The sequence below is a fragment of the Streptomyces sp. NPDC044571 genome (assembly GCF_040647115.1).
Taxonomy (GTDB): domain Bacteria; phylum Actinomycetota; class Actinomycetes; order Streptomycetales; family Streptomycetaceae; genus Streptomyces.
In genome coordinates this window covers 57,016-103,722 of the sequence record NZ_JBEZBN010000023.1, presented here as the reverse complement: position 1 = coordinate 103,722, position 46,707 = coordinate 57,016, and the positions used below count along the sequence as shown (strand labels likewise).

The 46,707-nt window shown below is 71.3% G+C and carries 46 protein-coding genes, 2 pseudogenes and 1 riboswitch (1 of these 49 only partly in view); of the genes and pseudogenes, 21 read left to right on the top strand and 27 right to left on the bottom strand.

Going from position 1 to position 46,707, the window contains the following annotated elements; genetic code table 11:
- Nucleotides 1–117: 117 nt before the first annotated feature.
- Nucleotides 118–513 (bottom strand): superoxide dismutase, Ni, encoded by a 396-nt coding sequence (gene sodN, locus AB0B01_RS15125; protein ID WP_048475438.1) that lies wholly within the window; start codon nucleotides 511–513, stop codon nucleotides 118–120.
- A gap of 180 nt (nucleotides 514–693) precedes the next feature.
- Between sodN and sodX the strand changes: the two genes are divergently transcribed.
- A complete protein-coding gene (gene sodX / locus AB0B01_RS15120) occupies nucleotides 694–1,113 on the top strand; it encodes a nickel-type superoxide dismutase maturation protease (protein WP_361717885.1) in 420 nt (139 codons plus the stop codon).
- On the opposite strand, the gene AB0B01_RS15115 is transcribed toward sodX, so the two are convergent.
- Nucleotides 1,017–1,646: a CGNR zinc finger domain-containing protein gene (locus AB0B01_RS15115; RefSeq protein ID WP_361717883.1), complete on the bottom strand. Its 630-nt coding sequence runs from the start codon at nucleotides 1,644–1,646 to the stop codon at nucleotides 1,017–1,019. The genes sodX and AB0B01_RS15115 overlap by 97 nt on opposite strands.
- An 81-nt stretch (nucleotides 1,647–1,727) precedes the next feature.
- Here AB0B01_RS15115 and AB0B01_RS15110 point away from each other — a divergent pair, with 81 nt between their 5' ends.
- Complete coding sequence (locus AB0B01_RS15110; protein WP_361717880.1) at nucleotides 1,728–2,483, top strand: class I SAM-dependent methyltransferase; 756 nt, start codon at nucleotides 1,728–1,730, stop codon at nucleotides 2,481–2,483.
- A gap of 87 nt (nucleotides 2,484–2,570) precedes the next feature.
- Here AB0B01_RS15110 and AB0B01_RS15105 read toward each other — a convergent pair whose 3' ends face one another.
- Genes AB0B01_RS15105 through AB0B01_RS15095 form a run of 3 tightly spaced genes read right to left on the bottom strand, consistent with a single transcriptional unit; the run spans nucleotide 2,571 to nucleotide 5,287 of the window.
- Nucleotides 2,571–3,338, bottom strand: a complete 768-nt coding sequence (locus tag AB0B01_RS15105) for an amino acid ABC transporter ATP-binding protein (RefSeq protein WP_361717877.1) — start codon at nucleotides 3,336–3,338, stop codon at nucleotides 2,571–2,573.
- Nucleotides 3,335–4,285, bottom strand: a complete 951-nt coding sequence (locus AB0B01_RS15100) for an amino acid ABC transporter permease (RefSeq protein WP_361717874.1) — start codon at nucleotides 4,283–4,285, stop codon at nucleotides 3,335–3,337. The genes AB0B01_RS15105 and AB0B01_RS15100 overlap by 4 nt, the downstream gene beginning before the upstream one ends.
- A 39-nt stretch (nucleotides 4,286–4,324) precedes the next feature.
- A complete protein-coding gene (locus AB0B01_RS15095; RefSeq protein WP_361717869.1) occupies nucleotides 4,325–5,287 on the bottom strand; it encodes an ABC transporter substrate-binding protein in 963 nt (320 codons plus the stop codon).
- A 536-nt stretch (nucleotides 5,288–5,823) separates the two neighbouring features.
- On the opposite strand from AB0B01_RS15095, the gene AB0B01_RS15090 reads away from it, so the two are divergent.
- The gene (locus AB0B01_RS15090) at nucleotides 5,824–7,014 is read left to right on the top strand and encodes an NADP-dependent malic enzyme (protein ID WP_361717906.1); all 1,191 of its coding nucleotides are present in this window, start codon (nucleotides 5,824–5,826) and stop codon (nucleotides 7,012–7,014) included.
- Between the two features lie 576 nt (nucleotides 7,015–7,590).
- Nucleotides 7,591–8,553, top strand: coding sequence for a zinc-binding dehydrogenase (locus AB0B01_RS15085; RefSeq protein WP_361717866.1), 963 nt, complete (start codon nucleotides 7,591–7,593; stop codon nucleotides 8,551–8,553).
- Between the two features lie 66 nt (nucleotides 8,554–8,619).
- On the opposite strand, the gene AB0B01_RS15080 is transcribed toward AB0B01_RS15085, so the two are convergent.
- Nucleotides 8,620–9,531, bottom strand: coding sequence for a helix-turn-helix transcriptional regulator (locus AB0B01_RS15080; protein WP_361717863.1), 912 nt, complete (start codon nucleotides 9,529–9,531; stop codon nucleotides 8,620–8,622).
- A gap of 1 nt (nucleotide 9,532) precedes the next feature.
- Complete coding sequence (locus tag AB0B01_RS15075) at nucleotides 9,533–10,447, bottom strand: DUF4097 family beta strand repeat-containing protein (RefSeq protein WP_361717860.1); 915 nt, start codon at nucleotides 10,445–10,447, stop codon at nucleotides 9,533–9,535.
- Between the two features lie 315 nt (nucleotides 10,448–10,762).
- Here AB0B01_RS15075 and AB0B01_RS15070 point away from each other — a divergent pair, with 315 nt between their 5' ends.
- Nucleotides 10,763–11,173: a VOC family protein gene (locus AB0B01_RS15070; RefSeq protein ID WP_361717857.1), complete on the top strand. Its 411-nt coding sequence runs from the start codon at nucleotides 10,763–10,765 to the stop codon at nucleotides 11,171–11,173.
- Nucleotides 11,174–11,192: 19 nt separating this feature from the next.
- Here AB0B01_RS15070 and AB0B01_RS15065 read toward each other — a convergent pair whose 3' ends face one another.
- Nucleotides 11,193–12,125 carry a LysR family transcriptional regulator gene (locus AB0B01_RS15065; RefSeq protein WP_361717854.1) on the bottom strand — a complete coding sequence of 311 codons (933 nt, stop codon included), beginning with the start codon at nucleotides 12,123–12,125 and terminating at the stop codon, nucleotides 11,193–11,195.
- A gap of 246 nt (nucleotides 12,126–12,371) precedes the next feature.
- Here AB0B01_RS15065 and snpA point away from each other — a divergent pair, with 246 nt between their 5' ends.
- On the top strand, nucleotides 12,372–13,007 hold the full coding sequence (gene snpA / locus AB0B01_RS15060) for a snapalysin (RefSeq protein WP_361717903.1): 636 nt from the start codon (nucleotides 12,372–12,374) through the stop codon (nucleotides 13,005–13,007).
- Here the strand turns inward: snpA and AB0B01_RS15055 are convergent.
- The 5 genes from AB0B01_RS15055 to AB0B01_RS15035 all read right to left on the bottom strand — a co-directional run bounded on the left by AB0B01_RS15055 (nucleotide 13,004) and on the right by AB0B01_RS15035 (nucleotide 17,147).
- Entirely contained in the window at nucleotides 13,004–13,210 is a 207-nt protein-coding gene (locus tag AB0B01_RS15055; RefSeq protein WP_361717851.1) for a hypothetical protein, read from the bottom strand. The two genes, snpA and AB0B01_RS15055, sit on opposite strands and share 4 nt — an antisense overlap.
- 36 nt (nucleotides 13,211–13,246) lie before the next feature.
- Nucleotides 13,247–13,831, bottom strand: coding sequence for a dihydrofolate reductase family protein (locus tag AB0B01_RS15050; protein ID WP_361717848.1), 585 nt, complete (start codon nucleotides 13,829–13,831; stop codon nucleotides 13,247–13,249).
- Between the two features lie 122 nt (nucleotides 13,832–13,953).
- Entirely contained in the window at nucleotides 13,954–14,547 is a 594-nt protein-coding gene (locus AB0B01_RS15045; RefSeq protein ID WP_361717845.1) for a GNAT family N-acetyltransferase, read from the bottom strand.
- A 154-nt stretch (nucleotides 14,548–14,701) separates the two neighbouring features.
- A complete protein-coding gene (locus AB0B01_RS15040) occupies nucleotides 14,702–15,739 on the bottom strand; it encodes a family 2 encapsulin nanocompartment cargo protein polyprenyl transferase (RefSeq protein WP_361717842.1) in 1,038 nt (345 codons plus the stop codon).
- A 1-nt stretch (nucleotide 15,740) separates the two neighbouring features.
- Nucleotides 15,741–17,147, bottom strand: a complete 1,407-nt coding sequence (locus AB0B01_RS15035; protein ID WP_361717839.1) for a family 2B encapsulin nanocompartment shell protein — start codon at nucleotides 17,145–17,147, stop codon at nucleotides 15,741–15,743.
- A 281-nt stretch (nucleotides 17,148–17,428) separates the two neighbouring features.
- Between AB0B01_RS15035 and AB0B01_RS15030 the strand changes: the two genes are divergently transcribed.
- Nucleotides 17,429–18,019, top strand: a complete 591-nt coding sequence (locus AB0B01_RS15030; protein WP_361717837.1) for an N-acetylmuramoyl-L-alanine amidase — start codon at nucleotides 17,429–17,431, stop codon at nucleotides 18,017–18,019.
- Nucleotides 18,020–18,067: 48 nt separating this feature from the next.
- Nucleotides 18,068–19,006 (top strand): pyridoxal-phosphate dependent enzyme, encoded by a 939-nt coding sequence (locus AB0B01_RS15025; protein WP_361717834.1) that lies wholly within the window; start codon nucleotides 18,068–18,070, stop codon nucleotides 19,004–19,006.
- Here AB0B01_RS15025 and AB0B01_RS15020 read toward each other — a convergent pair.
- A complete protein-coding gene (locus tag AB0B01_RS15020; RefSeq protein WP_361717831.1) occupies nucleotides 18,985–20,565 on the bottom strand; it encodes a Na+/H+ antiporter in 1,581 nt (526 codons plus the stop codon). The two genes, AB0B01_RS15025 and AB0B01_RS15020, sit on opposite strands and share 22 nt — an antisense overlap.
- Before the next feature lie 64 nt (nucleotides 20,566–20,629).
- Here AB0B01_RS15020 and AB0B01_RS15015 point away from each other — a divergent pair, with 64 nt between their 5' ends.
- The 3 genes from AB0B01_RS15015 to AB0B01_RS15005 all read left to right on the top strand — a co-directional run bounded on the left by AB0B01_RS15015 (nucleotide 20,630) and on the right by AB0B01_RS15005 (nucleotide 22,584).
- Complete coding sequence (locus tag AB0B01_RS15015; RefSeq protein WP_361717828.1) at nucleotides 20,630–20,890, top strand: UBP-type zinc finger domain-containing protein; 261 nt, start codon at nucleotides 20,630–20,632, stop codon at nucleotides 20,888–20,890.
- Nucleotides 20,891–21,094: 204 nt separating this feature from the next.
- Nucleotides 21,095–21,508 carry an anti-sigma regulatory factor gene (locus AB0B01_RS15010; RefSeq protein WP_030153599.1) on the top strand — a complete coding sequence of 138 codons (414 nt, stop codon included), beginning with the start codon at nucleotides 21,095–21,097 and terminating at the stop codon, nucleotides 21,506–21,508.
- On the top strand, nucleotides 21,505–22,584 hold the full coding sequence (locus AB0B01_RS15005) for an RNA polymerase sigma factor SigF (RefSeq protein ID WP_361717825.1): 1,080 nt from the start codon (nucleotides 21,505–21,507) through the stop codon (nucleotides 22,582–22,584). Before AB0B01_RS15010 ends, AB0B01_RS15005 begins: the two co-directional genes overlap by 4 nt.
- Before the next feature lie 40 nt (nucleotides 22,585–22,624).
- On the opposite strand, the gene AB0B01_RS15000 is transcribed toward AB0B01_RS15005, so the two are convergent.
- A complete protein-coding gene (locus tag AB0B01_RS15000) occupies nucleotides 22,625–23,062 on the bottom strand; it encodes a hypothetical protein (protein ID WP_361717822.1) in 438 nt (145 codons plus the stop codon).
- Between the two features lie 84 nt (nucleotides 23,063–23,146).
- Between AB0B01_RS15000 and AB0B01_RS14995 the strand changes: the two genes are divergently transcribed.
- Together AB0B01_RS14995 and AB0B01_RS14990 are read left to right on the top strand one after the other, a co-directional pair.
- Nucleotides 23,147–24,112 (top strand): diacylglycerol kinase family protein, encoded by a 966-nt coding sequence (locus AB0B01_RS14995; protein WP_361717819.1) that lies wholly within the window; start codon nucleotides 23,147–23,149, stop codon nucleotides 24,110–24,112.
- Nucleotides 24,113–24,434: 322 nt separating this feature from the next.
- Nucleotides 24,435–24,692, top strand: a complete 258-nt coding sequence (locus tag AB0B01_RS14990; RefSeq protein WP_003953983.1) for a WhiB family transcriptional regulator — start codon at nucleotides 24,435–24,437, stop codon at nucleotides 24,690–24,692.
- 185 nt (nucleotides 24,693–24,877) lie between these two features.
- Here AB0B01_RS14990 and AB0B01_RS14985 read toward each other — a convergent pair whose 3' ends face one another.
- Both AB0B01_RS14985 and AB0B01_RS14980 read right to left on the bottom strand, forming a co-directional pair.
- The gene (locus tag AB0B01_RS14985; protein ID WP_361717900.1) at nucleotides 24,878–26,347 is read right to left on the bottom strand and encodes a PAS domain-containing sensor histidine kinase; all 1,470 of its coding nucleotides are present in this window, start codon (nucleotides 26,345–26,347) and stop codon (nucleotides 24,878–24,880) included.
- A gap of 410 nt (nucleotides 26,348–26,757) precedes the next feature.
- Nucleotides 26,758–26,934 (bottom strand): annotated as a pseudogene (locus tag AB0B01_RS14980) (TetR/AcrR family transcriptional regulator); the annotation flags it as partial.
- On the opposite strand from AB0B01_RS14980, the pseudogene AB0B01_RS14975 reads away from it, so the two are divergent.
- A pseudogene (locus tag AB0B01_RS14975) lies at nucleotides 26,888–27,112 on the top strand (SDR family oxidoreductase); the annotation flags it as partial. The pseudogenes AB0B01_RS14980 and AB0B01_RS14975 overlap by 47 nt on opposite strands.
- Before the next feature lie 251 nt (nucleotides 27,113–27,363).
- Entirely contained in the window at nucleotides 27,364–28,149 is a 786-nt protein-coding gene (nagB, locus tag AB0B01_RS14970) for a glucosamine-6-phosphate deaminase (RefSeq protein WP_361717816.1), read from the top strand.
- An 85-nt stretch (nucleotides 28,150–28,234) separates the two neighbouring features.
- Here nagB and AB0B01_RS14965 read toward each other — a convergent pair whose 3' ends face one another.
- From AB0B01_RS14965 to AB0B01_RS14950, 4 genes are all read right to left on the bottom strand, one after another.
- A complete protein-coding gene (locus AB0B01_RS14965; protein ID WP_361717813.1) occupies nucleotides 28,235–29,743 on the bottom strand; it encodes a glycoside hydrolase family 3 protein in 1,509 nt (502 codons plus the stop codon).
- Between the two features lie 6 nt (nucleotides 29,744–29,749).
- Nucleotides 29,750–30,586, bottom strand: coding sequence for a carbohydrate ABC transporter permease (locus tag AB0B01_RS14960; protein ID WP_361717897.1), 837 nt, complete (start codon nucleotides 30,584–30,586; stop codon nucleotides 29,750–29,752).
- Between the two features lie 56 nt (nucleotides 30,587–30,642).
- Nucleotides 30,643–31,656, bottom strand: coding sequence for a sugar ABC transporter permease (locus AB0B01_RS14955; protein WP_361717810.1), 1,014 nt, complete (start codon nucleotides 31,654–31,656; stop codon nucleotides 30,643–30,645).
- Nucleotides 31,657–31,778: 122 nt separating this feature from the next.
- The gene (locus tag AB0B01_RS14950) at nucleotides 31,779–33,065 is read right to left on the bottom strand and encodes an extracellular solute-binding protein (RefSeq protein WP_361717807.1); all 1,287 of its coding nucleotides are present in this window, start codon (nucleotides 33,063–33,065) and stop codon (nucleotides 31,779–31,781) included.
- Nucleotides 33,066–33,355: 290 nt separating this feature from the next.
- Here AB0B01_RS14950 and AB0B01_RS14945 point away from each other — a divergent pair, with 290 nt between their 5' ends.
- The 6 genes from AB0B01_RS14945 (at nucleotide 33,356) to AB0B01_RS14920 (ending at nucleotide 41,165) form a co-directional block, all read left to right on the top strand.
- Nucleotides 33,356–34,120: a GntR family transcriptional regulator gene (locus AB0B01_RS14945; protein ID WP_123080305.1), complete on the top strand. Its 765-nt coding sequence runs from the start codon at nucleotides 33,356–33,358 to the stop codon at nucleotides 34,118–34,120.
- Between the two features lie 187 nt (nucleotides 34,121–34,307).
- Nucleotides 34,308–36,461 (top strand): carbon starvation CstA family protein, encoded by a 2,154-nt coding sequence (locus AB0B01_RS14940; protein WP_361717804.1) that lies wholly within the window; start codon nucleotides 34,308–34,310, stop codon nucleotides 36,459–36,461.
- Nucleotides 36,458–36,655 carry a YbdD/YjiX family protein gene (locus AB0B01_RS14935; protein WP_361717801.1) on the top strand — a complete coding sequence of 66 codons (198 nt, stop codon included), beginning with the start codon at nucleotides 36,458–36,460 and terminating at the stop codon, nucleotides 36,653–36,655. Before AB0B01_RS14940 ends, AB0B01_RS14935 begins: the two co-directional genes overlap by 4 nt.
- A gap of 261 nt (nucleotides 36,656–36,916) precedes the next feature.
- Nucleotides 36,917–37,414, top strand: coding sequence for a GNAT family N-acetyltransferase (locus AB0B01_RS14930; protein ID WP_361717798.1), 498 nt, complete (start codon nucleotides 36,917–36,919; stop codon nucleotides 37,412–37,414).
- 62 nt (nucleotides 37,415–37,476) lie between these two features.
- Nucleotides 37,477–37,617: riboswitch (cobalamin riboswitch) on the top strand.
- A gap of 141 nt (nucleotides 37,618–37,758) precedes the next feature.
- On the top strand, nucleotides 37,759–40,152 hold the full coding sequence (locus AB0B01_RS14925) for a ribonucleoside-diphosphate reductase subunit alpha (protein WP_361717795.1): 2,394 nt from the start codon (nucleotides 37,759–37,761) through the stop codon (nucleotides 40,150–40,152).
- Complete coding sequence (locus tag AB0B01_RS14920; RefSeq protein ID WP_361717792.1) at nucleotides 40,152–41,165, top strand: ribonucleotide-diphosphate reductase subunit beta; 1,014 nt, start codon at nucleotides 40,152–40,154, stop codon at nucleotides 41,163–41,165. Before AB0B01_RS14925 ends, AB0B01_RS14920 begins: the two co-directional genes overlap by 1 nt.
- 102 nt (nucleotides 41,166–41,267) lie before the next feature.
- Here the strand turns inward: AB0B01_RS14920 and def are convergent, their stop codons facing one another.
- From def to AB0B01_RS14890, 6 genes are all read right to left on the bottom strand, one after another.
- Complete coding sequence (def, locus tag AB0B01_RS14915; RefSeq protein ID WP_361717789.1) at nucleotides 41,268–41,912, bottom strand: peptide deformylase; 645 nt, start codon at nucleotides 41,910–41,912, stop codon at nucleotides 41,268–41,270.
- A 66-nt stretch (nucleotides 41,913–41,978) separates the two neighbouring features.
- On the bottom strand, nucleotides 41,979–42,974 hold the full coding sequence (locus tag AB0B01_RS14910) for a hypothetical protein (RefSeq protein WP_356849880.1): 996 nt from the start codon (nucleotides 42,972–42,974) through the stop codon (nucleotides 41,979–41,981).
- A gap of 116 nt (nucleotides 42,975–43,090) precedes the next feature.
- The gene (locus AB0B01_RS14905; protein ID WP_361717785.1) at nucleotides 43,091–44,353 is read right to left on the bottom strand and encodes an HD domain-containing protein; all 1,263 of its coding nucleotides are present in this window, start codon (nucleotides 44,351–44,353) and stop codon (nucleotides 43,091–43,093) included.
- Entirely contained in the window at nucleotides 44,350–45,870 is a 1,521-nt protein-coding gene (locus AB0B01_RS14900) for an HD-GYP domain-containing protein (RefSeq protein WP_361717782.1), read from the bottom strand. The genes AB0B01_RS14905 and AB0B01_RS14900 overlap by 4 nt, the downstream gene beginning before the upstream one ends.
- A 194-nt stretch (nucleotides 45,871–46,064) precedes the next feature.
- Entirely contained in the window at nucleotides 46,065–46,367 is a 303-nt protein-coding gene (gene rsrA / locus AB0B01_RS14895; RefSeq protein WP_361717779.1) for a mycothiol system anti-sigma-R factor, read from the bottom strand.
- Nucleotides 46,364–46,707: the 3' portion of a sigma-70 family RNA polymerase sigma factor gene (locus tag AB0B01_RS14890; protein ID WP_008741505.1), read on the bottom strand. 301 nt of this gene lie beyond the right edge of the window; the window shows 344 of its 645 coding nt (coding positions 302–645); its start codon lies off the right edge, out of view; the stop codon is at nucleotides 46,364–46,366. The genes rsrA and AB0B01_RS14890 overlap by 4 nt, the downstream gene beginning before the upstream one ends.

Sequence of the window (46,707 nt, the reverse complement as noted above, 5' to 3'; positions counted from 1 at the left end):
CGCGGGGGCCGCGGGGCGGCGGCGCCCGCCCCGCGGTTCCCGGGGCGGCCGGCCCCGCCGCCGGCGCCCCGCCCGCCGCGGCGGTCGGGCCCCTTCGTCGTGGGGAGTCGGCCCGGATCAGGCGGCCTTGGTCTCCCAGAAGATGCGGTCGATCTCGGCGATGAGGTCGAGGGCCTTCTGGCCGGTCGCCGGGTCGTTGGACGCCTTGGCGGCCGAGAGGGCCTTCAGGGTGTCGTTGACCAGGGTGTGCAGCTGCGGGTACTTCTCGAAGTGCGGCGGCTTGAAGTAGTCGCTCCAGAGCACCGAGACGTGGTGCTTGGCCAGCTCGGCGCGCTGCTCCTTGATGGTGATGGCGCGCGCGCGGAAGTCGGCGTCCTCGTTGGCCTGGTACTTCTCCTGGACGGCCTTGACGGACTCGGCCTCGATGCGGGCCTGGGCAGGGTCGTACACGCCGCACGGAAGATCGCAGTGGGCGGAGACCTTCGCCTTGGGGGCGAAGAGGCGGGAAAGCATGGAGTGTCCTCCTCGTGATCGTCTTCTCAAGGGGGAGATTACTCGCTGGAGAACCGGATTTCGCGGGCGCCCCCAGGGGCTTAGGACAAAAGTCCAGGGGCCCGGCGGAACCGGTGAGCGAATGTACGGGAGCGTGCGGCAGCATGCGCACGGAGACGGGTGCGGGTGAGGAGGTCACGCATGGCGGAGAACGGGCGGGCGCGGGTGCGGTTCGAGGTGCTGGAGGTGGCGGGGCCGTCGATGGTGCCGACGCTGCTGCACGGGGACCGGCTGGTGGTCCGGTACGGGGCGCCGGTCCGCCCGGGTGACGTGGTGGTGCTGCGGCACCCCTTCCAACAGGACCTGCTGGTGGTCAAGCGGGCGGTGGAGCGGCGGCCGGGCGGCTGGTGGGTGCTCGGGGACAACCCGTACAACGAGACCGGCGACAGCACCGACTACGGGACGGTGCCCGACGAGCTGGTGCTCGCGACGGCCGTGCTGCGCTTCAGGCCGCGCCCGGCCGGTCAGAGCTCGCTGAGGGCGCGGCTGTCCTGGGCCGCCTCGGCGCTGCGCCCGCTGTGGGCGGACGCCTCGGCCTCCAGCCGCTTGCGGGCGCGGTAGGCGGCGACGTTGGCGCGGGTGGCGCAGCGGTCGGAGCAGTAGCGCCGGGAGCGGTTGGTGGAGGTGTCCAGGTAGGCGTTGCGGCAGGGGGCCGCCTGGCACAGGCCGAGCCGGTCGGGGCCGTGCTCGGTGAGGTGGAAGGCCAGCCCGAAGGACGCGATGGCCGCGTATCCGGCGGAGGCGTTCGAGGGGTGGTCGGCGAGGTGGATGTGCCAGTTGGGGCGGCCGTCCTCGCCGACGTGGTCGTGGCCGGAGACCTGGGGGCTGACCGGGAACTCCATGAGGAGCGAGTTCAGCAGGTCGACCGCGAGGACGTGGTCGCCGCCGTCGGCGGCCTCGAAGACGGCGCGCAGGCGGCCGCGGACGTTGCGGAAGCGGGTGACGTCGGCGTCGGTGACCCGGCGGGCGGCCTGGACCCCGGGGCCGAAGAGCGAGCGGACGGCGTCCACGGAGGTGAGGGCGTCCTTGTTGCGGGCCGGCTCCTCGGTGTTGACCAGGCGCACGGCATAGTCCGAGTAATGGGCCAGTTCCACTTGTAGTCCTTACGGCTGCGGATTAGGGTCTCGGTAACGGCTGAGACACTTTCGAGGGTATTACGGGCGGAGGGGTTCGCGATGGCAGAGACCACGACCGGCTGGCAGGCCTGGCAGGACAGCTGGGACCGGCAGCAGGAGTGGTACATGCCCGACCGCGAGGAGCGGTTCCGGGTGATGCTGGACATGGTCGAGGCGCTGGTCGGGCCCACCCCCCGGGTTCTGGATCTGGCGTGCGGTACGGGAAGTATCACGGACCGCGCCCTCAAGCGGTTCCCGAACGCCACCAGCACGGGCGTCGATCTGGACCCGGCGCTGCTGACCATCGCCCGGGGCCACTTCGCGGGAGACGACCGGGTCGCCTTCGTCACCGCCGACCTCAAGGACCCCGCCTGGGTCTCGGCGCTCCCGCACCCCTCGTATGACGCGGTCCTGACGGCCACCGCCCTGCACTGGCTGCACAGCCCCGAGCTCGCCGTGCTGTACGGGCAGATCGCGCCACTGGTGCGGGAGGGCGGGGTGTTCATGAACGCCGACCACATGCCCGATCCGGCGACCCCGCGGATCGACGCCGCCGACCGCGCCCACCGGCACGCCGCCATGGACCGGGCCCGCGCCGCGGGTGCGCTGGACTGGGCGGACTGGTGGGCGCTGGCCGCCGCCGATCCGGTGCTCGCGGAGCCGACCAGGCGCCGCTACGAGATCTACGGGGAGCACGCCGACGGCGACACCCCCGACGCGGCCTGGCACGTCCGCACCCTGCGCGAGGCGGGTTTCGCGGAGGCCCGGACGGTGTGGCGCTCCCCCTCCGACGCCCTGGTCCTAGGTCTCAAGTAGGTACTTGTAGGAAAGTAAGAAATCGAAACACCGGAGGGGCGGTACGGGATCCCGTACCGCCCCTCCTCATGCCGGGCAAGCGCAGCGTCACAGCACCTTGGACAGGAACGCCTTCGTCCGGTCGTGCTGCGGGTTGCCGAGGACCTCGCGCGGGTGCCCGGACTCGACCACGACGCCGCCGTCCATGAAGACGAGGTTGTCGCCGACCTCGCGGGCGAAGCCCATCTCGTGGGTCACCACGATCATGGTCATGCCCGACTCGGCCAGGTCCCGCATGACGTCGAGGACGTCGCCGACGAGCTCCGGGTCGAGCGCCGAGGTGGGCTCGTCGAAGAGCATCAGCTTGGGCTCCATGGCGAGCGCACGGGCGATGGCCACCCGCTGCTGCTGGCCGCCGGAGAGCTGCGAGGGGTAGTTCCCGCCCTTGTCGCCCAGGCCGACGCGGTCGAGCAGCTTGACGGCGCGTGCCCGCGCCACCGACTTGCTCTCGCCCTTGACCTGGACGGGGGCCTCCATGACGTTCTCAATGGCCGTCATGTGCGGGAACAGGTTGAAGCGCTGGAAGACCATGCCGATCTCACGGCGCTGGGCCGCGACCTCGCTGTCCTTCAGCTCGTAGAGCTTGTCGCCCTTCTGGCGGTAGCCCACCAGCTGGCCGTCGACCGAGAGCCGCCCGGAGTTGATGCGCTCCAGGTGGTTGATGCACCGCAGGAAGGTGGACTTGCCGGAGCCGGACGGGCCGACCAGGCAGAAGACCTCCCGCGGGGCGACTTCGAGGTCGATGCCCCGGAGGATGTGGGCGGCGCCGTACGACTTGTGGACGCCTTCTGCCTTGACCATCGGCTGGGCGGTCATCGCGCGACCTCCGTACGGCGGAACATGTTCAGGTTGGCACGCAGGCGCTGGAACGGCGTCGGCGGCAGGTTCCGCGTGGAACCACGGGCGAAGCGGCGCTCCAGGTAGTACTGGCCGACGCTGAACACACTGGTCAGGGCCAGGTACCAGATGGATGCCACGAACAGCATCTCCATGATGGCGCCGGCGGTGTTGCCGATGTTCGACGAGGCCCGCAGGAGTTCGGTGTACTGCACCGCCGAGACCAGGGACGAGGTCTTCAGCATGTTGATGAACTCGTTGCCGGTCGGCGGGATGATCACGCGCATCGCCTGCGGCAGCACCACACGGGCCATGGTCTTCGTCTGGGGCATGCCGAGGGCGTGCGCCGCCTCGGTCTGGCCCTCGTCGACGGACTGGATGCCGGCCCGGACGATCTCCGCCATGTACGCGCCCTCGTTCAGGCCGAGGCCCAGCAGGGCCACCATGAACGGGGTCATGACGTCGACGGTCTCGTTCTTGTAGATCGGACCCAGGTTGATGTAGTGGAAGATCAGCGACAGGTTGAACCACAGCAGCAGCTGCACGTACACCGGGGTACCGCGGAAGAACCAGATGTAGAGCCAGGAGACGGCACTCGTCACCGGGTTCTTCGAGAGCCGCATCACGGCGAAGACGATGCCGAGCAGAAGGCCCAGCGCCATGGCGGCGACGCTGATGACCACGGTGTTCCAGAGGCCGCTGAGGATCGCCGGGTCGAACAGCTTGTCCCCGACCGTCCCCCAGATCACGTCGCCCTCGGAGAAGGCGAAGACGAGCCAGCCGAGCAGGGCAACGACGATCACGCCGCTGACCCAGCGCCCGTAGTGCCGGACCGGGATTGCCTTGATGGCCTCGTACGGGGTGCCCGAGGCGCCGGGTCCGGCCGGCGGGGTTGCGGCCGGACCCTTGTCGATCTTGTCAGTCACAATGACTGCCCTTCAGTGGAACTCGATGGTGCGTGGGGGTCACTGGCCGGCGTTGACCGCGGCTTCCTTCACGGCACTTTCCTTGACGTTCCACTTCTCCAGGACCTTGGCGTAGGAGCCGTCCTTGATGATGGCGTCGAGCGCCTGCTTGAGAGCGTCGCGGAGCTGGGTGTTGTCCTTGCTCACGCCGATGCCGAAGAGGCCGACGCCGGTCTGCTGTCCGGCGATCTCGAAGTCGTTGCCGCCGCCCGAGGTCTTCACCGTGTAGGCGGCGACCGGGTAGTCGTTCAGGTCGGCGACGGCGCCGCCGGCCTTGACGCGGGTCTGCGCCTCGGCGTCGGTGTCGAAGGCCTGGATGGTGAGCTTCTTGTCACCGCACTTCTCGGCCTGCTTCTTGAACTCGTCCTCGTACGTCGTGCCGCGCTGGACCGCCACGGTCTTGCCGCAGAGGTCGTCCAGGGTCTTGATGCCCTCGGGGTTGCCCTTCTTGACGACGAGCGAGAGGCCGGAGGAGAAGTAGTCGACGAAGTCGATCCCCTTGCCGATCTTCTGGCCCTTGTCGTCCAGGCCCTCCTGGCGCTGCTTGTTGTCGGTGATCGACGACATGATCGCGTCTTCGCGGCCGGTGTAGATCGAGGTGATCAGACCGTCGAAGGTGCCCGCGGTGAACTGGAACTTCACACCGAGCTGCTTGCCGAGCGCCTCGGCGATGTCGGGGTCGACGCCGACGATCTTGCCGTTCTCGACGAATTCCATCGGGGCGTACGCGGAGTCCGTACCGACCTTGATGACACCGGCGTCCTGGATCTTCTTCGGCAGGGCCGAGAAGAGCGGGGCGGAGCTGTCCTTGGACGCCCCACCGCCTGACGGGGTGGACGAGGAGCCCTTCTCCGTCTGGTCCCCACAGCCGGTGAGGATCAGGGCGCCGGCGACCGCGATCGCACCGACCGCGGCGATCCGGGACCGGGCGGCGGTCGTACGACGAGTGGTGCTAGCGGTCATGAGCTGGTTCCTCCGGGTGGCTGGGGAAAGCATCCGAGAGCGGTCGGGCACGCACCTTCGAGTGTCGCGACCTCGTGTGATTACGGCATCTTGCCATTCGGACTGACGCATTCAGGCAGTTCGTCAGGTCAAAATCGGATAACGGGTGGGCGTGGGTACCCAACAGCCCTGCGGGCAGCAGGCCGCGACGCCGCAGGAACCCCGGTGACCAGGAGCTTTTGACGGACTATTTGCGGTCCGTCTCGCCCGTTGGACAGAGCCGTTTGGACCTTTCGCCGAAAACGGGACAAGGGGCTTACAGTCGAGCAGGAATCGACTCGTCTGGGTGAGCGTTCATCCGGTACAACGGATCCTTACACCCCTCATCCGGGGCTCAGGGCGCGCGTGCGGCGCGCCCGCGCGTACGAACCTCCCCTTCGCGGAGACGGGCCAACCGTCGATGCGGAGTACGGACGCGGTGCCCGCCCACCCCTTAACCAGGAGTGGCCACCCTCAACGATTCAAAGACCTAAGGGGCCAAGAAAGTGGCAGCGGAGATCGTCAATCCTCGCAGCGACAGCGCGACGGACAACAACCCGGACGCGGTGTTCGCGCTGCACCGGGGCGGCAAGATGGCCATTCAGGCCACGGTGCCGGTCCAGAACAAGGATGACCTGTCCCTCGCGTACACGCCCGGCGTGGCGAAGGTCTGCAGCGCCATTGCGGAGCAGCCCGAGCTGGTCAACGAGTACACCTGGAAGTCCAACGTGGTCGCCGTCGTCACCGACGGCACGGCCGTGCTCGGACTCGGTGACATCGGACCCGAGGCCTCCCTCCCCGTGATGGAGGGCAAGGCCATCCTCTTCAAGCAGTTCGGCGGCGTGGACGCGGTCCCGATCGCGCTCGCCACCAAGGACACGGACGAGATCATCGAGACCGTCGTCCGTCTCGCTCCGTCCTTCGGCGGGGTGAACCTGGAGGACATCTCCGCGCCCCGCTGCTTCGAGATCGAGCGCCGGCTGCAGGAGCAGCTGGACATCCCGATCTTCCACGACGACCAGCACGGCACCGCCATCGTGACGCTGGCCGCCCTGCGCAACGCCGCGAAGCTGACCGGGCGCACGCTCGGTGACCTGCGCGCCGTGATCTCGGGCGCCGGCGCGGCGGGCATCGCCATCGCCAAGATCCTCGTGGACGCCGGCATCGGCGACGTCTGCGTCACCGACCGCAAGGGCGTCGTCTCGGCCGACCGCGAGGACCTGACGGACGTCAAGGCCGAGATCGCGGGCCTGACCAACAAGACCGGCCTCACCGGCTCCCTGGAGAGCGCCCTGGCCGGCGCGGACGTCTTCATCGGCGTCTCCGGCGGCACGGTGCCGGAGGAGGCGGTGGCCTCGATGGCGGAGAACGCCTTCGTCTTCGCCATGGCCAACCCGAACCCGGAGGTCCACCCCGACGTCGCGCACAAGTACGCGGCGGTCGTGGCCACGGGCCGCTCGGACTTCCCGAACCAGATCAACAACGTGCTCGCCTTCCCCGGCATCTTCGCGGGCGCCCTCAAGGTCCGTGCCAGCCGGATCACCGAAGGCATGAAGATCGCCGCCGCCGACGCCATCGCCGGTGTCGTCGGTGACGAGCTCGCCGCCGACTACGTGATCCCGTCGCCCTTCGACGAGCGCGTGGCCGAGGCCGTCGCCACCGCGGTCGCCGCGGCGGCGAAGGCCGACGGCGTGGCCCGCCTGGTCTGACCCGCAGCACACGCACCAGAAGGCCCGGCCGGATCACTCCGGCCGGGCCTCTGCTTTTCGTTCGCGCCCCTCGCACGGCTCGGCCCTGGCGGGCCTCTCCGGCTTCGGTCCGCTGCGTCGGACTCCGTCCGACGGCGCGGCCACGCCGCCGACGCACCCTCCTGGCCCCCGAACCGGGAGGGGTCGCCGCGCCGCGGACTTTCCGTGCAGGGCGCGCCGCAAGGCGCCCCGGGTGCACGGAAGGAGCGCGCGGTCCACGGTGACAGGCTCATGATCAGCCGGCCGCGCGGCTTGAATATTACCCCTCTCCGAAGCCCGATCCGCGCATTCCGCTTTCCCCCGGCAACAACACAAGACTGCACGTACAGACGGTAGTTGGCGGGGCGACAGACAGTTCCGTTCAGACTCCCGGAGGACCATTCAGGACGCCGGAACACCCCTGTCCGGTTCCCGTCCCTGCCGCCCTGCGCGTACGCGCGGTGCAGGGCCCGCGCCGGACCCGTGCGACGAACGCCTCACCGGCAGCACGCCGACGGGCCTGGCCCCCGCCCCTACCGAGCGGTAGCCTCTGGCGGCATGTTCGCTGCCTACGCCGCCCGAATCGACCGTGACCAGCCGCTGAGCGGCCTTGAGCTGGGCGAGCGCCCGGCCCCCGAGGCCCGCCCCGGCTGGGTGACCGTGAACGTCAAGGCCGCCTCGCTCAACCACCACGACCTGTGGTCGCTGCGCGGGGTGGGCCTCGGCGAGGACAAACTGCCCATGATCCTCGGCTGCGACGCCGCAGGCATCGACGAGGACGGCAACGAGGTCGTCCTGCACTCCGTGATCGGGCAGAGCGGCCACGGGGTGGGCCCGGACGAGCCGCGCTCCATCCTGACCGAGCGCTACCAGGGGACCTTCGCCGAGCAGGTCACCGTCCCCGCCTGGAACGTCCTGCGCAAGCCCGCCGAGCTGTCCTTCGAGGAGGCCGCCTGCCTGCCGACGGCCTGGCTGACGGCGTACCGGATGCTCTTCACGAACGCGGGCGTGCGCCCCGGCGACTCGGTGCTCGTCCAGGGCGCGGGCGGCGGCGTCGCCACCGCCGCGATCGCCCTCGGCAAGGCGGCGGGCCTGCGGGTCTTCGCCACGAGCCGGGACGAGGCCAAGCGCAAGCGGGCCGTCGAGCTGGGCGCCCTGGAGGCGTACGAGCCGGGCGCGCGGCTGCCGCAGCGGGTGGACGCGGTGATCGAGACGGTCGGCGCGGCCACCTGGTCGCACTCCGTCAAGTCCCTGCGGCCGGGCGGCACCCTGGTCATCTCGGGCGCCACCAGCGGGGACCGCCCGGCGCACGCCGAACTGACCCGGATCTTCTTCCTGGAGCTGAAGGTCGTCGGCTCGACGATGGGGTCCAAGGACGAGCTGGAGGACCTGCTGTCCTTCTGCGCCACGACCGGAGTCCGGCCGGTGATCGACGAGGTGCTCCCGCTCGACCGGGCGCGGGAGGGCTTCGAGAAGCTGGCAGCCGGGGACCTCTTCGGCAAGATCGTCCTGAAGCCGTGACCCGCGAGGGCCCCGCGTACCCGTGCGGGTACGCGGGCCCTCGTGCGGGGCCGGCCCGGGGCGGGCTCAGCGGGCGGAGCGCAGGGTGTCCGCGAGGTGGGCTGCCGCCGCCGCCAGGTGGCTGCGCACCTGCGCCAGTTGGGCGGCGGTGATGCCGTGGTCGCGGGCCGCATCGCGCACGTCGTCGCGGAAGCGGTCCAGCAGCCGGTCCAGGTCGCGGGCGGCGTCGCCGCTCGGGGTGAGGTCCTCGGCCCAGCCCGTACCGGCCTCGGCGTCGGCCTTCGGGGCGGCCTCCGCTCCGGCGGGCGCGGCCGCGGGGGCCGGCGGGGTGGCGCCGGCCAGCCAGCTGCCGGCCAGGTTGCCCAGGACCCCGCCCGACTTGGCGAACTGCTCCTGTAGCTGCCCCGCCATCCGTATGACCTCCTCGCGGGCCCGTTCCTGTGCCTCCTTGGCCTGGCGGCGGGCCTGCTGGGCCTCCTCGCGGGCCCGGCGGCTCTCGTCCTTCGCCCGGCGGGCCTGCTCCTTCCACTCCTGCTTGGCCCGGCGCAGCTCCTCCTTGGCCGCGGCCCAGGAGGCGTCCTCGACCGGGGTGGCGGTCGCGGTGGCGGCGGCCCGGATCTCCCGCCGCAGAGCACCCGCGGCGCCCCGTACGTCGTCGCGGATCTCGGCGGCCAGCTCCGAGACGGAGTCGCGGATCTCCAGTTCCAGGGCGGCCAGTTCCCCGCCCCGGTCGGCCAGTTCGGCGCGGCCGGCGTCGGTGATGGAGTACACCTTGCGGCCGCCTTCGGTGGCGTGCGTGACCAGCCCCTCGGCCTCCAGCTTGGCCAGTCGCGGGTAGACGGTGCCCGCCGAGGGCGCGTACAGGCCCTGGAAGCGCTCCTCCAGCAGGCGGATCACCTCGTACCCGTGGCGCGGGGCCTCGTCCAGCAGCTTGAGCAGGTAGAGGCGCAGGCGTCCGTGGGCGAAGACGGGCGGCATGTCAGAGCACCTTCTTGTCGAGCACGAGGGGCGCGGCCGGGGCATCGGCGGCAGGGCGGCGCAGCAGGGCGATGGCGCCCGAGACGGTGGTGGCGCGCAGGGTCCCGGTGCCGGAGCCCAGGGTGCCGGTGATCCGCTTGGTGCCCAGCTGGCCGGAGACCCGCAGGTCCTCGAAGGCGTTGGAGATCCCGCCGGTGGCGGTGTTGGCCTCCACCCGTGCGTCCGCCGGGTGCGGAAGCCGGATGGCGACCTGCCCGGACACGGAGCTGAGGGTCATGTCCACGGGGCGGGGGGCCGCCGGATCGGCATCGAGGTCGATGAGCATGTCCCCGCTGACCGAGTCGGCCCGTACGCTCACGCCCGAGCCGTCGACCACCGTCAGGCCGCCGGAGACCGAGTGGAACGCGAGCTCGCCGGTGACGGACTGGGCTTCGACGCTGCCGGAGACGGTGTGCGCCTTGACGCTGCCGGACAACCCGACCAGCGTGGCATCCCCGGAGACCCCGTTGAGCTCGGTGCCGCCCGCGATGCCGGAGACCACCGCGGCGGCACTGACGGTGGCGAGCTGCACGCGGGTGGCGGCGGGGACGGTGAGCGTGACGGTGACGCTGCGCTCCCACGCCTTGCGGCCGGAGCCCGAACCGGTCCAGGCCTTCCACGGCTTGCCCTCGAACCACTTCTTGAAGCCCTGCGACCCGTTCCAGGGCAGGTCCTCGTAGGAGACGGTGAGGGCGCCGGCTTCCTGCACCACGTAGAGGGGCGGCCCGTCGACCTCGGCCACCTCCAACCGGGCCGGGCCCTCGTCGGCGACGACGTTGACCGTGCCGGCGACGACCCGGACGCGGACTTCGGTCACCGGCTCGTCGAAGGTGAGCTTCTGCGGTGCGGCGACGGACCACGTCTTCTGCTCTGCCATGGGGCCCTCCTGGGCGTACGGACTCGCGCAACATATCGCGTCTCTCGAAGAACACGATATATCGCGGATGGTCGAAGTCAAGAGCCGCAGCGGTTGCGCGGAGGCTCGGAACTGCGTTGCAACGAGCCGTGATGATCACTACAGTCGGGCGGGTGACTGCCGGGTCGGCCTTGAGCCATGCACGAGTGGGATTCCCGGCCTCGGCGTGAGCACGGGGCGGGCCAGAGCCCCGCCGCCCTTCCGCGTCCTCTTTGCCCCGGCGCCCTTGCGCGGCGCCGTCCCAGCGCATCCGAGACACGGAGACACACACCACTCATGCACGACGCACAGCACCACCCGCAGCCGCCCGTCCGCCTGGACCACACCGCCGTCTACGCCAGTGACCGGCGGCTGTCGGCCGAGTTCCTGGCCGTGGTCCTGGGGTTGGAGGTGGGCGCGCCGTTCGGGCCGTTCCTGCCCGTCGACCTCGGCAACGGGGTGACCCTCGACTACTACGAGAAGCGCGACGAGCCCATCCAGTCGCAGCACTACGCCTTCCTCGTCGCCGAGGAGCGGTTCGACGGGGTGATCGCCCGCCTGGAAGCGGTCGGGGTCACCTACTACGCCGACCCCGGCCACACCGAGCCCGGCCGCATCAACAGGCTGTTCGGCGGCCGCGGCGCCTACTTCGCCGACCCGGACGGCCACAACCTGGAGGTCATGACCCGGCCCTACGCCCGCCCCTAGCCCTCCGCCCCGGGCGCGGTTACGCCGCCAGCAGCGGACTCGCATGGTGGTGCAGCCACGCCCGGTACGGCGGGGTGCGCAGGGCGGCCTCGCGGTAGGCCGCCCGCAGGTCCTCGTACACCTCGGCATGCGCGCCGGGCCGCGTCGCGAGCAGCAGCCGGACCGCCAGCGGGTCGCCCGAGAGCGGCCGGATCGCCATGCCCTCCCGCGGCCCCGAGGTCGGCTGGCAGGGGGCGACCGCCTCACCGGAGACGATCAGGGAGGCCGCGGTGTGGTAATCGGCGTGCAGCACCGGCGGATCCAGCCCGGCCCGGGCGAACACCCGCCGCAGCCCGTCCCATTCCCCGTCCACGGACGGGTCCACGGTCCACCGGTCGGCCGCGAGGTCCCCCAACTCCACCACGGGCCGCCGCGCCGCCGGATGGTCCAGGGCCATCGACACGAACTGCGGCTCCCGCTCCATCAGGACCCGCAGCTCCAGCCCGGCCGGCACCCGCAGCGGGCTGCCCTCGACCTCGTGCACGAACGCCACGTCGAGCTGTCCCGAAGCCACCATCCGCAGCAGGGCGTTCGGGGAGACGTCCACCACCAGTGAGGTCTCCGTGTCCGGATGCCGCCGGTGCAGTCTGCGCAGCCATCCGGGCAGAGCGCGGCTGGCCGTCGAGCCGATGCGCAGGCGCGGCCCGCGGGCCAGTGCCCTGGCCTCGGCGACGAGGGCGGTCATCTCGTCGAGCAGCGGCCGGGCCCGCCCGAGTACGGTGCGGCCGAACGGGGTGGGGCGACAGCCGGTGCGCTCGCGCAGGAACAGCTCGCCGTCCAAGGCGCGTTCGATCCGCTGGAGCTGGGTCGTCAGGGAGGGCTGGCTCACGCCGAGCTGCCGCGCCGCCTTGTGCAGGCTGCCGGCGTCGGCGATGGCGCACAGGGCGCGCAAGTGCCTGACCTCAAGCTCCATGCCCAGAGGGTAGGGCGGCCCCCGCCGACCGCACCAGCCACTGACACCCCATCGAATCACGCCAATTTCACGGAAGTTGCCGCCTGAAATCCTGCCGATAGTCCGGCGCTATCGGTGGCTGACATCATCCGCCGACCGCTCCTGCTCCCCCAGACTCCGGTACCGGAACGACCCACCCCCCACACCGGATGAGTAGGAGCCCCCCACATGCGCCCCTCCGGCATGCCCCGCACCTCCCGCAAGGCCATGCTCGCCACCGCCATCGGCCTCGGGCTCGCCGCCGCCCTCGGCGGTGTCGTGCCCACCGCGAGCGCCGCCGCCCCCACCGGCAGCCCCGCGACGTACGCCGCCTACGAGCGCTCCCAGGAGAACCAGGAAGCGAACCGCGCCTTCTTCGAGGCCGTGCAGCGCTCGGTCGCCGAGCAGCGCGCCGCGAACCCGGGGCTCCTGGCGGTGACCGTCACGTACAACACCCGCAACGCGCCCAGCTTCCGCAGCCAGATATCGCGCTCCACCCAGATATGGAACAGCTCGGTGTCCAACGTGAAGCTGCAGGAGGTCTCCTCCGGCGGGAACTTCGCGTACTACGAGGGCAGTGACTCGCGCGGTTCGTACGCGAGCACCGACGGGCACGGCCGCGGCTACATCTTCCTCGACTACCAGCAGAACCAGCAGTACAACTCCACCCGGGTGACCGCGCACGAGACCGGCCACGTGCTCGGCCTGCCCGATCACTACTCGGGCCCGTGCTCCGAGCTGATGTCGGGCGGCGGTCCGGGCACCTCCTGCCAGAACGCCTACCCGAACAGCACCGAGCGGGCGCGCGTGAACCAGCTGTGGGCGAACGGCCTCGCCGCCTCCGGCCTGGGCACGAAGAGCTAACCGGCCACCAGGGGAACGTACCGCGGGCAGTCCGGGTTCCGGCAGGGACCCGGCGCCCACTCCGGGACGAAGATCCCGAGCGATTTGCGCCGCCGGACGACGGTCTCGACGGGGCGCCCGCAGCCCGGGCACGTGTGTTCCACGTGCCCGGCCTGCGGGGCGACCGCCTCGTGCTCGTGCTCGTGCTGCTGCTCACCGGCCATACCTCCACGGTAGGCCGGTTTTCCGTCTCCGGCGGGTCAGCGCTTGACGGTGTACGAGGTGATGACCTGGCCTCCGCCGAGGGCCACGCAGCCGGTCAGTTCCAGCGGGCGCACGCCGAAGCCGGCCCGGGACATCGGCATGCCGGTGCCCACCACGACCGGGTACGTCTTGACGATGTACTCGTCGATCTCGTCGACCAGCTGGGCCGCGAGGTCCGCGCCGCCGCACAGCCAGATGTCGAGCCCGTCCTGTGCCTTGAGCTCGCGGACCCGGGCCGCGACGTCCCCGCTGATCAGCTGTACCTCGGGGTCGGGGGCCTCCGTGAGGGAGCGCGAGACGACGTACTGCTCGCGCATGTGCCCGTACGGGCTGGCCATGCCCGCCTTGAGGCCCGGCTCGTAGGTACCCCGCCCCATGAGCACCGTGTCGAACCGCTTCGGCGCGACGCCCTCGATCCCGAGCTGCTTGCGGCCCTGGCCGGAAACCGTCTCGGGATATTCGGCCTTCAGGTGGTCGATGAACTCGGGGTCGAGGAACGCGTAGATGAAGTCCGCGTCGCCGTTCGGGGCTCCGATGAACCCGTCGACCGTCGTGGCGATGAAGTACGTGAGCTTGCGCAAGCGATTCTCTTCCGTTCGACGGCGCCCCGGCTCCCGGGTCACGTCACATAAAGTACTTCACTTGTAGTGGTTAGGCAACGGTGGACGAGGGCCACCCGGCCGCCCGGCGACGAGTGCTCCCCCTACCCCCGCGGCTTGCGCCACATCGGCCACATCTGCGGGCCGTCCGGCAGTTGCACCGCCGTCCCCGTGAACTCCCAGCCGAGCCGCTCGTACAGCCCCCGGCTCCGCTCGCTGCTCGCCTCCAGGTACGCCGGCACGCCGTCCCGGTCGCAGCGCTCCAGCACCGGCCTGATCAGCTCGGTCCCCAGCCCCTGGCCCTGCCGGTCCGGGGCCACCGCGATCATCAGCAGGTACTCGTGCTCCTCGGCCGTCGGGTGCACGGCGCCCGTCAGCCGTCCGACCAGCTCGCACCGCTCGTTGCCGGGGTCGGCCACCGCCCGCATCCGGGCCGGGACCTCGTCCTCGCCTTCCGGCTCGCCGGCCGGGATCCGCAGCCAGAGGGCGGCCGCCGAGCCGTCGGCCGCGTAGTCGATCCGGCCCTCCTCCAGCGCCACGTCCACGAACACGCCCAGGAATGCGCCGTGCACGGCGGCCCGGTGCTCCGGGTCGGGGAAGACCCAGCTGCTCACGGGGTCGGTGCGGAAGGCCTCGTCGAGCAGCCGCGCCACCGCGTCGCGGTCCGATTGCTGCGCCTGACGTATCTCCAGTCCCACTGGCCACACCCTTCGCTCACGCGTCAACGACCGCGAGTGATCCTAGAGTTGGCCCGCACCAGCGGAAAGCCCTGTTCCGGCACCATGCGGTGCCGGAACAGGGCTTGCGTCCCGCGCTTCCCCTCCTCCTGCCGCCGCGCTCCCTCCCACGGCCTCACCTGGTGCGCCGTGTGACGTACTCCGCCAGCGCGAGCAGCCCGCCCGCCGCCGCGAGGTCCGGCACGGCCCGCGACAGCTGCTGCACCGCCCGGCCCATCCGGTCCGCGGCATGGGCCTGCGCCCAGTCGCGGCCGCCCGCCCGGTCCACCGCATCGGCAGCCTTGCGCACGTCGCCCCCGGTCATGGGACCCGCGTACAGGGCGGCCAGTTCCTCGCCCGCCGCGGTGCCGGAGGTGAGGGCGGCCACCACCGGCAGGGACTTCTTCCGGGCGAGCAGATCGACCCCGGCGGGCTTGCCGGTATGCCCGGGATCCCCCCAGATGCCGATCAGGTCGTCGATCAGCTGGAAGGCCAGACCCGCCTCGCGCCCGAAGGCGTCCATCGCGTCGGCCTCGTCCGGCCCGGCGCCCGCGTACAGGGCGCCGAGTGCGCACGCGCAGCCCAGCAGGGCGCCGGTCTTGGCCATGGCCATGCTCAGGCACTCGTCGAGCGAGACGTACGGCCGCTGCTCGAAGGCGCAGTCCGCCTGCTGTCCCGCGCACAGCTCGATGACGCAGGTGGCGAGCCGCGAGGAGGCCGCCGCCGAGGCGGGATGCGGATCCTGGGCCAGCAGCCGCAGCGCGAGCGCCATCATCGCGTCGCCGGTGATGACCGCGTCCGGTGTCCCGAAGACGGTCCAGGCCGTGGCGCGGCCCCGGCGCCGCACGTCCTGGTCGACGATGTCGTCGTGCAGCAGCGTGAAGTTGTGCGCCAGTTCCACGGCCACCGCCGCCCGCACCGCGCCCTCCGCGGGGGCCGTGTGCGGGCCTTGCAGGGCCTGGGCCGCGGCGAGCACCAGGGCGGGCCGGATGGCCTTGCCCGCGTGGCCGGCCGCCGGGGTGCCGTCCTCCTGCTCCCAGCCGAAGTGGTACATCGCCACGCGCCGCATCGCACCGGGCAGCCCCTCGACCGTCCGGCGCAATTCCGGGTTGACCGTTTCTCTTGCCCGCTCCAGCAGGGCCGCGGCTTCCTGCCCCTCACCGGTGGTGATCATTTCAGCGCCAGCGGGCGATCTCGACGTTCTCCAGGACGCCGAGGGCGTCCGGCACCAGCACCGCGGCGGAGAAGTAGGCGGTGACCAGGTACGAGATGATCGCCTGCTCGCTGATGCCCATGAAGCGCACCGACATGCTCGGCTCGATCTCGTCGGGGATGCCCGGCTGGTGGAGGCCGATGACGCCCGACTCCTCCTCGCCGGTGCGCATGCAGAGGATGGACGTCGTACGCGCGTCACTGATCGGGATCTTGTCGCACGGGAAGATCGGCACGCCCCGCCAGGACGCCAGCCGGTGTCCGCCGACGTCGACCGCCTCCGGATACAGCCCGCGCTTGTTGCACTCGCGGCCGAAGGCGGCGATGGCCTTGGGGTGGGCGAGGAAGAGCTTGGAACCGCGCCGCATGCTCAGCAGCTGATCCATGTCGTCGGGGCTGGGCACGCCGTCGTGGGGCTGGATGCGCTGGTCGTAGTCGGCGTTGTGGAGCAGGCCGAACTCGCGGTTGTTGACCATCTCGTGCTCTTGGCGCTCACGCAGCGCCTCGACCGTGAGCCGCAGCTGCTGCTCGGTCTGGTTCATCGGATGGTTGTACAGGTCGGCGACGCGGGTGTGCACGCGCAGGACCGTTTGTGCAAGGGAGAGTTCGTACTCGCGCGGCCTGGCCTCGTAGTCGACGAAGGTGCCGGGGAGGACTGCCTCGCCCTGATGGCCGGCGGAGAGGTCGATCGCGGCCTCGCCGTACGCGTTGGTGCGCTGGGCAGGCAGCGAGCGCGCGCCCTCCACGTGCGCGCGCAGCGAGTCGACGCGGTCGGCGAGCAGCCGGAAGTCCTGGCGGGTCAGGACGAGCGCGGTGCCGGAGGTGACGGAGCGGGCGGTGTACTCCCAGATCGCCTCCTCGTCGACGAGGGAGTCCTCGCCGAAGTAGGCGCCGTCGGCGACCGTCCGCAGGACGGCGTCCTCGCCGTACGGGCCGGGCCCGATCTGCTCGATCCGGCCGTGGGCGAGCAGGAACACGCGGTCGGAGGAGCTGCCGAAGGAGGTCAGCTCCTGGCCGGCCTCGAAGTCGACCTGACGGCAGCGCTGGGCGAGCTCGGTGAGCACGTCCAGGTCCTCGTACGTGCGCAGCAGGGGGAGCTCGCCGAGCTCGGCCGGGATGACCTGGACCTGCGTCCCGGTCTTGATGAACTCCACACGTCCGTCACCGACCGTGTAGCTCAGGCGCCGGTTCACCCGGTACGTGCCGCCCTGGACGGACACCCACGGGAGCGCCTTCAGGAGCCACCGCGAGGTGATCTCCTGCATCTGCGGCGCGGACTTGGTCGTGGTCGCCAAGTTCCGCGCGGCCGAGGTGCCAAGACTCCGCTGGGGGGCCTGGGCCTCGGTTTCGGAACCCGCCTGGACCGACATGTGTTTCCCCTTCGATCACTCCATGGATCTGCGGGAGCAGCTTTTCAGCACGGAGCGTGGTGGGACCATTACACAAAAGTGTGGGACTACCCCGCCCGCGGAGTGGGCACCCTTCCCGCCCGTAAGGGACCCCTCGCCGCTGCGGCAGGACGCTGCCCGGTTGTCCGGATTCGCTCGCTCACCGTACGAAGGCACTAGCCCGGAAGGGTGGCCTCCACTACACCGGTCTGTAACGAGGCGGCCACGTGACGTGACCGCCGTGCACCGGAGAGGAGGCGGCCGTGTCCGCACCCATGTCCGCGAGCCGGTTCATCAACGCCCTGCGCAACGAGGGTCTGACCGTCGTCGAGGTCGGCGCCTGGCGCACCCACAACCGCAACCACAAAGGCCCCTGGGGCCCGGTGCACGGGGTGATGGTCCACCACACCGTCACCCACGGCACGGCCTACACCGTGCAGCTCTGCCGCGACGGCGACGAGGCCCTGCCCGGCCCGCTCTGCCACGGCGTGATCACCAAGGACGGCCGGGTCCACCTGGTCGGCTACGGCCGCGCCAACCACGCGGGCGCGGGCGACTCCGACGTCCTGGCGGCGGTGATCGCGGAAAGGCGGCTCCCCCCGGACCACCACGCGAACACCGACGGCAACCGCCACTTCTACGGCTTCGAATGCGAGAACCTGGGCGACGGCGAGGACCCCTGGCCGGAGGTCCAGCTCGACGCCATGGCCCGCGCGGCGGCGGCCCTCTGCCGGGTCCACACCTGGACGGAACGCTCGGTGATCGGCCACCTCGAATGGCAGCCGGGCAAGATCGACCCGAAGGGCTTCACGATGGACTCCTTCCGCGCCCGCGTGGCGAACCGCCTCAAATGACCAGAAGTCGCGCCACCCGCCCGCGCCCCCTCCCGCGACAATGGACGAGTGAACCGCCCCGCGTACCTTGACGTGCTCCTGCAGCCCCGGCCGCCCTCCGCCCTGGAGGAGCTCCGCGACGAGCGGTTCGAGCGGCACGGGGTGTGCTTGGTGCTGAAGCGGGACGACCTCGTCCACCCGGAGCTGCCCGGCAACAAGTGGCGCAAGCTCGCGCCGAATCTGCGGGCTGCCGTCGCCGGGGGGTTTCCGGCGCTGGTGACCTTCGGCGGGGCGTACTCCAACCATCTGCGGGCCACCGCCGCGGCCGGGCGGCTGCTGGGGCTGGCCACCGTCGGCATCGTCCGCGGCGACGAGCTGGCCGGCCGGCCGCTCAACGACTCCCTCGGCCGGTGCGCGGCGGACGGGATGCGGCTGCACTTCGTCTCCCGTGCGGAGTACCGGCGCAAGTCCGACCCCGAGGTGCTGGCCCGGCTGCTGTCCGCGGCCGGCGCCGACGCCGCGTACCCGGTCCCGGAAGGCGGCAGCAACGCCCTCGCCCTGCACGGCTGTGCGGAGTTGGGGCGCGAGCTGCACGGCGCGGGCGAGGTGGTGGCGGTGGCCTGCGGTACGGGCGGCACCCTGGCAGGCCTGGCGGCCGGCCTCGCCCCCGGCCAGCGGGCCCTCGGCGTGCCGGTGCTGGCCGGGGGCTTCCTCGCGGAGGAGATACGTTCCCTCCAGCGGGCGGCCTTCGGCGGCCCGGCCGGGGAATGGAGCCTGGCGGAGGGCTTCCACCACGGCGGCTACGCCCGTGTCCCCGCCGAGCTGGAGGCCTTCGCCGCCGACTTCGAGGCGCGGCACGGCATCCCGGTCGAGCGGATCTACGTGGCCAAACTGCTCTGGGCCCTGGCCGCCCTCACCGCGTCCGGCGCCTTCCCCCGCGGCACCACCCTGACGGCCGTCATCACCGGCCGCCCCCAGGCCCGGGATCAGGCCCCTTCCTCGCGGTAGGCCGCCGCCTCCTCCAGGTCCAGGCGGCGGAGCAGGCCCCGCAGCATCTCGTCGTCGATCCGGCGCCGGTCGCGCAGGGACACGAACACCTCCCGCTCCGCCGCGATCATCTCGCGGGCGAGGCGCCGGTAGACGTCGTCGGCGGATTCGCCGGTGACCGGGTTGGTCTCGCCCAGCCGCTCCCACACCGCGTTGCGCCGCCGCTCCATCACCGTGCGGAGCCGCTCCGCCAGCGGCGGCGGCAGTGCGTTCTCCGGCTCGGCCAGCATCTCCGCGAGCCGCTCCTCCGCCGCCCGCGAGGCCTCGTTCTGCGCCTGGGCCTCCGCCAGGGTCTGCTGCTGCCGGTCCCGCTGGGGCAGCCGCAGCAGCCGGATCAGGGGCGGCAGCGTCAGCCCCTGCACCACGAGCGTGCCGATCACCGCCGTGAAGGTGAGGAAGAGGATCAGGTTCCGGTGCGGGACGCTCATCGGCACCGAGAAGGCGATCGCCAGCGAGACCACCCCGCGCATCCCGGCCCAGCCCACCACCACCGGCGCCTTCCAGGTGGTGTCCGGCTCCCGCTCCCGGATCCGCTGCGACACCCACCGCGGTACGAAGGTGGCCGGGAACACCCAGAGGAACCGCGCGACCACCACCGCCAGGAACACCGCGAGCGCGTACCAGGCCGCGTGCAGCCCCTCGTACTCCTCCAGCCCCCGCAGCACCACCGGCAGCTGGAGCCCGATCAGCGCGAAGACCACCGACTCCAGGATGAAGGCGACCATCTTCCACACCGCCTCCTCCTGGAGCCGGGTGGCGAAGTCGACCTGCCAGTTGCGGTGCCCGAGGTAGAGCGCCACCACGACCACCGCGAGCACGCCCGAGGCGTGCACCCGCTCGGCCGCCGCGTACGCCACGAAGGGGATCAGCAGCGACAGGGTGTTCTGCAGCAGCGGCTCCCGCAGCCGCTTGCGCAGGTGGTGGATCGGCACCATCAGCACCAGGCCCACCCCGATCCCGCCCACCGAGGCGAGCAGGAACTCCGCGATGCCGCCCGCCCAGCCCACGCCGGTGCCCACGGCCGCGGCCAGCGCCACCTTGTACGCGGTGATGGCGGTGGCGTCGTTGACCAGGGACTCGCCCTGCAGGATGGTCGTGATCCGGTTCGGCAGCCCGAGCCTGCGCGCGATCGCGGTCGCGGCCACCGCGTCGGGCGGCGCGATCACCGCGCCCAGCACCAGCGCCACGGGCAGCGACAGTCCGGGCACCACCAGGTACGCCGCACAGCCCACGGCGAGCGTCGCGAAGAGCACGTAACCCACCGACAGCAGCGCGACCGGCCGTACGTTGGCCCGCAGGTCCAGGTACGAGCTGTCGACGGCGGCCGTGTGGAGCAGCGGCGGGAGCAGCAGCGGCAGCACGATGTGCGGATCGAGGCCGTACGGGGGCAGCCCCGGGATGTACGAGGCGATCAGCCCGACCGCGACCAGCAGCAGCGGCGCCGGCACCGGCGTACGGCGAGCGGCCCCCGCGACGACCGCGCTGCCCGCCACCAGCGCCACCAGCGGCAATACCTCCATCGAAGATCCATTCTCCTCAGTATTGGTCGTCCTCGGGCGCCCGCACCTCAGTACGCTGGCCATCATGAGCGAGTGCACGCATGTTCCCGAACTGCCGCGCCCCGAGCCTGTCCCGGCTGCCCAGACCTGCCCGGAATGTCTGGTGCTCGGCAGTCACCCGGTCCAGCTGCGGATGTGCCTCGGGTGCGGGTACGTCGCCTGCTGCGACTCCTCCCCCCACCGGCACGCCACGGCGCACTACCAGGCCACCGGCCATCCGGTGATGCGCAGCTTCGAACCGGGCGAGACCTGGCGGTGGTGTTTTGTCGACGGTTCGATCGTCTGAGGCGGGGTAGTTCAACCCTCCGCCGGTTCCCCCGATTTGGACCCGCAGACCCCTAGCCACTGTGCGTACCCATGGGCATACCATCAGTCACTGGCCGTAGGCGAGGGTGTCCGCAGCGGGCGTCATGAGGGGTGCCGCGACACGATCGCCCGGATCGCGGTAGCGTCACCGGCGAACAGAGCTCGTACCACCTTGGAGGTGAGGGTGTCCCAGATCGCAGGCGAGCCCGGGACCCAGGACTTCGTGGAAGTCCGGCTGCCCGCTGCGGGTGCCTACCTGTCAGTGCTGCGCACGGCCACGGCCGGTCTCGCGGCACGGTTGGACTTCACCCTCGACGAGATCGAGGACCTCCGCATCGCGGTGGACGAAGCCTGCGCGATCCTGCTCCAGCAGGCCGTGCCCGGCTCCGTCCTCAGCTGCGTGTTCCGGTTGGTCGACGATTCGCTGGAGGTGACCGTCTCGGCGCCGACCACCGACGGGCGTGCGCCGGAGCGCGACACGTTCGCCTGGACCGTCCTGTCCGCACTGGCCGGGAAGGTCGAGTCGACGGTCGAGGAGGACCGTACGGTGAGCATCAGCCTCTACAAGCAGCGCGGCGCGGGTCCAGGCCCGGCGTGAGCGGCGGGGAGGTCCCGGTGCGGGGCGGGGATCGGCCCCGGGTACGGCACGAGGTCGACGGCGGCATCCCGGAGCAGCAGCACGCCCGGCCGCACCCGGCTGACGCGGATGCGGAAGACGGCTTTTTGGACTCGGCGGAGCGACGGGCGGGCCCTATGAGCGAGAACCAGCACGAAGAACCACTGGCGGCGCAGCCACCCGGGGCCGCTGCCGCAGCCCCGGAGCAGCACGCGGGGCCGGTGACGGACGCGCCGACGGACACGGATCCGGACACCGATCAGGCGCCGGTCCTCCCGGTGCCCGCTTCGGTGCTGCCGGATCCACGGGACCGCAGCGGGGCGCGGGCCCTGTTCGTCGAGCTGCGGGCGCTGCCCGACGGCTCGCCGGAGAAGGCCGAGCTGCGCAACCGGCTCGTGCGGATGCACCTGCCGCTGGTCGAGCACCTGGCCCGGCGGTTCCGCAACCGCGGCGAGCCGCTGGACGACCTGACGCAGGTAGCCACGATCGGCCTCATCAAGTCGGTGGACCGGTTCGACCCGGACCGCGGGGTCGAGTTCTCCACGTACGCGACCCCGACGGTGGTCGGCGAGATCAAGCGCCACTTCCGGGACAAGGGGTGGGCGGTACGCGTACCGCGGCGGCTGCAGGAGCTGCGGCTCTCGCTGACGACGGCCACGGCCGAGCTGTCCCAGCAGCACGGCCGCTCCCCCACGGTCCACGAGCTGGCCGAGCGGCTCGGGATCTCCGAGGAGGAGGTGCTGGAGGGGCTGGAATCGGCCAATGCCTACAGCACGCTCTCGCTGGACGTCCCGGACACGGACGACGAGTCGCCGGCGGTCGCGGACACCCTGGGCGCGGAGGACGAGGCGCTGGAAGGCGTCGAGTACCGCGAGTCGCTCAAGCCGCTGCTGGAGGGGCTGCCGCCGCGGGAGAAGCGGATCCTGCTGCTGCGCTTCTTCGGCAACATGACCCAGTCGCAGATCGCGCAGGAGGTCGGCATCTCCCAGATGCACGTCTCGCGCCTGCTGGCTCGCACCCTGGCGCAGCTCCGCGAGAAGCTGCTGGTCGAGGAGTAGGACAGGTGCGTACGGGGCTACCGGTACGCACCTGGAGGGGTCATCGGGTCTGCTCGCCGGGCCCGATGCCCAGGGCCTCGGTGGCCGTCGGGTTCACCAGCAGCGCCACCACCGCCACGGCGGACAGGGCCAGCGCGACGGCGGCGGCGATCATCGCCCCGCCGGTGGTGTACAGGGTCCACGCCACCGGCAGCGCCATCAGCTGGGTGATCAGCGCGGGGCCCCGGCTCCAGCGGCGGGCCAGGCGCAGCCCGCGGGCCGCGAGCAGGGGCAGCGCGGCGAGCACGAGCACCGTGATCCCGCCGGTCTCGGCCTGCTGCGGGGAGTCGGGGTCGCCGGCGATGCCCACGAACAACAGGTAGGCGCCGAGGCCGGCCAGCGCGAGGCCCTCCAGGGCGGTGAGCGCGGCGGCGGCGGTCAGTCGGCGGGGCAGCGGGGCGCTCGTCCGGGCCGGGGCGGGGGTGGGCTTGGTACTCACCCCAGCAGGGTAGCCGCGTGCCCCCGGGTCCGGACGGGACGGGCAGTATGGGCGGCCCATGGACGGGTCGGTAGGCTGACGTGCATGCGTGCACTTCTCGTGGCCAACCCAGCAGCGACGACCACGAGTGCGCGCACGCGTGATGTGCTCACCCACGCCCTGGCCAGCGAGATGAAGCTGGAGGCGGTGACCACCGAGTACCGGGGACACGCCCGGGACCTGGCGCGCAAGGCCGCGGAGAACGGCATCGACCTCGTCGTGGCGCTGGGCGGCGACGGCACGGTCAACGAGGTGGTCAACGGACTGCTGCACAGCGGGCCCGATCCGGAGCGGCTGCCCGGGCTGGCGGTGGTCCCCGGCGGTTCCACCAATGTCTTCGCCCGCGCGCTCGGCCTGCCCAATGACGCGGTCGAGGCGACCGGCGCCCTGCTGGACGCACTGCGCGAGCGGCGCGAGCGCTCGGTGGGGCTCGGCCTTGCGGCCGGCACCCCGGGCACGGAGGACGAGTCGGTCCCCGCGCGCTGGTTCACCTTCTGCGCGGGCTTCGGTTTCGACGCGGGTGTGGTGGGGCGGGTCGAGCAGCAGCGCGAGCGCGGCAAGCGTTCGACGCACGCCCTGTATGTACGGCAGCTGATGCGCCAGTTCTGGGATGAGCCGAACCGGCGGCACGGAACGATCACGCTGGAGCGCCCCGGCGCGGATCCCGTCGCCGATCTGGTGCTGTCGATAGTCTGCAACACCTCGCCCTGGACGTATCTGGGCAATCGTCCGCTGTACGCCTCGCCGGAGGCCTCGTTCGATACTGCACTTGACGTATTGGCGCTGGACCGTTTGTCAACTCCGGCCGTCGCGCGGTACGCGACACAGCTCCTGACCTCGACTCCTGAGCGCGGTCCCCAGGGCAAGCACGCGGTGTCTCTGCACGATCTGACCGACTTCACCTTGCATTCGAAGGTTCCCCTCCCCTTCCAGATGGACGGCGACCATCTCGGCCTGCGGACCAGCGTTCGGTTCACAGGCGTACGCCGTGCACTGCGTGTGATTGTGTGAGTGGAAGGGCCCAAAGTCCTTTCACTCGAACGTTTACACGCCGGTCCACCCTCACGATGTAGGGCTGTGACCTAGTAGACACCGACGAATCAAAAAAAACTTTCCGGAAGGGGTTGTATCCCCGTCCGAGGTTTGCGAATCTCTTCATGGCGATCGGGACGGCCCGCAGAACCCGGCACCCCAACAGACCGCCAGAACCCCACCACGAATCTTCGACTGACCTTCCAGGTGACTGGATGGTCGCCCTTCCCTCACGGGGGGATTCGTGAAAGCGTTCACATTCACAAGCAACCTGCCCGCAATACAAGGAGATGGAGCAGCCATGGACTGGCGTCACAACGCCGTTTGTCGTGAGGAAGACCCGGAACTCTTCTTCCCCATCGGCAACACCGGTCCTGCGCTGCTGCAGATCGAGGAAGCCAAGGCCGTCTGCCGCCGTTGCCCCGTCATGGAGCAGTGCCTGCAGTGGGCGCTTGAGTCCGGTCAGGACTCCGGCGTCTGGGGCGGTCTCAGCGAGGACGAGCGCCGCGCCATGAAGCGCCGCGCCGCTCGCAACCGGGCGCGCAACGCCAGCGCCTGACCTTCGACTTTCGAGCCTCGACGCAGCGCGTAGTAACACCGTACAAGCGCTCAGCAACGTGCTCTTGAGCCCCGGACCGGGAACCCTTCGGTCCGGGGCTCAGTGCTGTGCGGGGCGCCGAGGGGACTCCTTCGCTCACGCTGAGTGACGGTCGGCCGTCCGCCTCCCGCGCGACCGCGGCCGTGCTACTTCTGCGGGCTGGCCGGGACGTCCAGGACCACCCTGGTGCCGCGCGGCTCGGCCCGGACCATGTCGAAGGTGCCGCCGAGCTCGCCCTCCACCAGGGTGCGTACGATCTGCAGCCCGAGATTGCCGGCGCGCTGGGGGTCGAATCCCTCCGGCAGGCCCGAGCCGTCGTCGAGCACCGTGATCAGCAGCCGGGCGTCGGCGCGGCCGGTGCCGGTGCGCGTCGCGGACACCTCCACGGTGCCGCCCTCCCCCTGGGTGAAGGCGTGCTCCAGGGCGTTCTGCAGGATCTCGGTCAGCACCATCGACAGCGGTGTGGCGACCTCTGCGTCGAGGATCCCGAAGCGGCCGGTGCGCCGGCAGTCCACCTTGCCCGGGGAGATCTCCGAGACCATCGCGATGACCCGGTCGGCGATCTCGTCGAACTCCACCCGCTCGTCCAGGTTCTGAGACAGCGTCTCATGGACGATGGCGATCGAACCGACCCGGCGGACGGCCTCGTTGAGGGCCTCGCGGCCGCCCTCGGAGTCCATCCGGCGGGCCTGGAGGCGCAGCAGGGCGGCCACGGTCTGCAGGTTGTTCTTCACCCGGTGGTGGATCTCCCGGATGGTCGCGTCCTTGGTGATCAATTCCCTTTCGCGGCGGCGCAGTTCGGTGACGTCACGGCACAGGACCAGGGAGCCGATCCGGATCCCCTTGGGCTTGAGCGGGATCGCGCGCAGCTGGATGACCCCGCCGTTGCCCTCGATCTCCGTCTCGCGCGGGGCCCAGCCACTGGCGAGTTTGACGAGCGCCTCGTCCACCGGGCCTCGGGAAGGGGCCAGTTCGGCGGTGGTGGTGCCCAGGTGCTGGCCGACCAGGTCCGAGGCGAGCCCCAGGCGGTGGTAGGCGGAGAGCGCGTTCGGGGACGCGTACGTGACCACGCCGTCGGCGTCGAGGCGGATCAGGCCGTCCCCGACCCGCGGGGAGGCGTCCATGTCGACCTGCTGCCCGGGGAACGGGAAGGAGCCGGCGGCGATCATCTGGGCGAGGTCGGAGGCGGACTGGAGGTACGTCAGCTCCAGCCGGCTCGGGGTGCGCACCGTGAGCAGGTTGGTGTTGCGGGCGATCACGCCCAGGACCCGGCCCTCGCGGCGCACGGGGATGGACTCGACCCGTACGGGCACCTCCTCGCGCCACTCCGGGTCGCCCTCGCGCACGATCCGGCCCTCGTCGAGGGCGGCGTCGAGCAGCGGGCGCCGGCCGCGGGGCACCAGGTGGCCGACCATGTCGTCCTGGTAGGAGGTCGGACCCGTGTTCGGGCGCATCTGCGCGACCGAGACGTACCGGGTGCCGTCCAGGGTGGGGACCCACAGCACGAGGTCGGCGAAGGACAGGTCGGAGAGCAGCTGCCACTCCGAAACCAGCAGGTGCAGCCACTCCAGGTCGGTTTCACCGAGAGCGGTGTGCTGGCGTACGAGGTCGTTCATGGAGGGCACGTGGCGAGCGTACCCCGGGTAGGGGCCATGACATTCCACACGCCGCCCTACTCAGGAGTATCCAGGAGGGGTCCGGGACGCGTACTGTTGGAGGAAGTGACGGGTGTGCAGACCCCGTCATTGGATGGACAGAACAGATTGGTCTAGTCCACAATTGCCATAATCTTCCGCCCTCCCCGCACAGGAGGACGGATAGAGGTAGCCGCGCGCTCTGCCCTGACCGCGCAGGCACCTCCCCCGGCCGCGGGAACCGCACACCCGCCGGCCGTAAGTACTCCGGGCTACGGTGCCGGACGGGTTGAGGGTCCCGTCCTGGCACCGTGGCCCAGAGGAACCGGCGACCGTACCGAGGCCAGGCGGCCCGTACGGAGATCGCCCCCGCGACTCCGGTACGGCGTCCGCTACTGCGGCCAGGCCCGTACGGCCGGCTCCGCCACCGCCTCCAGCTCCGCCCGCCCCGCGCCGTCGCTCGCCTGCTGGGACATCCCGATGAGGACGGCCGGCGCATGGCGGGCCGGCGCCCCCACGTCCGTGCCGACGGGCAGCACGCCGGCTGCGACGTCCGCCCGGATCCACGCCCTCAACGCGAAGGCGCCGTTCTTCGTGATCCGGCACGGGCTGGGGCGGCTGCGCGACGGGGGCAGGATCGTGAACGTGACCGGCACCCCCGGGATCGCCCTGCCCGCCATCCCGGCCACGATCGCGGCGAAGGGCGCGGTGAACGCCCTGACCCGGTTCCTGGCGGCCGACCTGGCGCCGCGCGGGATCACGGTGAACTCCGTCGGTCCCGGCATCACCGACACCGAGCTCACCTGGACGCCACCGGCGGCCTGCAGCTCGCGCTGCTCTGAGCGGAGCCGCGGAGCCCGGGCCGGGAGGCCGCGGACGGGGATCCGGACCACCATGGGAAAGGGGGTCGGGAGCCCCCTGAGCCCCTGCCCGCGGTGCCCGGGCTCTGCTAGATTGGTCTATACCACACCACCGCACTCCAGATCGGCAGGCCCCGCGTGGAAGTTGTCATCGTCCCGGACGCCAAGGCAGGCGGCGAGCTCATCGCGGAGGCCATGGCCGCCCTGGTACGCCGCAAGCCGGACGCCCTGCTCGGCGTGGCGACCGGCTCGACCCCGCTGCCCGTCTACGAAGCGCTCGCCGCCAAGGTCAGGGCCGGTGAGGTCGACGCCTCCCGGGCCCGGATCTGCCAGCTCGACGAGTACGTCGGCCTGCCGGCCGGACACCCCGAGTCCTACCGCGCGGTCGTGCTGCGCGAGGTCGTCGAGCCGCTCGGCCTCTCCGAGGCCTCCTTCATGGGCCCGGACGGCTCGGCCGAGGACATCGTCGCCGCGTGCGAGGCGTACGACCGGGCCCTGGCCGAGGCGGGCGGGGTCGACCTCCAGCTGCTGGGCATCGGCACCGACGGGCACATCGGCTTCAACGAGCCGTGCTCCTCGCTGGCCTCCCGCACCCGCATCAAGACGCTGACGCAGCAGACCCGCGTCGACAACGCGCGGTTCTTCGACGACGACCTGGACCAGGTGCCGCACCACGTCATCACCCAGGGCATCGGGACCATACTCGACGCCCGCCACCTGGTGCTCCTGGCCACGGGCGAGGGCAAGGCCGAGGCCGTCGCGCAGAGCGTCGAGGGCCCGTTGTCCGCCCTCGTCCCGGCCTCCGCGCTCCAACTGCACCCGCACGCGACCGTCGTCGTGGACGAGGCCGCCGCCTCGAAGCTGAAGCTGGCCGACTACTTCCGCCACACCTACGCCGACAAGCCCGCCTGGCAGGGCCTGTAGCCGTACGTGCGGAGGGCCGGACCCCTGTCGCGGGTCCGGCCCTCCGTCGTGTACGGGCTGCCGCCGGGCGGCGGCGGCAGCCCCGCTACACCCCCGCGATGACCTCCGCCGCCGCGCGGCCGCAGACGCGGGAGGCGCCGTGGGTGGCGATGTAGAGGGCCCCGCGCGGCTCGGCCCGCGGGAGGCCCATCTCGACCACCACGGTGTCCGGCCGGGCCGCGACCAGCGCGTCCAGGGCCTCGGCCATCCAGGGGTGCCGGTGCGCGTCGCGGACCACCGCGACCACGGTGCGGCTGCCCGCCGCCGCCAGGACGTCCCGGGCCGAGGCGCCCTCCGGGTAAACGCCCGAGGCGGTGTCCGGCACCAGCGCGGCCAGTTCGGCGGCCAGGCCCCACGGGGTCTCGTCGCCCACCGCGATGTTCGCGACGGGCGCGAGGGTGGCGACGTACGGGGCGGACACCGGTGCGGCGGCGCCCGTCACGGCCAGCGCGCGGCGGGCCGCCGCCAGGCCGATGCCGGGCGCACCCCCCTCCGGCGCGCCCGGCACGGCGGCTGCTGCCCGGGCCTGCCGGGTCCAGGCGGCCAGCTCCCGTACCCGGGCGGCGGCGTCGGCGAGCCGCTCCTCGGGGAGCGTCCCCTCCCGTACGGCCGCGACCAGGGCGTCGCGCAGCCGGAGCACGGTGGCCTCGTCGGCGAGCCCGCCGCCGACGCAGATGGCGTCGGCGCCGGCCGCGATGGCGAGGACCGAGCCGCGTTCGATGCCGTACGTCCCGGCGATGGCGTTCATCTCCATGCCGTCGGTGACGATCAGGCCCTCGTAGCCGAGCTCCTTGCGCAGCAGGCCTGTCAGGATCTGCGGGCTGAGCGTGGCGGGGCGGGTCGGGTCGAGGGCGGGCACCAGGATGTGCGCGCTCATCACGGCCCGGGTGCCGGCCTCGATGGCGGCCTTGAAGGGGATGAGCTCGCGGACCTGGAGGGTGTCGAGGTCCACGTCGATGCGGGGCAGCGCGTGGTGGGAGTCGACGTTGGTGTCCCCGTGACCGGGGAAGTGCTTGGTGCAGGCGGCGACCCCGGCGGCCTGGAGGCCCTCGACGTACGCGGCGGTGTGCCGGGCGGCGAGGGCGGTGTCGGCCCCGAAGGACCGTACGCCGATGACGGGGTTGTCCGGATTGGAGTTCACGTCGGCGGACGGGGCCCAGTTGAGGTTGACCCCGCACTCCGCGAGCCTGCGGCCCAGCTCGCGGGCGACCCCGCGGGTCAGGGCGGTGTCGTCGACGGCGCCGAGGGCCAGGTTGCCGGGGAACGACGAGCCGCCGCGTACTTCCAGGCGCGTGACGTCGCCGCCCTCCTCGTCGATGGCGACGAGGACGTCGTCGCGCTCGGCGCGCAGCTGCGCGGTGAGCGCGGCGAGTTGCCCGGTCGACGCGATGTTGCGGCCGAACAGGCCGACGGAGGTGAGGCCTTCGCCGATCCTGCGCAGCAGCCAGGCGGGGGCGGTGGTGCCCTCGAAGCCGGGCTGGAGGACCGCGAGGGCGTCGCGGGTGAGGCCGTCGTCCGGACCGGACGCGGTGGTGCGGTGCGCAAGGACAGTCATGGGCCGTTATCCCTTCACGGCGCCGGCGGTCATCCCGCCGACGGCCTTGCGCTGGAGGAAGATGAAGATCACCAGGACCGGGAGCGCGAAGAGCGTGGACGCGGCCATGGTGGCGCCCCAGTCGTTGCCGAAGGCCGTCTGGAACTGGGTCAGCCACAGCGGGAGGGTCTGCGCGGTCTTGTCCTTGTTCAGGATCAGGACCATCGCGAACTCGTTCCAGGCGGTGATGAATCCGAAGAGCGAGGTGGACATCAGGCCCGGCGCGAGCAGCGGGAAGATCACCTTGCGGAAGGCCTGGCCGCGGGTGCAGCCGTCGATCTGGGCGGCCTCCTCCAGGGTCACCGGGACGGCGGCGATGAAGCCGCGCAGGGTCCAGATGGTGAAGGGGAGGACCATCACGAAGTAGATGGCGGTCAGCAGCGGGAGGCTGTTCAGCGTCTCGGCGTCGCGGGCGATCATGTACATCGCGATGACCATGACCTCCCAGGGGGCCATCTGGGCCATCATCACGGCGAGAACGAGGCCCTTGCGGCCCTTGAACTTCATCCGGGCGATCGCGAAACTCGCGGCGAGCGCGACGACCAGGGCGAGCAGGACGGCCCCGACGGTGACGACCAGGCTGTTGGTGACGTAGGTCCAGAACAGCTCGACGCCGGTGGCCTTGGTGAAGTTGTCCAGCGTCGGGGTGAAGACGAAGACCGGGTCCTTGGAGAGGATCTCGCCGGACGGCTTGAGCGCCGAGGAGAACATCCAGTAGACGGGGAAGACGAAGACGGCGGCCAGGAGCAGGGCGCCGAGGTTCTTGGCGAGGGTCCCCGGGCGCAGCGGGCGGCGCGTGCGCAGCTGCCGGGCAGGGGTCGGGGCGGCCTGGGAGACCGGCTTCGGCGCGGTGGTCGTGCTCACTGCTCCTCCTCCTGCTTCAGGATCAGGCGGAAGTAGAAGGACATGACGATCACGAGCATCACGATCGTCAGGACGGAGATCGCCGCGGCGAGGGCGTAGTGGCCCTGGCTCTGGCCCTCGACGTACGCGAAGACGGGAAGGGTCTCGGAGGCGCGGTCGGGGCCGCCCTTGTTCATCGCGTAGACCTGGGTGAAGGCCTTGAAGACCCAGATCACCTCAAGGAAGGTCGTCACGAGGAAGAACGGCTTGAGGTTGGGGAAGATGACCTGCCAGAAGGTCTGCCAGCCGTTGGCGCCGTCCATGCGCGCGGCCTCGTACAGTTCGCCGCTGACCGTGGTCAGGCCGGCGTACATGTTGAGGGCGACGAAGGGGACGGAGCCCCAGACCACCAGGACCGTGATGATCGTCAGGGTGGAGAGGCCGGTCTCGAACCAGTTGTGCTGCTCGTAGCCGGAGAAGCCGAGGGTGCGCATCACCCAGTTCATGACGCCGAGTTGCTCGTCGAACAGCCAGTGGAAGACGGTGACGGAGGCGACGATGGGCATGGCCCAGGCCATCACCAGCGCCATCGAGAGGACCAGACGCATCCACCTGCCGAGCCGGTTCAGCAGGATGCCGACGAGGCTGCCGATCACCATGATCAGCACGACGTTGGCGGCGGTGAAGGCGAAGGTGCGCAGGACGACGGTCCAGAAGTGCGTGTCGCCGAGCAGCTGGGTGTAGTTCGCGACGCCGTTGAAGGGCGACTTCCGCTGGATGAACTCGATCTTGTCGACCTTCTGGAAGGACAGGATCACGTTCTTGGCCAGCGGGTACAGCAGCAGCGTCGCCAGGCTGAGGACGGCCGGCCCGATCAGCAGGTAGGGCAGCCAGCCGGTGGGGCGGGAGGTCCTGCCGCGGCCGGGAGGCGGCGGGGTGGTCCCGGCGGGGGGCGGCGTCTGCTGCCGTCCGGCGGACGTGGGTGGTGCGTCCTGTGGAGCGGTCACCGCTCCTTGGGAGTGCACGGTCATGTCGTGGTTACCTCGGCTGCGTTCGGGCGTCGCCTACGTCTGTCCAAGCGCGACCGGGGGTGCGGCGGGCGCGCGGGCGCCGGCCGCACACCCCGGTGCGTTCACTGCCGGTACGTCGGGTGCTACTTGTTGAGGCGGCTCGCGATGTCCTTGTCCGCGGCCTCGCCCGCCTTGGCGGCGTCCTCACCCTTCAGCACCTTGGTCATGAACTCCTTGACCGGGTTGGGCTCGGTCTCGACGTTCGCCCAGTTCGGGGTGACCGGGGTGATCTTGCCGTTGACGCTGGCCTTGCCCATGGCCTCCGCGAAGGAGCCCGCGGCGGGGGTGAAGTTCGCGGCCGCCTGGTTGGGGAGCAGCGCGCCCTTGGTCTCGGCGGCGTACTTGGTCATCTGGTCCTTGCCGGCGGCGAGGGCCAGCCACTCCTTGGCGAGCTCCTTGTTCTTGGAGCGCTCGGCGACGGCGAGGTTCGAGCCGCCGAGGAAGACGGTGCCCGGCTTGTCGGCGGTCTTGCCCGGGATCGGGAAGTAGCCGAAGTCGGCCTCCTTGCCCGCCTCCTTCAGGGCCTTCTCCGCTCCGCCGGCTTCCCAGCCGAGACCGATCCAGGAGGCGACGCCGCCCTTGGGGACGATGTCGGTGGACTGCTGCGGGGTGGCCTCGTCCTTGTCCTTGGGAGCGGTCGAGTAGGACTGGAGCTTCTTGTAGAACTCCATGGCGGAGGCGGCCTGGGGGGTGCCGAGTCCGCCCTTCCACTTGCCGCCGTCCTTGACGGCGAGGTCGCCGCCCTCGTCCCAGACGAGTCCGGCGAGGACGTACCAGCTCTGGCCGGGCAGGTAGATGGGCTGCGAGGAGGGGTCGGCGGCCTTCAGCTTCTCCAGGCCGGCGATCCACTCGTCACGGGTGGTCGGCGGGGTGACGCCGGCCTTCGCGAAGGCCTTCTTGTCGTAGACGACGACGCGGTTGGCGGCGTACCACGGGGCGGAGTAGAGCTTGCCCTCGTACTCGGCCGAGGCGAGCATGCTCTTCTGCCAGGCGTCGGCGCCGAGCTTGGCCTTGTCCTTGGTCAGGTCGGCGAGGCCGCCGGTGACGGCGTAGCCGACGGCCTGGGTGTTGCCGAGCTCCAGGACGTCCGGCGGGGTGTCCTCGGAGAGGGCCGTGGTGACCTTCTCCTGGATGCCCTTCCACTGCTGCTCTTCCACCTTGACGGTGACGCCCGGGTGCTTGGCCGAGAACTCCTTGTTGACCTCGTCGATCCAGGCCTTCGGCGCGGAGCCGTCCATCACCCAGACGGTGATCTCCTTGGCGCCGCCCGCGTCGGTCTTCCCCTTGCCGTCGCCGTCGTTGCCGCCGCACGCCGCGACCCCGACCATCATGCCCGCGACACTGACCGCCGCGATGAGCTTGCGCTTCACGCCACCCTCCTCAGGGATGCTGCCTGCACCTTCCCTCGCCCGCCGCGGTGACATGCACCAAGTACTGCCCTGGGGCCGGGATCTGATCCGCATTGGTTTAGACCAGTAACCGGAGCTTGGCCTAGACCTTTAGGGGTGTCAAGGGTCTAATGAGCGGGTGCCGGGTCCGTTACCGGACCGACACCTGGGGGAGGGAGGAGGCCTGTCCTCCCGCCCGTGTCACCATGTGACCGCACATATCGGAGGAGCCGGTGACGGCAGCGAAACTGGAGTCGGGAAGGCGGGCGGCGATGGCCACCGAAGGGGCGACCACCGAGCCGGAAGGCGGGGCGGCCACTCGCACGGCGCGGGTGCCCAAGTACTACCGACTCAAACGGCACTTGCTCGACATGACCGAGACCTTGCCCCCCGGCACCCCCGTGCCGCCGGAGCGCACGCTCGCGGCCGAATTCGACACCTCGCGGACCACCGTGCGCCAGGCGCTGCAAGAGCTCGTCGTGGAAGGCCGCCTGGAGCGCATCCAGGGCAAGGGCACCTTCGTCGCGAAACCGAAGGTGTCCCAGCCGCTCCAACTCTCCTCGTACACGGAGGACATGCGGGCCCAGGGGCTGGAGCCCACCTCCCAGCTCCTGGACATCGGCTACGTGACGGCCGACGACACCCTGGCCGGCCTGCTCAAGATCGCCACCGGCGGTCGGGTCCTGCGCATCGAGCGGCTGCGCCTGGCCAGCGGCGAGCCCATGGCCATCGAGACCACCCACCTCTCGGCCAAGCGCTTCCCCGCGCTGCGCCGTTCGCTGGCCAAGTACACCTCCCTCTACACCGCCCTCGCCGAGGTGTACGACGTCCGCCTCGCCGAGGCCGAGGAGACGATCGAGACCTCGCTGGCCACCCCGCGCGAGGCGGGCCTGCTCGGCACCGACGTCGGCCTGCCGATGCTGATGCTCTCGCGGCACTCCCTGGACGCGGACGGCGAACCCGTCGAGTGGGTGCGGTCGGTGTACCGCGGCGACCGCTACAAGTTCGTCGCCCGCCTCCAGCGCCCCGCCGTCTGACCGCCGGCCCCGGTACCGGATTGCGGACGGGGTCTTACGCTCACCGGGCCGTCCCCCGTAGATTCCCTGCGCTCAGCAGATGATCGACGAGGGGACGAGGGTCATGCCGGAACCGGAAGCAACAGGGACAGAACGGAACACGGCGGGCCCGGGCACCGAGCCGGGCTCGCCTTCCGCATCCGGGCGCATGACGCCCGCTTCGATCGCCGTGTGGGTGCTGGTCGCCCTCGTCGGGGCCATCGGGTGGGGCATGCTGGCGCTCTCGCGCGGCGAGGACATCTCGGCCGCCTGGATGCTCGCCGCCGCGCTGGGCTCGTACGCCATCGGCTACCGCTTCTACGCGCGCTTCATCGCCCACCGCGTCCTGAAGGTCGACAAGACCCGGGCCACCCCCGCCGAACGCCTCGACAACGGCGTCGACTTCCACCCGACCGACCGCCGCGTGCTCTTCGGCCACCACTTCGCCGCCGTCGCGGGCGCCGGACCGCTGGTCGGTCCCGTGCTCGCCGCGCAGATGGGATACCTCCCGGGCACCATCTGGATCGTCGCGGGCGTCATCTTCGCGGGCGCCGTCCAGGACATGGTCACGCTCTTCTTCTCCACCCGCCGTGACGGGCGTTCGCTCGGGCAGATGGCCCGCGACGAGATCGGCCCCGTCGGCGGAGCCGCCGCGCTGCTCGCCGTGTTCACCATCATGATCATCCTGCTGGCGGTGCTCGGGCTGGTCATCGTCAACGCGCTGGGGCACTCCCCGTGGGGCGTGTTCTCCATCGGCATGACCATCCCGATCGCCCTGTTCATGGGCTTCTACCTGCGCGTGCTGCGCCCGGGCCGGGTCACCGAGGTCTCCGTCATCGGTGTCGCGCTGCTGCTGCTCGCCATCGTCGCGGGCGGCTGGGTCGCCGAGTCCTCCCTCGCGTCCACCTTCACCCTGGAGAAGGAGACGCTGGTCCTGTGGATGATCGGGTACGGCTTCATCGCCTCGGTGCTGCCGGTGTGGATGCTGCTCGCACCCCGCGACTACCTCTCCACCTTCATGAAGGTCGGCACGATCGGGCTGCTCGCGCTGGGCGTGGTCATCGCCATGCCGATGCTGAAGATGCCGGCGATCACCGACTTCGCCACGCGCGGGGACGGCCCGGTCTTCGCCGGCTCGATGTTCCCCTTCGTGTTCATCACCATCGCCTGCGGAGCCCTGTCCGGCTTCCACGCGCTGGTCTCCTCCGGCACCACGCCGAAGATGATCCAGAAGGAGACCCAGGTCCGGGTCATCGGCTACGGCGCCATGCTGACCGAGTCCTGCGTCGCCGTCATGGCGATGATCGCGGCCACCATCATCGAGCCCGGGCTCTTCTTCGCCGTGAACTCCCCCGCCGGGGTCATCGGCACCACCGTCCAGACCGCCTCGCAGGCGGTGTCCGACTTCGGCTTCGCCATCTCACCGGAGTTCCTCACCCAGGCCGCGAAGGACGTCGAGGAGGCCTCCCTGCTCTCCCGCACGGGTGGCGCGCCGACGTTCGCACTCGGGATGTCGGAGATCTTCTCGGCCGTGATCGGCGGCGCCGGGATGAAGGCGTTCTGGTACCACTTCGCCATCATGTTCGAGGCCCTGTTCATCCTGACCACGGTCGACGCCGGCACTCGGGTCGGCCGGTTCATGCTCCAGGACACCCTCGGCAACGTGCACAAGTCCTTCAGGAACGTGAGCTGGAAGCCCGGTGTGTGGCTGGCCAGCGCGGTCGTGGTCGGCGGCTGGGGCTACTTCCTGTGGGTCGGCGTCAAGGACCCGCTGGGCGGCATCAACCAGCTGTTCCCGCTGTTCGGCATCGCGAACCAGCTCCTCGCCGCGGTGGCCCTGGCCGTCTGCACGACCCTGCTGGTGAAGTCGGGTCGGCTCAAGTGGGTCTGGGTGACCGGGGTTCCGCTGGCCTGGGACGTGGCCGTCACCCTCACCGCGAGCTACCAGAAGGTTTTCTCCGACGACGTCAAGATCGGCTTCTTCGCGCAGCGCGACAAGTACCAGCAGGGCATCGACGCCGGGAAGGTGCTCAAGCCCGCCAAGAACATGGACGAGATGCACACCGTGGTCACCAACGCCACGGTCGACGGCGTGCTGTCGGCGCTCTTCGCCCTCCTGATCATCATCGTCCTGCTGGACGCGGCCCGGACCTGCCTGAAGGCAGTCCGCGCGCCGGAGTCGGCCACGCTGTCCGAGGTCCCGTGGACCGAGTCGAAGATCATCGCTCCGGCCGGGCTGATCGCGACGGCCGAGGAGCGGGCCGAGCTCGCCGCCGCCGGCCTCGACTCGGGCGGCGGCCGCGCCAAGGAGCCGGTGGCGTGAGCGGCGTCCGCGGGGCGCTGGCGAAGGCGCGGTTCTTCGTACGGGAGTTCTCGGGTGAGGCGGCCTACGACCGGTACGTCGCCCACGCCCGCTCGCACGAGCCGGACGCCGAGGTCATGACCCGGCGCGCCTTCGAACGCGCCCGCACCGACGCGCGCGAGGGCGACCCCCGCGAGGGCTTCCGCTGCTGCTGAGCCGGTATCCGCACGAAGGGCCCCGCCGCACCGGCGGGGCCCTTCGGCGTGCTCAGCGCACCCCACCCCCGGCTTCCCCTCACTGAATTCCAGCCGCAGTCCTTCGATCTCGCGGGCGCCTATCCGGGCGAGAGTTTCGAATTCCTCGGTCAGCATGTGGGGCCGGTCGGTCATCACGGTGATGCCTCGCTCGCCTTCTTCGACGGTGCTGTCTCCGACGATGGCGCCGGGCGCCGACAGCCGTACTGCACACTCGACCGCATGGACTTCGAGATACGCAGGGCCGCACCCGCCGAGTACGAGCGGCTGGGTCGGATCACCGGGCTGGCTTACACCGGGGACGGGCTGCTCGACCTGAACGACGACGACACCTACCTGAACGTCCTGCGCGATGTCGCGGGCCGAGCCGGCGACGGCGAGATCCTCGTCGCCGTCCAGGACGGGGAGCTCCTCGGCGGGGTGACCTTCGCCGCGCCCGGCAGCCCGCTCGCCGACATCGCCGGACCGGACGAGGCCGAATTCCGGATGCTGGCGGTGGCTGCCGCAGCCCGCGGGAAGGGCGTCGGGGAGGCTCTCGTACGGGCCTGCATCGAGCGGGCCCGGGCCGTCGACGGGGTCACGGCCCTGGTCCTGTCCACCCAGCCGGCCATGCGGGGCGCCCAGCGGCTCTACACGCGCCTGGGCTTCGTGCGGACTCCCGAGCGGGACTGGTCGCCGATCCCCGCGCTGAGGCTGCTCACCTACCGGCTGGAGCTGTGACGCCACGCTCAGCAAGCACCAACACGACCAGCGCCGACACAACATGTGGGGGTGCACGCAGCAACGGCCCCCCACATGTATGCTCGTGCTCGCTGTCGCCGCAGGGGAATCCGGTGCGAATCCGGAACTGTCCCGCAACGGTATGACGTACACCCACGGTGCTACCGCAAGTCCGAGGACCTGCCGACAGTGCGCCCGGCTCGACCGAACCGGGTGCCGATTCGTCCGGGCCTCGCGGTTGGGCCGGTGGACGCCATGCGGCCTGCGCGCTCCTTGCCCTGCCCGCACGCGCTTCCCCCTGCCCCGACCCGCCGTTGACCGGGCCGAGCGAGGGAGAGCTCCCCGTGACCATCGCGCCTTCCGCACCGCGCGCCGAGTCCGACCACCCCGAGACCGAGGGTCCGGGGGCCGCGCTGCTGCGTACCCTCACCGAGCTGACGGCCGACCTCCCCGACACCGACCCCGGCCGGGTCGCCGCCGCCGCGCTGCGCGGACGCAGCTCCGCCGCCGACGAGGCCGAACTGCGCGCGCTGGCCACCGAAGCCGCCGCCGGGCTGATCTCCGAGGACCCGGCGTACTCCCGGCTCGCCGCCCGGCTGCTGACGATGGCCGTCGCGGACGAGGCCGCCGGCCAGGGGGCCACCTCCTTCTCCGCCTCCGTCGCGGTCGGCCACCGCGAGGGCCTGATCGCCGACCGCACGGCCCGGTTCGTGGCGCTGCACGCGAGCCGCCTCGACGCGCTGGTCGAGCACAGCCTCGCCGAGGGCGCCGACGACCGCTTCGGCTTCTTCGGCCTGCGCACCCTGCACAGCCGCTACCTGCTGCGCCACCCGATCACCCGCCAGGTCGTCGAGACGCCGCAGCACTTCATGCTGCGCGTGGCCTGCGGCCTCGCCGAGAACGACAGCGTCCAGGCCGTCGAGGAAGTGGCCTCGCTCTACCGGTTGATGAGCCGCCTGGACTACCTGCCGTCCTCCCCCACGCTCTTCAACTCCGGCACCCGGCACCCGCAGATGTCCTCCTGCTACCTGCTGGACTCCCCGCTGGACGAGCTCGACTCGATCTACGACCGCTACCACCAGGTCGCCCGCCTCTCCAAGCACGCCGGCGGCATCGGCCTCTCGTACTCCCGCATCCGCGCCCGCGGTTCACTGATCCGCGGCACCAACGGCCACTCCAACGGCATCGTGCCGTTCCTGAAGACCCTCGACGCCTCCGTCGCCGCCGTGAACCAGGGCGGCCGCCGCAAGGGCGCCGCCGCCGTCTACCTGGAGACCTGGCACGCGGACATCGAGGAGTTCCTGGAGCTGCGCGACAACACCGGCGAGGACCAGCGCCGAACGCACAACCTCAACCTGGCGCACTGGGTGCCGGACGAGTTCATGCGGCGCGTGAACGCCGACGCCGACTGGTCGCTGTTCTCCCCGGCCGACGTGCCCGAGCTCGTCGACCTGTACGGCGACGATTTCGACGCCGCCTACCGCAAGGCCGAGGCGGCGGGCCTCGCGAAGAAGACCATGCCGGCCCGCGACCTGTACGGCCGCATGATGCGCACCCTCGCGCAGACCGGCCAGGGCTGGATGACGTTCAAGGACGCCTCCAACCGGACCGCGAACCAGACCGCCCTGCCCGGCACTGTGGTCCACTCCTCGAACCTGTGCACCGAGATCATCGAGGTCACCAACGACGGCGAGACCGCCGTGTGCAACCTCGGCTCGGTCAACCTCGGCGCCTTCGTGCTCCCCGGGACGGGTGAGATGGACTGGGAGCGCCTCGACGAGACGGTCCGCACCGCCGTGACCTTCCTCGACCGCGTCGTGGACATCAACTTCTACCCGACCGAGCAGGCCGGCCGCTCCAACGCCAAGTGGCGTCCGGTGGGCCTGGGTGCGATGGGTCTGCAGGACGTCTTCTTCAAGCTGCGCCTGCCCTTCGACTCCGCCGAGGCCAAGGCGCTCTCCACGAAGATCGCCGAGCGGATCATGCTGGCGGCCTACGAGGCCTCCGCCGACCTGGCCGAGCGGCACGGCACGCTCCCGGCCTGGGAGCAGACCCGTACCGCCCAGGGCGTGCTGCACCCCGACCACTACGACGTCGAGCTCAGCTGGCCGGAGCGCTGGGACGCGCTGCGCGCCCGCATCGCGACCACCGGTATGCGCAACTCGCTGCTCCTCGCCATCGCCCCGACGGCGACGATCGCCTCGATCGCCGGCGTGTACGAGTGCATCGAGCCTCAGGTGTCCAACCTGTTCAAGCGCGAAACGCTGAGCGGCGAGTTCCTCCAGGTCAACGCCTACCTGGTGGAGGACCTTAAGAAGCTCGGCGTCTGGGACGCCCAGACCCGCGAGGCGCTGCGCGACTCCAGCGGCTCCGTCCAGGGCTTCGGCTGGATCCCGGCCGAGGTGCGCGAGCTGTACCGCACGGCGTGGGAGATCCCGCAGCGCGGCCTGATCGACATGGCGGCGGCCCGCACCCCGTACCTGGACCAGTCGCAGTCGCTGAACCTGTTCCTGGAGACGCCGACCATCGGGAAGCTGTCCTCGATGTACGCGTACGCCTGGAAGCAGGGCCTGAAGACCACGTACTACCTGCGCTCGCGCCCGGCGACGAAGATCGCCCGCGCCGCGTCCGGCTCGGCCGCCGTCCCGGCCGCCGCCACCCCGCTCCCGCAGGCCGTCGACGCCGAGGCGCTGGCCTGCTCCCTTGAGAACCCCGAGTCCTGCGAGGCCTGCCAGTAATGACCACCGAGAAGAAGAACCTCCTGGACCCGGGCTTCGAGCTCACGCTGCGCCCCATGCGCTACCCGGACTTCTACGAGCGCTACCGGGACGCGATCAAGAACACCTGGACCGTGGAGGAGGTCGACCTCCACTCGGACGTCGCCGACCTCGCGAAGCTGACGCCCGCCGAGCAGCACATGATCGGCCGGCTGGTCGCCTTCTTCGCGACGGGCGACTCGATCGTCTCGAACAACCTGGTGCTGACGCTCTACAAGCACATCAACTCCCCGGAAGCGCGCCTGTACCTGTCGCGCCAGCTGTTCGAGGAGGCCGTGCACGTCCAGTTCTACCTGACGCTGCTCGACACCTACCTGCCCAACCCGGACGACCGCGCGGCCGCCTTCGACGCGGTCGAGGAGATTCCGTCGATCCGCGAGAAGGCCCAGTTCTGCTTCAAGTGGATGGACTCGGTCGAGAAGATCGAGCGGCTGGAGACGCAAGCCGACCGCCGTCGCTTCCTGCTGAACCTGATCTGCTTCGCCGCGTGCATCGAGGGCCTGTTCTTCTACGGCGCCTTCGCGTACGTCTACTGGTTCCGCTCGCGGGGCCTGCTGCATGGCCTGGCCACCGGCACCAACTGGGTGTTCCGTGACGAGACCATGCACATGAACTTCGCCTTCGAGGTCGTGGACACGGTCCGCAAGGAGGAGCCGGAACTCTTCGACGAGCAGCTCCGGCAGCAGGTCACCGACATGCTGAAGGAGGCCGTGGAGGCGGAGCTCCAGTTCGGCCGCGACCTGTGCGGTGACGGCCTGCCGGGCATGAACACCGAGTCGATGCGCGAGTACCTGGAGTGCGTCGCGGACCAGCGCCTGGTCCGCCTCGGCTTCCCGCCGGTGTACGGCTCGCAGAACCCGTTCTCGTTCATGGAGCTCCAGGGCGTCCAGGAGCTGACCAACTTCTTCGAGCGCCGCCCGTCGGCCTACCAGGTCGCGGTCGAGGGGACCGTCGACCTGGACGAGGACTTCTGAGCCCTCGCCTCCTCCGGGACATGTGATCGGCCGGCAGCCGCCTCGTGCGGCTGCCGGCCGATCCGGCGTTCCGGGACTTCCGCGTCCGCGGCCGCCCGCGGACTACTCGTTCGGGACGGTCTCGTAGCGCGGGGTGCCCTCGGCCATCTGGCGCAGGGCGTCCTTGCGGTCGCGCTTGGAGAGGCGGTCGATGTAGAGGTAGCCGTACAGGTGGTCCGTCTCGTGCTGGAGGCAGCGGGCGAAGTAGCCCGTGCCGCGCACCTTGATCGGGTTGCCCTGCGCGTCCTGGCCCTCGACCTCCGCGTAGTCCGGGCGGGCCAGCGAGGCGTACGCGGTGGGGACCGACAGGCAGCCCTCGTTGGAGTCGTCCAGCACACGGGCGGAGGCCGGCAGCTCCACCAGCTTGGGGTTGACCACGACGCCGGTGTGGCGCACGCCCTCGTCGTCCGGACAGTCGTAGACGAACACCTTGGCGTCCACGCCGATCTGGTTCGCCGCCAGGCCCACGCCCTCGGCGGCCTTCTGGCTGGCGAACATGTCGTCGATCAACTGCGCCAGCTCGTCGCCGAACTCGGTGACGTCCTTGCACTCACGGTGCAGGACCGGGTTGCCGACCACGGTGATCGGCCGGGCGGTGCCGCGCTCGCGGTGGGCGAGCTCACGCGCCGCACAGTCCTCGGTGTCCACGACGTACCCGTCGTTGACGGCCTCGACACCACCGACAAGCTCGTTCTCCTGCTGCGCCATGTCCGACGTACGCCTTCCGTAAGTCCACCCGTTCACCAATGTGCCGGTACAGCCTACGGTGCGCGGTCAGCAGACCTCTTCGAGATCCCGCCACTCACGGGTGTCCGGGCTGTCCGCGACCCAGCCGTCGAGGAGTCCGCGGACCAGGCCGGCCGGCGCCGCGATACCGCATTCGCGCTCGGGTACCCACAGCGAGCCCGAGCCGGCCGTACGGTGGCCCAGCGGGCCGGGGTGCCCGGGTTCGCTGTGGTCGTGCGGGTCGAGCTGCTCGCCGTCGCCCTCGCCGCTCGGCATCACGCTCTCCGAGCAGGTCCGGCACAGCAGCCGCACCGAGGACGACCAGTCCTCGGCGGCGAAGCCGGCGTCCGAGGCGAGCTGCTCCAGGGCGTCGCGGTCCGCCTCGGTCGCGGCCTCCAGCAGCACCACCCAGGTCGGCACCGGCGAGGGCGCCCACAGCTCGATCTCGTCGAAGACCGGGTACGCCGGGCCGGCCGCGGTGACCCGCTCGCCGTGCGGGACCCCGTCGTGCAGGACGACCTCGCCCCAGCGCCGGCCCGAGGAGGGCAGCGGGATCGACAGGATCTCCATGCGGGCCGGGTCCAGCCGGCGGCCCCACACCACTTCGGCCTCGCCCTCGGGCGAGAGCCGGACGGCGGCGCTGCCGAGCTCCATGCCGACCGGCTCGCCGCCTCCGCCCGCGCCGTGCGGATCCCCGGGGACCTTCAGCCCGTACGCCTGCCAGGCACGGCGGGCCAGCGGCCAGTCCTGCAGCGCGGTGGCGGCGATCCCGACGTTCCACCAGTCCGGGGCTCCGGTCTCGCGGTCGAGGAGGGCCACGGCGCGCAGTCCGGCGGCCCGTGCCTGCTCCCAGTCGTGCCGGAACTTGTGCAGCAGGGCAAGGTTGAACCAGGACTCGGACAGCCAGGGCTCCAGGTCGGCGGCTCTGGTGAGCAGCGCCCCCGCGTCCTCGTACCGACCGTCGCCGATCAGCGTGAACGCGCGGTCGGTGGCCTGCCGCCACGAGGCGGAGGGCCGATGCCGTACCTTCCCGAAGATCCTCACGATTCCCGCCTGCCTGGGGGCACCTCCCAGCGGTCGCTGGGACAAGGTGCAGCCTTGCGGACACTCCTACTGGCATCCAACCATGCCCACTCGGACGGCCGCTCATTACCCATGGGTTACCCAGGCGGGACGGGAACAACTCTGTCACGTCCGCCCCTGGCCAGAACCCTGGCCAGGCATTCCACGACCTCCGGCTGGTAGTCGTGGCCGGTGCCCAGCCGGAGCTGTTCCAGCGCCTCCAGTGAGCCGCCCGGGTGACGGCTCCCGCCGAGCAGGTCGTCGTACGCGTTGACCGCGCGCACGATGCGCGCGGCGACCGGCTGCTCCCGGTACGGATCGGCCTGGCGCTCCACGATTCGGGCGACCTCGGCGGGCACTCCCGTCCGGCGGGCCACCTCGCCGCCGAGCCCGGCGATCCGGCGGGCCTCGGCCGCCGGCAGCTCGGCGGTGGCCCCGGCGTGGACGGGGTCGACGAGGGAGAGCTGGCCGATGTCGTGCATGAGGGCGGCGTACTCCAGCACCGTGAGTTCCCGCTCCGTGAGGCCGAGCTCCCTGCCGACGGCGCAGCTCAGTACGGCGACCCGGCGGGCGTGGCCGGGCCGGGTGTAGCCGGCGATCTCGGTGGCGCGGGCCAGGGAGGTGATGGTCTGGCGGTAGGTGGTGCGGATCGCGGTGATCCGGTGGAAGGACATCTGGGTCAGCAGCAGCGGCACGCAGAAGACGGGCAGCGCCCACAGGCCGGCGACGGCGGCGCCGAGGGCCATGACGGCGCCGGTGGCGCAGATCGCCGAGCCGATGCCGAGCTGGGCCCGCAGCTCGTCGCGCAGCAGGGGCCCGTACGGCCAGCCGGTGCGGGCCCCGGCCAGCGCGGCGGCCAGGACGGCGTCGCACAGGGCGGTGAGCCCGAGCAGGAGGAGCAGGAAGAGGACGAGGTACGGGCTCCGGCCGAGCCACTGCTCCAGCCGGCCGGAGTTGTAGAGCGGCTGGAAGCAGGCCGCGGCGAAGGCGACGGTCAGCACCCGTCGGGCCAGGTGGTCGACGGCGGGCCCGCGACCCCGGGCGATGTGCGGGACGATCCCGACGAGGGCCGCGGCGACGGTGACGGCGACGATCTGGAGCACCCCGTGGTGGGTGGGCAGGGCGGCGCTGCGCCCGAGCAGGGCGTACGCGAGGGCGCCCGCGAAGCCGAGCGGCGCGGGGTGGCGGTCGTCGGGGCCGTCCCGGGTGTCCCGGCGGGCGAGCTCTCCGCAGGCGATCAGGGCGGCGAAGGCCAGGGCGGTGCCCGGTTCGACGACGCCGTTCCACAGGGTGTGCCCGAGCGCCGCGAGGGTGAGCGCCCCGGCGGCTCCCCGCACCCCCCACACGGCCCACCCCGTCACGGCCCACCCCCGCGCTCCGCGTCCCGCGGTGCCTGCCCGCTCCCGGCCCGCGACCGGGGGCCGACCGGGGCCGGGGCGGGCGGCGCGGGGGCGGACGGCGCGGGGGCGGACGGCGCCGGGGCGGACGGCGCCGGGGCGGACGCGGCCGGGCCGGCCGGCCGGGCGCCCTCCGCGACCCGGCTGCCGCCCTGAGCGGGCAGCGCCGCCGGGACGTCCTCGTCCGCCGTCACCACCGGATGCCAGCCGTGCCGCCCGATGGCGTCCACCAGCGCGTGCACCATCGCCGGGTCGAACTGGGCCCCCGCACACCGCTCCAGCTCGGCCAGCGCGGTCGGTACCGGCCTGGCCCGGCTGTACGAGCGGGTCGAGGTCATCGCGTCGAAGGCATCGGCCACCGCCACCACCCGGGCCAGCTCCGGGATCTGCTCACCGGTCAGCCCGTACGGGTAGCCGGAGCCGTCGACCCGCTCGTGGTGGTGCAGGATCGCGGCCCGGGCCTCACCGAGGAAGCCGATGCCGCGGACCATCTCGTGGCCGTACTCGGGATGCAGTTCGATGACCCGCCGCTCCTCGGGGGTCAGCGGCCCGTCCTTGCGCAGCAGCCGCGTCGGGACGCCGAGCTTGCCCACGTCGTGCAGGATCCCGGCGATCCGGACCACTTCGAGGCGATCCTCGCCCATGCCCAGCTCGCGGGCGATCATCGCGGAGGCCTGGCCGACCCGCTCGCTGTGGCCGCGCGTGTAGCGGTCCTTGATGTCGACGGCCTGGACGAGCGCCCGGATGGTGGCCCGGTGGGCGGCGCGCTCGCGGTGGTACTGGGCGAAGACCCAGCAGGAGATGTACATCGGCAGCAGGACGAGCAGCGCGGCCGGGGCCCCGTACGGGCTGCGCCACATGACGGCCATCATCAGTCCGGCGAGCCCGTGCACGCAGTGCGGTGCCAGGGACCGGATCACCGGCCCGCGCCAGGCGGTCCGCGCCGGGCGCCGCTCGGCCAGGGCGAGGATGCCCGCGTCGAGGGCGGTCAGGACGAGGCAGAAGGCGACGGCCCCCGCCGCGGCGGGCACCAGCACGTACGGGAAGTCCGCGGCGCGGCCGGGCTGACCGGAGCCGGAGCCGCCCAGCGCACCGGGGCCGCCCAGCAGTCCGTAGGCCCGCCCCGCGGCCCAGGCGGCGAGCGCCTGCTGCGCCGCGTGCCACACCCGGCGTACCCGGGCGGGGCGCTGGTCGACGGCCTGGGCGAACCCCCCGGGCAGCGCGACGAGCGCCGCGGCGGAGGGAGGCAGCAGGAAGACCGCGGCGAGCAGCACGGGGAAGAAGGAGCCGATGCCCTCGGGGACCCGGCTGCCCACGAAGGGGCAGACCTTCACGAGCTCGCAGCCGGCATAGAGGAGCATGAGCAGCCCCACGGCCGGCCAGGGGGTCCGGGGATCCGCGAGCGCGGGGGCGGTGCAGGCGCATGCCGCGAGGACGGCGCACAGGATGAAGGCGCGCGCCCCTGGCGGAAGTACCCGCATGACGCCCTCCTCCCCTGTGCCGTGCACATCAGGTACCGATCCAACCAGCACCGTTTGGGGAGAATAAGTGGGGCCCCTTGCGAAGTGGGCCACATTTTCGTATTGCGCCGTACGGGCGCCCCCGGATTAGCACCTTCGAGTGAACGAAGGGGGCTTCCAGGGGCGGTTGTCCCATCAGCTGTCAGCTGGTCAGCTCAGCCGGTGGCCGGATCCGCAGTGACGTCGTGGTCGGGGACGGCCTGTCCGGACCGGATCAGCTCGATCCGGTCCATCACCTTCGACCGCAGGTCGCTGGGCACGTCGTCCGACCCGCAGCAGCGCTTCACCAGCTTCTTCACGGCCTGCTCCAGGCCGTACTTCTCCAGACAGGGATTGCACTCGCCGAAGTGCGTTTCGAACTTCGTGCAGTCACTGTCCGGCATCTCGTGGTCCAGGAACTCGTAGAGGTGGTCAAGTACCTCCGAGCACTCCGTCTCGTGCGGCTCTCCGCAGCTCATGAGCCCGAGCCTTTCAGGTCGTTCGACTCTCCCGCGCCGGCGGGGACCAGCCCGCGCTCACGGGCGTAGTCCTCCAGCATTCCGCGGAGTTGACGGCGGCCACGGTGCAGTCGGGACATGACCGTACCGATGGGTGTACCCATGATGTCCGCGATCTCCTTGTACGCAAAGCCCTCTACGTCGGCAAGATAGACCGCGATGCGGAACTCCTCCGGAATGGCCTGAAGCGCTTCCTTCACGTCGGAATCGGGCAGGTGGTCGAGCGCCTGGGACTCCGCGGAACGCAGCCCCGTCGACATGTGCGACTCGGCGCGCGCCAGCTGCCAGTCCTCGATCTCCT

Excerpts from the sequence above, each read along its gene's own strand:
- sodN (WP_048475438.1), bottom strand. The coding sequence starts at position 513 with ATGCTTTCCCGCCTCTTCGCCCCCAAGGCGAAGGTCTCCGCCCACTGC.
- sodX (WP_361717885.1), top strand. The coding sequence starts at position 694 with ATGGCGGAGAACGGGCGGGCGCGGGTGCGGTTCGAGGTGCTGGAGGTG.
- AB0B01_RS15110 (WP_361717880.1), top strand. The coding sequence starts at position 1,728 with ATGGCAGAGACCACGACCGGCTGGCAGGCCTGGCAGGACAGCTGGGAC.
- AB0B01_RS15105 (WP_361717877.1), bottom strand. The coding sequence starts at position 3,338 with ATGACCGCCCAGCCGATGGTCAAGGCAGAAGGCGTCCACAAGTCGTAC.
- AB0B01_RS15095 (WP_361717869.1), bottom strand. The coding sequence starts at position 5,287 with ATGACCGCTAGCACCACTCGTCGTACGACCGCCGCCCGGTCCCGGATC.
- AB0B01_RS15085 (WP_361717866.1), top strand. The coding sequence starts at position 7,591 with ATGTTCGCTGCCTACGCCGCCCGAATCGACCGTGACCAGCCGCTGAGC.
- AB0B01_RS15080 (WP_361717863.1), bottom strand. The coding sequence starts at position 9,531 with ATGCCGCCCGTCTTCGCCCACGGACGCCTGCGCCTCTACCTGCTCAAG.
- AB0B01_RS15075 (WP_361717860.1), bottom strand. The coding sequence starts at position 10,447 with ATGGCAGAGCAGAAGACGTGGTCCGTCGCCGCACCGCAGAAGCTCACC.
- AB0B01_RS15070 (WP_361717857.1), top strand. The coding sequence starts at position 10,763 with ATGCACGACGCACAGCACCACCCGCAGCCGCCCGTCCGCCTGGACCAC.
- AB0B01_RS15065 (WP_361717854.1), bottom strand. The coding sequence starts at position 12,125 with ATGGAGCTTGAGGTCAGGCACTTGCGCGCCCTGTGCGCCATCGCCGAC.
- snpA (WP_361717903.1), top strand. The coding sequence starts at position 12,372 with ATGCTCGCCACCGCCATCGGCCTCGGGCTCGCCGCCGCCCTCGGCGGT.
- AB0B01_RS15055 (WP_361717851.1), bottom strand. The coding sequence starts at position 13,210 with ATGGCCGGTGAGCAGCAGCACGAGCACGAGCACGAGGCGGTCGCCCCG.
- AB0B01_RS15040 (WP_361717842.1), bottom strand. The coding sequence starts at position 15,739 with ATGATCACCACCGGTGAGGGGCAGGAAGCCGCGGCCCTGCTGGAGCGG.
- AB0B01_RS15035 (WP_361717839.1), bottom strand. The coding sequence starts at position 17,147 with ATGTCGGTCCAGGCGGGTTCCGAAACCGAGGCCCAGGCCCCCCAGCGG.
- AB0B01_RS15020 (WP_361717831.1), bottom strand. The coding sequence starts at position 20,565 with ATGGAGGTATTGCCGCTGGTGGCGCTGGTGGCGGGCAGCGCGGTCGTC.
- AB0B01_RS15015 (WP_361717828.1), top strand. The coding sequence starts at position 20,630 with ATGAGCGAGTGCACGCATGTTCCCGAACTGCCGCGCCCCGAGCCTGTC.
- AB0B01_RS14995 (WP_361717819.1), top strand. The coding sequence starts at position 23,147 with ATGCGTGCACTTCTCGTGGCCAACCCAGCAGCGACGACCACGAGTGCG.
- AB0B01_RS14990 (WP_003953983.1), top strand. The coding sequence starts at position 24,435 with ATGGACTGGCGTCACAACGCCGTTTGTCGTGAGGAAGACCCGGAACTC.
- AB0B01_RS14985 (WP_361717900.1), bottom strand. The coding sequence starts at position 26,347 with ATGAACGACCTCGTACGCCAGCACACCGCTCTCGGTGAAACCGACCTG.
- AB0B01_RS14965 (WP_361717813.1), bottom strand. The coding sequence starts at position 29,743 with ATGACTGTCCTTGCGCACCGCACCACCGCGTCCGGTCCGGACGACGGC.
- AB0B01_RS14955 (WP_361717810.1), bottom strand. The coding sequence starts at position 31,656 with ATGACCGTGCACTCCCAAGGAGCGGTGACCGCTCCACAGGACGCACCA.
- AB0B01_RS14945 (WP_123080305.1), top strand. The coding sequence starts at position 33,356 with ATGGCCACCGAAGGGGCGACCACCGAGCCGGAAGGCGGGGCGGCCACT.
- AB0B01_RS14940 (WP_361717804.1), top strand. The coding sequence starts at position 34,308 with ATGACGCCCGCTTCGATCGCCGTGTGGGTGCTGGTCGCCCTCGTCGGG.
- AB0B01_RS14930 (WP_361717798.1), top strand. The coding sequence starts at position 36,917 with ATGGACTTCGAGATACGCAGGGCCGCACCCGCCGAGTACGAGCGGCTG.
- AB0B01_RS14920 (WP_361717792.1), top strand. The coding sequence starts at position 40,152 with ATGACCACCGAGAAGAAGAACCTCCTGGACCCGGGCTTCGAGCTCACG.
- def (WP_361717789.1), bottom strand. The coding sequence starts at position 41,912 with ATGGCGCAGCAGGAGAACGAGCTTGTCGGTGGTGTCGAGGCCGTCAAC.
- AB0B01_RS14900 (WP_361717782.1), bottom strand. The coding sequence starts at position 45,870 with ATGCGGGTACTTCCGCCAGGGGCGCGCGCCTTCATCCTGTGCGCCGTC.
- rsrA (WP_361717779.1), bottom strand. The coding sequence starts at position 46,367 with ATGAGCTGCGGAGAGCCGCACGAGACGGAGTGCTCGGAGGTACTTGAC.